We start from the raw sequence: 57671 nt of genomic DNA on the forward strand, positions 1-57671 counted from the left end.
AACTAAGACAACGATATCACCATTCTTAAGCATATCACGCTCTTCGGCAAGCTCTAGTGAAATAATTTGATCCATCTGACCAATATGACCATAGTTTTCCAAATAGATAGATTTGTCATGATCCACACCTAGCTGATCTAATACGTATGTATGCGCAGATCGCTTCATGTGCAGCATTGCAACATAGTCAATATCCACTTTCGTATAGCCGCTTTTATCCAGTGCCCTCTCGATGCATGTTATAAAATTATCCATCGATTTTTGTTCCAAGCGTTTTTTCATCCCCGGTGGATCCAGTACATCCAATTGATACAACCCTGCATCCAGCGTTTCTTTAGTAACTGGATTTTTCGTACCTCCTGTTGTAACAACTACATCCTCAGAAAATGAACCATCCGTAATCATATGAGTTCCAAGGATTTGATTTTCAGCGTGATTCTTTTGCAGAATCATGGCACCGCCACCAGCTCCAAGATTGAACATAAACCGGGTACGTGGGTTCTGATAGTTGATGAAATCGACATTTCGGTATCCGCCAGCTAACAATACTGTTTTTATATCCGGATCCGCTATCATCATGTCTCTAGCCAGCTTTAATGCCATAATTGTCGTTCCGCACCTTAATGCCGTATCAAATGCCCAAGCATTAACTGCGCCAATCTCATACTGCAGTTTTATTCCGGCAGTCCATAAGGGGTATTCTTTATGTTCTTCCCCAATGTAAATTACAACGTCAATTTCTTTAGGATCCAGCTTCACTTTAGCTAATGCATTTTTTGCAGCAAAAATCCCCATTGCGCATGTATGATCGTCTTTGCCAGGAATAGGTTTTTCTCTAATTCCCATTTTTTCTTCAATAACTTCAATGGGGAGTCCAGACTGCTCAGATAACTCTATCGAAGTAAGCTTCTTTTCAGGAATATATACCCCTGTACTTAAAACTCCTACTGTTTCCATTTCCGACACCTCATTTTTTGGTCAACCCTTTATTCAACCGATTAGAAAACTTGGATTGTATTGTGCCGGCAATACCTAATGGGAAGAAAATAACAGCTAAAATATAAACTATCCCATATAAGATAATCCAGCGCTCAAAAATCCAATGCACGTCAGCTAAATCCGACAGCCAATGGTGAGCAAATTCTACCAATCCAGCACCGATAAGCGGACCAATCAGTGTTCCAACCCCTCCGATTATTGTCATTAATAAGGCATCCAGCGTAACGTCTACTGCAAAAACACTTGTATCAATAAATCGCAGCGACAATACATATAATACACCGGCAAAACTTGCAATCACTCCCGCTATTACACTTACAATGACTTTATAATGAAGAACCTGAAATCCTAATGATTCTGTACGATTTTCATTTTCTCTTATCGCAACCAGGACTTTTCCTAGTGGTGATTTTGTAAATCGCCTGAGTCCAAAAAAGAAAATTACAAGAGAAATAAGACAAATCATATACATCGTTCCGGAGTCTCGAAGGAATTCTGGCAATCTAAACGTGAACCCTTCTCCACCACCGGTCAAACTGGTCCATTTTTCGGCAGCTACCAGAAAAAGGCCAGCCAGTGCCAATGTCAGCATGGCATAAAAGTGACTTTTAAGCCGTAACGTGAGTATACCGGCTATAAAACTGACAATCGCAGCAATGATTATCGCAACTATAACCCCAGCGGCTAAGGAAAGTAATGTAGAATCGTTTAAATCCATTACTATAGCAGCTGAATATGCACCAATCCCAAAAAACATTGCATGACCGAATGAGATAATACCGGTGTAGCCTAAAAGCAGATCGTAACTCATTGCAAAAATCCCAAAAATAAAGACTTGCATAATCATAAATAGCATGCTCCGACCTGTAAATAAGAATGGGACAATAAACAATAACAATGCAAAGGCTATATATATCCAGGTACTTCTTTCAATATGGCGTAAATTCATTTGTTTGTCTCACCCCTTTACCTTAAATAATCCTTCTGGTCTGAAGATAAGTACTGCTGTCATCAAAAGCATATTTACCGCTAACGATAGTGCTGGAACATAATAAGCCATAAATGCTTGCGTCAACCCTACTAAAATTGCTGCAAATAAGGATCCTTTAAAACTGCCCATTCCACCTATAACAACTACAATGAATGCTAATATCGCAAATTCAAGACCCATTTCTGCATATATAACCCCAGAATATGGTGCCATAAGCATTCCACTCAAAGCCGCCATCGCTGCACCAACCATGAAAACAGCCATAAATACAAATTGAATATTAATTCCGAGTGATTGTACCATTTCTTTATTCATCACTCCTGCTCGAACAATTAATCCAATACGGGTCCGCTTTAAAATAAACGTCGTAAGCGCAAAGATAAATATTCCGACTGCAATGATAAATAATCGATATTTTATGAGGATGATATCACCCAACATAAAGCTCCCATCAAGAAATTCCGGGGGAACTGCGGATTTTTGTTCTGGTCCAAAAACGACCTTGATCAATTCACCAAGCACGAGCATAAGCCCTAATGTAATCAATATCTGTTGAACGTGATTACCGTAAACCGGCCTGATGATTAAAAACTCCGTAATAGCTCCCAAAATAAGTCCCGTTACGATAGCAGCAGCAACGCCAAGCATGAAACTTCCGGTTAGATTGTAGACCCATACACCGCTGAATGCACCCCAAACAAATAAACCACCATGTGCAAAGTTTAAGACATCCATTAAACCAAAAATCAGTGTAAGTCCAGCCGCGAGAAGGAAGATCAGCATACCGGTCGCAAGTCCATTAATTGCCAAACTAACTATTAAATCCATTCCTTCCCCTCCCTATGCAATACCCAGATATTTTTTCATCAATGCTTTGTCATTTTTTAATTCATCCATCTGGCCATTATGAATTGTTTGCCCATCGTCAATTATATAAAAACGATCTCCAATTTTACTTGCCATCATAAAATTCTGTTCCACCAGCAAAATGGTTGTTTGTTCCTTCATTTGCTGAATAGATTCCATCACCTTCTCCACGATAATAGGAGCAAGTCCTTTACTTGGCTCATCAATTAAAAGCAATTCATTTTCATTCACATATGCTCTTGCGATTGCGAGCATTTGCTTTTGTCCTCCACTTAATTGTCCACCTGGTTTTTTCCAGAATTTTTGAAGATCCGGGAATAATCCAAGAACCCATTCCATACGTGTTGTTGTCTCTTCATCTTCTTTTTTCATAGCAACTTTCAAATTCTCCCCAACAGTCAGGTTATCAAATATCCCCTGATCCTCAGGTACATAGCCAATCCCGTTTTGGGCTATTGAATGTGTCTTTAACTTTCCAATTTCTTTATCATTATAGATAATGGAACCACCAGAAGCCTGATTTAACCCCATAATTGTCCGTAAAGTAGTTGTCTTTCCAGCGCCATTTCGGCCAAGCAAAACGGTTACCTCACCTTTTGGGACTTCGAATGAAATGTCGTGTAATATATGATATTGCTGTATGTATGCTTCAACCTGTTGTAGCTCAAGCAAGTTGCTCATCGTACATGCCTCCTAGATATGCTGACTGAACCGTTTCATTCTCAATTATCTCCTCAGGTGTTCCCTTTGCTAATAGTTCTCCATGAAATAACACAAGTACTTCATCCGATAAGTCCATAATCATGTCAATTTTATGTTCAATTAGCACAATTGTCCGATTCTCTTCTTCCTTAATCTGTTTAATCACTTCGATAATTGCCGGAACCTCTTCAAGGGACATCCCTGCTGTCGGTTCATCAAGCAAAAGAACCTCTGTATCCAATGCCAGCAGCATCGCCATTTCAAGCTTCCTTTTTTCCCCGTGCGCGAGGTTAACAGCACGTAAACCAGCTTTTGTGTCCAGGAATACTCTGCTAAGAAGCTCCATCGCCTTATCTTCAAATTTTTTATAATACTTGAAGTGTGCAAGCATTTGATAACGAACCTTTGCTTGCGATTGCACGGCTAACCGAACATTTTCAAGCACCGTCAGATTAGGAAAAACATTTGTGATTTGGAAGGACCTTCCTATTCCAAGACGGGTTCGCTTAGTCGTTGATAGCTTTGTGATATCCTGATCCTTATAAAGGATTTGACCATTTGTTGGAGATAATTGGCCACTCAGAAGGTTAAATAACGTCGTTTTCCCCGCACCATTTGGACCAATAATGGAGGTAAACTTCTTTTCGGGGATTTGTACAGAAATATGGTCAACAGCTGTATGACCACCAAATGCTATAGCCAAATCTTTTGTTTCCAATATTGCGGTCATCGTTTATTCCTCCCTGTAATTTAATGGCGGAACATCCCCATCCACATTAGGCGACAGGGATGTTCCAAGTTTGTTCAGTTAGTTGTTTTTAATTGGTGGTGCAGTTTCCTCTGGAGTAAGCACTCTTTCCAGAACTGGAATAGGATAATCATGCTCGTCACTTTCCTCTAATGTAACAGCATATAATGATTGTAGTGCCTGATGGTCTTCTGGACGGAATGTCATTGTTCCTTTAGGTGTTTCAAAACTCATCCCTTCCATAGTTTCTATCAGTTTATCTGCAGTTGTATCTCCTTCTGAATTCTTAAGCGCTTCCACAATTGAAATTGCAGCACTCATACCCCCAGGAGTAAATAAATCTGGTACTTCACCATCAAAGCGCTCTTTATGTTCCTTTACAAGCCAATCATTCACATCATTATCAGGTAATGTATGATGGTATACAGTAAATCCTGCCATTCCTACCAAAGGCTTCATTGTTGGCAACGTAGCAATATCTGCTACACCAGTTGAAATCTTAATTCCCTGTTCCTGTACTTTCATGTCAGCTATCTGATTCCAAGGTGTATTTGCCCCTGCCCAAATTACGTATAAATAATCTGGATCTGACTCTATAATTTTTTGGATGTTCGCCGTGAAGTCTGTTGCTGCAGGATCTGCATATTCCTCATGGCTTATTTCTGCACCCAAATCAGTTGCTGCTTCTTTAAATGCCGCAACACCATCCTGTCCAAATGCAGAATAAGGAGCAAGCGTTGCAATTTTCACCCCTTCGTCAGCAATTGCTGCTGCACCTGCGACAGCATCCTGTGATGAATTACGACCCGTTCTAAAAATGTAATCGTTATATTCTGAACCTGTAATACTGTCCGCAACAGCTGGTTCAACAACCATAATTGTTTCATATTCCTCTGCTAGCGGTGTTACTGCTAACGTATCACCAGAACTGGATGATCCGACAAGGAAGTCTACATTTTCATCTTCCAATAGACCGATAGCTTTTTGACGAGCAACTTTTGGATCTGTTTCAGTATCCTCAAAGACTACTTCAATTTTTTTACCTGCGACTTCCATTGTTCCGTCAGTCGCATAGTCAAGTCCTAGCTCAAATCCTTTTTTAGTTTGCTTTCCATAAGCTTCTAATGCACCAGTTAAAGATGCAAGAACACCAATTTTAACCGTTTCAGTTGTTTCTTCACCTTCAGTATCACTTCCATTAGATGAACCTTCACTTTCACCAGACGCATCCTCATCCCCACATGCAGTTACAAAAACAGCAATTAGCAGCATGATAAATAAAAACCCAGTTATACGTTTTACATTCATTACTTGTTCCCCCTTTTTAAATGGTTGTTTCACTTGCAGTTATCATAAACAATAGAAGTTACATAGAAGTAACAACTCTATTTTTCACCCTGCCAGCGGATTACCGTAGCTGCCCATGTATACCCGGTTCCAGCGGAAACTGCTACAGCAATATCCCCTTTTTTAAGTAATCCTTTCCCCTCAGCAATGTGTAGTCCATAACAGGGATCCAGCGCTGACATGTGCCCGAAATGGTCTAAATAAACAGCCTGTTTCTCGTCTAACCCCAATTTATTCAGTATTTCATGAAACATTGACCTTTTTGTATGAAGCGGCAATAAAACCTTTAAATCTTCGAGCTTTACACCACTTTTTTCTAATGCTGTTTCAATTACTTTAATAAAATTTGGTATCGATACCGGATCGAGACGCTGTTTCATGTTTAACGGATCTGGAACGTCGATATAATGAGATTTATCATCAACAACCTTTTGACTTACTGGATGTACAGACCCTGCACCAGGAACTAAGACGTCCTTACTAAATGAACCATCTGTAATTATTGATGAACCTAAAATCTCACTTTCAGCAGCGTCCCCTGATACTAAAGCTGCAGCTCCACCATCAGCAAAATTAAACATAAAACGAGATCGCGGATTATCGTGATTGATTATCATCGACTCTTTGGAGCCACCGGCAAGCAGTATGTTATTAATGTAAGGATCAGAATTTATCATATCCTTAGCAACTTTAAGTGCTAATGGAAAACAGGAGCTTACATTCATCATTTCAAATGAATAGGCATTTATTGCTCCTAACTCATGCTGAATCCTCGAGGACGCTGTCCAAACCTGATAATCTTTAAAGGGACTCCCAAAATAAATAACGACATCAATAGACTCTGGATTTATATTTTCCAGGACCTTTTTCCCAGCGGCAATCGCTAAATCCGATGCATGCATATTAGACGACGCTACTCTTTTTTCCACTAGACCAAATTTTTCAATTATAATATTTTCCGGTATTTCTGTTTTAACAGCCAGGTCAGCTGCAGTCTCTATTATGTCTGGTGTGAATATGCTGGTTGCTTTTATACCTACCATTTTCCCTGCTCCTTTTTCGGAAGCTTCATGACCCCTTCACCATCCAGCACGGTGCTCCCGCTCTGATTTCGACAAGTTGTCTGTAAGGTTAACAGTCTTGAATCTTCGTCTATTTTGACTACTTCTGCATAAGCAGTTATGGTGTCACCTATATATACTGGTTTGGTAAAGTTCAATGATTGGGATACATAGATGCTGCCCGGACCTGGTAAGTGCATACCTAATAGTCTTGATAACATGCTGGCGGTCAGTAAACCATGACTAATCCTTCCACCAAAAAATGTATTCTCAGCATATTCCTGATCAGTATGAATTGGGTTATAATCTCCACTAAGTCCAGCAAACATAATAAAGTCTGTTTCGGTTACCGTTCTGGAGAAATGTGCTGACTGGCCTATTTCAAAATTCATGCAAGATTTCACCCCTATCCCAAATAGTACGTAACGCCTTCTTATCTATTTTTCCAGTAGCATTTTTAGGAAGTTCACTCAATTCAATTATTCTTTTAGGGATTTTATATCTTCCTAATTTACTAGAACAATAGGCTTTGACCTCATCAGAAGTTACCGAGTGATTTCGATTGAAAGACAAGAATGCAATAGGAACTTCCCCCCATTTTTCATCTTGGACGCCAATTACAGCAGTCTCACTCACTTGAACTAACTCCTTTATTACCTGCTCAATCTCCAATGGATAGATATTTTCACCACCGGAAATGATCATATCCTTTTTTCTTCCAGCTACATATATAAATCCTTCATCATCACGACGAACTAAATCTCCGGAATATAGCCATCCATCACGAAGTGCCTTAGCTGTTTCATCAGAAAGATCCCAATATTCCTTCATAACATTTGGACCTTTAATCAAAAGCTCTCCTATCTCACCATCAGGTACAGGATCGCCATCCTCATCAATAATCGATATATCTGTAAACATTACTGGCTTTCCAATAGATCCTGCTTTTCTTTTATAATCTTCTTTTGATATCATAAATATAGTGGGTGCTGTTTCTGTCATGCCAAAGCCTTGCCCAAAAGGAAGGCCATGGTCAATGTATGCATTTATTAGTTCTTCAGGACATGGTGCACCACCACTGTAAAACCAGCGCACCAATTCAAAATTGGCAGTTTTGAACTCCTTACTTTTTCTAATCGCATCATGTATGGCAGGAACTCCCATAACAATCGTTACCTGATAATCCTCTATAGTTTGTATTGCACTGTCCGGTTCGAACTTTTCAGGTATGATAATTGTTCCACCAGCAAGTAAAGTCGGAAAAGCAAATAATCCTATTCCCCCTATATGAAATAGCGGGAGAAGAATAATAGATTTATCAGCAGATGTAATATCTATTGCCAATTGATTATTTACAGCATTCCAATACATGTTTTCCTGCGTTAAAACTGCTCCTTTAGGACGACCCGTTGTCCCAGACGTATAACAGATAATAAAGGGATCGCTTGATAGATGAGAGACTTCACTAATTTCTTCATATAAGTTAAGTTTGCTTATGTTGGACTCATCAAACGAGAAAGCGTTTTCAAAATTAACATGATTCCTTATATCGTTGTATAAAACCTCCGTTTCACTCTCATAAATAATTGTTTTCGCTCCACTGTCCTTAATTTGAAATGCTAGTTCAGGTGCGGAAAGACGAATATTTAAAGGAACAGCGATTAACCCCAAATGAGCAATAGCAAAATATGTAACCATATACTCTTCACGGTTTTGTGATAGGATAGCTACTCGATCACCTTGACTTAGCAGCAATTTATGTTTAAGTATGGAAGCCATTTTATAGATGTCTTGCGAAAGATCATAATAGGTCCTTTTTTCCTTCATACCAACCATCGCTACCCTATCAGGTGTTATATCGGCTCGTTTATGAATCCAATATGAGATGCTATTCATTCTTACTTCACCTCCTTAGCATTTAATCCATTAAAAATTAATTCCATGACATCATCAAAAACGTGTGCGGGAACGACTTCATCTTCCCAATATACCCAGCGCATACCAATAAACTGACCTATCCCCATCAGACAATAGCTGACAGTTTCAGCATCCAGCGACTTGCATTCCCCGTTACTCACGGCTTCATTAATAGATTGAACAAAGCCCTTTGCCAACTTTTCGTAATACTAGCGATAAAGATCCTTATCGACCAGGACAGATTGCTGAATGATACTATAAAGATTTCGATGATTGATAACCCATTCAAAAAAGGCTAAGTAACCTTTCCGTTGCTTTTCCTTAAATGCAGATGCTTCTTCCATTGCTCCTTTTATATGATGTCGCAGATTCGAACTTAACTGATAAACCAACTCATCATATATTGCTTTTTTGGTTTGAAAATAATTATAGAAAGTTCCTTGTGCAACACCAGCACGCAAAGTGATTTCAACTATTGATGTTTCAAAATAGCCTTGCTCGCCAATAATTTCTTCAGCTGTATCGAGTATTTTTTGTCTAGTTATCATCCCCTTCTTTGTTAATTGGTTATTTTCAGGAATTGACATATGAACCACCTCTCAGTTTTTGATTATACGGAAATTTCTAAAAATTATCAAGTGTTTTTAGGAAACTTTTTTTCGGAAGAATTACATTGCAGCGTAAATTTGCTAGCTTACGTGTCGTGTTGGTACGGGCGTGACTCGATAAAAGATTACCGAGCTGCAAATAAAACGCCCTTGATTCTGCTGTTATCAAGGGGTTTTATCAGTATGCTTTTAACTCTTCTGATTCGATAATCATATGGTACATTTCTCTTGTTGGTTCCATCGGTTCGATGCCCAGCTCTTCTTCCAAAATAGAAGCACATTTGTCATACCATTTGATTGCTTGGGGGCGGTTATTGTTCTGGTAGTAGCTATACATTAACAGGCGATAAGCCTCTTCCCATGTATTATCAATTGCTAAAATCTTTTCACACCAGTCAATACATGCGTTGAATTCACGGAGTCTAACTGCTACTTGTGCCATTTTTTCAGAACCTCGCAGGTAAATTAATTGCAGTCGCTCACGTTCCGTTAAACACCAGTCCGTAAACCGGAGATCTGCCAAATACTCGCCTTCATACAATGCTAAGGCCTTAGCCAATTTTTCCTTGGCATGCTTTGGGTCGCTCTCTTCAATTCCGCGTATTACTCCTTCTTCAAATATATTACTATCTAATTTGTAACCTGAACCCGGGTTCAAACCGTACGCACTGCCTTTTCGTTTTATAAAAAAGGATTCTTCACGCGCTTTTCGCTTTGTTTCTAATGCTTTTAATAAAGCATTCAGGGTAACTTTAAATGTTTTATTTGCAGCCTTCTCATCCTGGTCCGGCCACAGTTTTTGAAGGATTTCCTCTTTGGAAATGAGCTTATCCCTGCTCGTTATAAATAACTCAAACAGCTCCCTCGCTTTTCCACGCTGCCAATCACTGCTTTCAAGCTGCTTATTTCCTAACCAGACCTTAAATTGACCAAACGTTTTAATTGTTAACGTATAGCCTGGATGACTTTTAATTGTTTCATCAAATCCAAGTTCATGAAGTAATCTAGATACAAGCGCCGGCTCGATATCCAGTTGTTTAGCCTTTAACAGCATAGGAGCAATATTTTGCACATCAGTCGGACCAAAGGTAGTCCTTTTTTTAAGGAAAAAATCATATTCTTCTGTTTGTAGTTCTCTCAGAAAGAGTTGTATCTCCTGTTTAAACCGTTCATCATCTTCCTGTTTAAAGGCGATAAATGTATTCCAGAATCTGCTGACTAACTTCCCATAACGATCACCACATGATTTAAACTCTCCATGAACCTCTATCATAACTTGTGACGCTTTATCTAAATCATGATTATAAATTTCAGTAACTCCCATACCTAACTTAATCATTGCGCTAAGCCAGCGATCTTTCACTTTTTCAGTCTCACGCAACCCTTTATTTGCTGTTTCTATAGCTTGATCGTATTGTTGCTTTTTTCCATAAAGGATTGCTAAGCCCATATACGGCTCCGCTTTACCTCGTGATACGTTAATTTTCTCCATGATATCCAAGGCGGTCTCATAACAATTTATTGCCAAATCAGATTCATAGTGATCCGACAACTGAACAGCATGGCCCATTCGCATCCATCCACATGCCTCAACAAACGGAGATTGAATATTCAACCCTAACTGTATACCATCACTCGCCAGTCTTTTACTCGATTCGGCTTCACCCATAAATGCTTCGATAATTGATAGCAGAATATCTGTTTCACGATGAGACTGTGGTAAATGTTTTGTAGTTTTTGCGTGTTGCTTGCGTTGATATAGAATCTCTCGGGCTTTTGCAAGTCTGCCAGTTCGTAAGTAAATTCGGGCTTGAAGGTTTCCTTCTTCCAATGGCAGATTCAATTCTTTTGCACGATCAAACCAGGACTCTGCCTTCATTGCCTGACCGGCATTTATTAGGTTTTCAGCCATCAACTGATACAGTCTTGCCATCTCTTCTTTGCTTGCATTTGACTTCTCTCGCATCTGAATTGCCTGATTTACATAACGTTCTGCAATGTCGGGCTGAATGGTATCCAGATATATTCGTGCCATCCCTTCAAGTGCAATGCCGGAAATATAGTAATCTTCTTTACTTCGTTCCAGAATTTGTTTATAGTTCTGCTCAGCTTCCGCATAGGATGACCGGTAACGCTCTATTTCACCCTGATAGAAATATAGAATCAGATCCTTTTCTTTAAACTTCTCCGGAAGCTCGGATAATACCTCGTATAAATGCTGCAGCCTTCCTGTTCGAAGCAATTTTGATCCTTGTTTTTGTAGGATGCTAGCAATCTCATTAAATGCTTGTATTTGCCGATAATGGTATAAAGCTGTTTCCATATGAAATATTTTTTCGTAGTATTGTGCCGCGCGTTTATGTAAATCTTTGAATTCGCTTGGATACGTTTTTTGCAGGCGGTTTTCTAAAAAAGCTTTGAATAAGGCGTGATAACGATAGTGACTCCCCTCACCCTCTACAATAAACAAATTTTGCTCTACCAATCCTGCCAGAATTTCCTCTGACCCGTTAATCTGTAACACATGATCACTAACATCAGGTGATAAAACATCAATAATGCTCGATTGTAATAAAAATTGTTGCATAATCAGTGATTGCTTTGATAGTACTTCGGATGCCAAATAGTCGAATAAATCCTGCAATGATTGCTGGCGATTTTGAAGAATAGCATCTATCGATGATTCTGATTGCATATGCTGGATAAACATACTAAATGCGATTGCCCAACCTTCAGTCAGCTGATGAATTTTTTGTAAATCTTCTGATACAAGGTTAACTTGATAGATGTCTTCTAGAACATGATGCATTTCATCAGATGAAAGAACTAAATCAGCCTGTGGAATGTCGAGCAGGTCACCCTTGATCTTTAATTTCGGTAATACATCCCATCTCGGTTTGTTCCGACTGGACAATATAATATGGAGATTCTCTGGAACATGATCAAGAAGCAGTTTTATCCATTGCTCAATTTCATTTGAATTTTTCACATGATGGAAGTCGTCCAAAATTAATGTAACCTGCTTACTCATTTCCATAACCTCATTAATAAAGGATGAGGTTAGAGACCATATTTGTTCGTCGCTAATATAATTATCCAAGTCCTCTAACTCATTTAAAATTGACTTGCCAAATGCCGGATATTTTAACTTAACCGCATGAATGAGTTTATTTATAAAAGGAAGGATATCATCGTCGTTCTGGGAAATGGAATACCAGCATGCATTAGGACTAATGTCATGCACAAATAAAGCCAATGCTGTACTTTTTCCGTACCCTGCTCCCGCATGCAATAATGTGAGTGGATACCTATTTGCATTAATCAGCTTTCGATTTACTTTTGCGCGCCTGACAAACCTGTCTTTTATCGGAGGTGGACTAAGCTGGCTATGTATGATTGGTATTTTCCCCATACTTTCCATACCCTTCTTTCAAAATTTCTATCTCCTTTATTTTAACATATGATTTAAAATTCAAAATAATTTATTTAGCCTCCCTATATGTGATATATTTTACTTATGTAATAATTTTAGAAAAATTGACGTATTTTCAAGACTTAATGTGGATAAGCCTTAGTTGCGCTTATGCAGTAAGGAAGCATAAATCCTTTTTTACTTGCCAAAGAAAACAAAAGTATAATTAAAAAGTCATACCGACACAGACAGAGACAAGGGGATCATAATGAGAAAACATCTATTTTGGGTTATACCATCCATCATTATTGCAATTGGTACTTTAAGTGTTTTTTATCAAAATATTACAAATGCATCAGAGCCTCCCGATGAAAACTGGAGCAGGGCTTTACAAATTGGGACAACAACGGTAACCAATGGGATTCCCTTTCAAAAGACGAATGAAGAAAAACTTACCATTCAGACTTATGAAGAGGGACAGCTTTTGACTAAGACATTAGATAGTAATTTTGAACTGATTAATAAAAATTCGTATGATATTCCGTTTGATAAATGGACACAAGTGTCTTTCAAGGGAAATAATCTGATTTACCATGATTACAAGCATATTTATGACCAAGAAGGCAATATAATCGTTTCCGATGCCAGGCGATTCTACCCATTAAAGGAAACTATTCTTTACATAAAAAATAATTCTTTATATCAGCTTAGCCAAGCTGATAAGACATCAAATAAACTGGTGGATTTAAAAGATGGTACAGATGAAATCATCCCGTATGAGGGAAAACAGGGGTTATACTTCATGACCGAAACTTCCCTTAATAATGATGTTGAGATTAACATTTATAAGGTTAATGCCAATAGAGCTGAACAGGTCCATCAGGAGAAATTCACGATTACTTTTGGACAAACAATCAGCAATATTGATTTTGCTCTTAATGGCCAGGAGCTAACCTACACATTTGAAACACGGCAAAAACAATCCAATGGACCACCACAATTTTACACATACTTTAAACAAGTGACTTTAGGCAGCAACGAAAAGAAACCACTAGAGCAACTGGTTTTCAGGGATCCTGCAGGGAGTGGTTATCTTAGCGAAGTATCTAATATCAATGTCTCTTATCGAGATGGTAACCCTCATTTCCTATTTAGCGGAAACGGGTACACTCAAACAAAATATAATGACAATACTGCATTTAATATATATTCTGCCTCTATGTCAGACAACGGGCACTTGGAAGTCTCTCGGAAAAGTAATACTCCTGATGTATCAACGAATCCACGATGGCTGGATGAATCAACAGTTATATGGCTTGACCTGGAAGGGGAATCCGCTAAAATTAACGTTTCCTCCAGCAAACCTGCAATAATTGATAAAGCACCTATGCTAACAATAGATGACTGGATCAGGGGCCTTGGCAAAACGCTAGGTATGATGTCTATGACATTAATCACGATATCTATATCAAGTATCTGGTTTATTTGGCCCGTAGTGTTCATAGTCATCATGCAGATGTCAAAAAGTAAAAAGTTGGACGAAGATCCGCCATGGGTGTTTTACACAGGGATAGGTATTTACATGTTAGCGGTATTCATTTTTAAGGACTATATTTTTGTTCAGTCCATCTTTGCAAATACACCTGATTACCTGTCGTTTAATGGCAGCTCGTATGTATTTATTCTGCTATCAGCTGTAATTGCATACGTTGCAGCACAATCAACAAAGAAAACTAGGGACTGGAAAGCGTCGGCTAGAATTTCCTGTTTTGTCGGAGCCCACATTTTAATGCTGCTGTCATTTTTCGGACCATATTTTATTTAAAGTATGAGGCTGGGACATACTTATACGTTCAACTTTAAAGACGAGTAACAACAAATAGGATGTTTTGAACGTTCGTTTTCAATAAATTGTGAACTAGTGGTTGTGTGCTATAATGCCGCTACGGAAATACACTTCGCGCACCTATGGCGGCTGTTGAGCCTCTTCGTGCTGACGCACTCAGATGTCTCATCTAGGCCTTTCCTCCCCCAGGAGTCTACGTGTGTTTCCTACGCTAGGATTTGCTCATTATAACTTGATAAAATAACAAAATGTACATTGTGATGGATAAAGAGTAAATTCTTTTAAACCATTTAAACTAGCAGCTGGAATATGCGAGACTCCTGTGGGAAGAACAAGCTAGGCGAGACCCCGCAGGCGAGGTACGAGCTGAGGAGGCTCGGCACTTGCCCACGGAAAGGGAGCATATTCCAGCTGCCTGGTTAGAGAAACTTACAAATTCACTAATTCGCGGTTTTATATCTAATCATCACAAAAATAATCCGAACTAATTTAAATTCTGTTTCAAGAATTTTGAATCGTAGTTCGGATTTTATCTTGACTAAAAAATTTTGCTCAAAACTTTTTGAAACACTTTTAAGGCTATTTTCTAATATGAAAATCATTTATTTCCTTATGTATTCGTGTTTATGTTATAGTAAAAAACAATCATTAAAGAACAATTGGGGGGAATCGAGCATGACAGACCAACGAAAGAAAGCCACATTTGCAGGCGGATGCTTCTGGTGCATGGTTAAACCGTTCGATAAATGGGATGGGATTCATGGGGTAGTGTCTGGATACACAGGCGGACAGACTGCCAACCCAACCTATGAAACTGTAAAAAGTGGAACAACTGGTCACTACGAGGCTGTTGAAATTACTTATGATCCTTCGATTATTTCCTATGAGACAATTTTAGAAGTATACTGGCGTCAAATTGACCCGACCGATGACGGCGGACAATTTCATGACCGCGGTGATTCATATCGGACAGCTATTTTTTATCATAACGAGGAACAAAAAGAGCTAGCTGAGAAATCCAGGCAGTTACTCGAAAGTAGTGGAAAATTCTCCAAACCAATTGTAACCAAAGTCCTGTCAGCTACTACCTTTTATCCAGCTGAGGAGCATCACCAGGATTACTACAAAAAAAATGAGGAACATTATTTGCAGGATCGAGCTAAGTCGGGACGCGATGAATATATTGAGGATGTATGGGAGAAGTAGATGACTAAATCTGCTTCTATTTATTTTCCGGTTGAAATTTCTGATATCTGGTTGAAGTTCCCGATATCCGTTTAAAGGTTCACTTATGCTCTTACCTGTCCAAAAAGTTTATTTGTGTACTCCAAGTATAGTATAATTAAACTTTGACAACTATAGGGAGCGAATTCAATGCCTAATAATCAATCATTAACACCCTTGAAAATGTTATTATTCAGTTTTCATGCTACAAATACAATTATCATAAGCTTTTTGCCATTGTACCTTAACTATAAGGGATTAAACGGTACAGAAATCGGATGGGTGCTAGCAGTCGGTCCTTTAGCTGCAATCTTTTCACAACCTTTTTGGGGCTATATGAGTGATAAATATAAAACCGTCAAAAGAATGCTGATAATTTGTATTTTTGGATTGCTGATTAGCAGTATTTTATTTTTCCAAATGGATGGTTTACTTGCGATTATACTGATGGGATTTGTATTTTACTTTTTCACATCGCCGATAGGAGCTCTTGGTGATAGCTTGGCTCAACGCCGGGCAGATGATTTACATATTTCATTTGGAACAATCCGAACTTGGGGATCAATTGGATTTGCAACCTCTTCTTTAATTGTTGGGGCGGTACTTTCAGAAATTGGCGTTCAATATATGATATGGCCTTACTTATTTTTTGGTGTAACAGCGTTAATTGTCGCGTTTCGCTTAACCGATGTGAAAGTAGAATCTGATCCTATACAATTAAATGATGTAAAGCGATTAGCCAAAAACAAGCCATTTATCATTTTTCTGTTTATGATTATGTTTCTTACAATTTCACACCGGGCAAATGACAGTTTTATTGGGTTATACATTGCTGAACTTGGTGGTGGCGAAGGATTAGTTGGCATAGCCTGGTTCATTGGTGTTGCAAGTGAGGCAGCAGTCTTTGCTCTGGCTGGTCGATGGTTCAGAAAATATCATACGCTAGTATTTATTATTTTTGCTGGAACTATCTACAGTCTGCGTTGGTTCCTGTATGCTGCAGTTGATGATCCGATGTACATCCTTGCATTACAGTTTTTACACGGCTTAACTTTTGGCATATTCTATTTAGCATCATTTGAGTATATCACCCGATTAATTCCCAGCATATTACAGTCAACCGGACATCTCGTGTTCTATTCCGTATTCTTCGGCGTATCAGGGATCATTGGATCCTTAACTGGCGGGGCGTTAATAGATTCGTATGGTGGTGGAACATTATACTTTGTACTGGGTTGTTGTGCATTATTCGGAACTATATCTCTAACTGCATTCCACCTGTTACCATACGGCAAAAAAGCTCAAGGCTAAAACAAAAGCGCAAGCGCCTATTCAGCGCCGTATGGACTGCGCTCAGCGCTGCGGGTGGATCGACGTTGTCGCGCAAAGCGGCGGTGTTAGTCGATCTTCCTTTTCCCGTGTGAGATAAAGGATACACGAAGAGCGTAAACTGCCCCACAGGACGTGGGGTAGTTCGACGTTGCCACAGGATGTGGTGGTTTTAGTCGAACATCCTTTATTTCTTATCGTAGACACGGGGAGGGAAGTCCACTAGGCGCTATGCGCATGCGCTGGACGTCGCTGATTCAGAAGTCCAGTTATCCACAGCACTTAAATTTTATAATTTCCTACTAAAACAAAAGCGAAACCATCCGATGAGATGATTTCGCTTTTTTCATTGTCTTCTAGCTTAGGAAAATAAAATAAAGAATAAATATAACAAATAATACATACATAACCGGATTTATTTCTTTAATACGGCCCTTTAATATCATCGTGATCGGGTAGAAAATAAACCCAATAGCAATCCCGGTTGCGATACTATACGTCAATGGCATCATGACAATCGTTAAAAATGCTGGCACTGCAATTTCAAACTGATCCCAGTCAATGTTTTTCAATGTTGATGACATTAACACCCCAACGATGATCAGTGCTGGTGCAGTTACTTCTGCAGTCACGACACTCAACAGAGGCGAGAAAAATAATGCCAGAAGGAAAAAGCCTGCTGTTACTATTGAAGTGAAACCAGTACGACCACCTGCACCCACACCTGCAGTGGATTCAATATAAGATGTTGTTGTGGAAGTCCCGGCAACCGAACCAACAACCGTTGCTGCTGAATCAGCAAAAAGCGCCTTTCCTGCACGCGGAAGCTTATTATCCTTCATTAATCCTGCCTGATTAGCGACAGCCACTAGTGTCCCTGCTGTATCAAAAAAATCAACGAATAAGAAAGTTAAAATAACTACTAGCATTTCAATTGTAAAAATATCACCAAAGTGAGTGAATGCCTGACCAAATGTTGGTGCTAAGCTGGGAACTTCCCCAACAATTCCACCAAGACCTGACGGCGGATCAATCAGATTAAAGATAATTCCTGTGATAGCAGTTAAAACCATACCATAAAAAATGCCACCTTTAATATTTAAGGTTAACAGAATAACAGATATTATAATTCCAAAAATCGCTAGCAGTACAGTTGGTGAAGTTAAGTCACCCATTCCGACTAGTGTTGCGTCATCACCCACAATTATCCCTGCATTCTGAAAGCCTATAAATGCAATATATACTCCAATTCCCGCTCCAACTGCCATTTTTAAATTTGCTGGAATAGCATTAATAACTTTTTCGCGAAGTCCAGTTAATGTCAAAACAATAAAAATAAGTCCAGAAGCCAATACGCCAGCTAGAGCAGTTTCCCATGGTATTCCATATCCAAGCACTACGGTATATGCGAAAAATGCATTTAATCCCATACCAGGTGCAAGCGCAATTGGATACTTTGCAAATACACCCATTATTAATGTACCGAAAGCTGCTGCAATGGCGGTTGCTGTAAATACCGCACCCTGGTCGATTCGTGTAACCCCCTCTGGCAACTCTTCTATACCAACCAAAGCAAGTGTTGAGGGGTTAACAAATAATATATATGCCATAGCAAGGAATGTTGTTAGCCCTGCCATAAATTCAGTCTTGTAATCTGTTCCCAATTCTTTAAAACGAAAGTACTTTCTCATTGCTTTTCCTCCTCACTCTATCTCTTAATATTTCGACTTATCACCGAGCCTTTATATAGATAAGCCTTAGTTGCACTTATACTTTCTTGACAATAAAAAACACCCTTGATGGACAAGAGTGCTACAAAACTATGCAGGAAAAAGTAATTTGGCAAAGATAGATTTTTCTCAGCCTAATTACTATAATCCGCGTAGTCAGACCATTTACGGTAGTCTGGTAGAAACTCTGGGCCATATCCCCGAAATTATACGCAAGATGCCTATTCAATTATCAAATCTACGACTATATTACTACCTCAATTCGACAAAGTCAACTAGAAAACGAACATTTCTTCACATTACTAGTTAATTGTACGTTTATTCCCATTCAATTGTTGCAGGTGGTTTGCTTGTAATGTCATAAACAACCCGATTAATGTGCTCAACATCATTTACAATTCTTGTCGATATTTTTTCCAGAACATCCCATGGAATCCGTGCCCAATCCGATGTCATCCCATCAATAGAGGTAACTGCTCGGATGCCAATTGTATAATCGTATGTGCGGGCATCCCCCATTACACCGACACTCCTGATATCAGGAAGGACTGTAAAGTATTGCCAAATATCACGATCCAATCCAGCTGCTGCAATCTCTTCACGTAGGACAGCATCAGATTCACGAACGATTGCCAATTTATCGTCTGTCACTTCTCCCAACACTCGAATAGCAAGACCTGGCCCAGGGAAAGGCTGTCGCCAAACAATTCCCTCAGGTAATCCGAGCTGCAAGCCAAGTTCTCTTACTTCATCTTTAAATAAGGTGTTCAATGGTTCAATTAATTCAAACTGCATATTCTCTGGAAGACCGCCAACATTATGGTGTGATTTAATTGTTTGTGCTGTATCTGTACCACTTTCAATAATATCTGTGTAAAGTGTGCCTTGAGCAAGAAAGTCAATATCCTTCAATTTTGCTGCTTCATCATCAAAAACATAGATAAATTCATTTCCAATAATTTTACGCTTCAGTTCGGGATCATCGACACCCTTCAATTTAGATAAAAACCGGTCAGTAGCATCAATTTTAATAATATTCATATTAAAGTCATCTGCAAATGTCTTCATGACATCCTCCGCCTCATTTTTGCGAAGTAACCCATGATCTACAAAAATGCATGTAAGCTGATCACCTATAGCTTTGTGAATAAGTGCTGCAACAACAGATGAATCAACCCCTCCACTCAAAGCACACAATACGTTTCGATCACCGACTTTTGCTTGTATTTCTTCTACTTCCATATCGATGAAGTTTTCGATTGTCCATTCACCATCACATTCACACACATCAAAGACGAATTGCTTCAGTAAATGATTTCCGTATTCAGAGTGACGAACCTCAGGGTGAAATTGGACACCATACAACTTACGATCATTATCGCTCATGGCAGCTATAGGTGTTGATGGGCTAGTTGCATCAATTTGAAAAGACGCAGGTACTTCCATCACTTTGTCCCCATGACTCATCCAAACAGTCTGATTTTTAGGTGCATCATTGAATAATATTGGGTCATGTGTTAGTTCAATTAACGCTTTCCCATATTCGCGATTTGTAGCTTTAGCAACACTACCCCCGAAATTCAGAGCTATTAACTGCATGCCATAGCATATACCTAAGATTGGAATACCCAATTCAAAAATTTCCGGGTCACATCGGAAACTGTCCTCATCATAAACACTGTGCGGGCCTCCTGATAGGATAATTCCTTTTGGGTTCATTTTTCCGATAGCATCTGCTGTTAACTTGTGTGAGTGTAATTCACTATACACACCGTGCTCTCTAATCCTTCTTGTGATTAGCTGATTATATTGGCTGCCAAAATCAAGTACTAAGATCATTTCATTACTTTCCATATCAATCACTCCTATCCATTTACAAACTATCGATAAAGACAACAATTTTATCCATATTAGAAAACTTGGCATTCGCCAAGCCTTTGGGCGAATTGCCTTAGTTGCACTTATGCAGTAAGAAAGTAGTTATACTTTCTTAACTGCTAAAAAACCTGGACCTACCTACTGTGCAGTATATCTAAACTACACAAAGGCAGAATCCAGGTCGACAAATGAGCATACCTTCAGAAATTCCGCCTTCATAGTCAGAGCATTTACGGTGCTCCGGTAGATACTTTCGAACCATATTATCGAGGATATACGAATGGCGTATTTATTTTATCAAAATTAATATTAACCTATTCTACTAATCAAAAGAAGGTCGGTCAAGCCATTACACGCTTAATTAAATTTTTCCATAATTGGCGTAAATTTGCTGCTTCCTGATTTTCCAATTCATTTTTATACAGGATACGTTCATAGTGATTTGTTAATTGCCTCATAGTAGTTGTGCCATAAAGTGAGTCAATCCGTTTAGAATACTCTCGTAATGTCTGATCAGCATTTTTAGAAAATCCATTATATGCCAATACTTTCAGTAAATGATGATATGCTTCCTGGTATGTCTTCGCATCACCTTTATTTTTAATCTTCATGTGTAAATATACTGTCTTCCAGCGAAATCTTGTTCGATAAATGATAAATGAGATAAGAAGTATTACAGCAGATCCAATTAGAACATACCACCAATTCACGTTAAAATTGATCGTATTACTGGTAGATGTAGGTGTTTTTGTTTCATTCTCTTCTGGAAGCTGCTGCTGCTCAGATTCTGTTTCTGGTGCCACATATTCCTCATCATTATTTTTTTCTTCCGAACTATCCGGGTTAAAATGAAATTCTGCCATATTAGAAAATCCTTGTGTAGGCTCAAATGGAACCCAGCCTTTATCCGGAAAATAAACTTCAACCCATGAGTGAGCATTTGCATTCGTTACCTCATAAATATCATAGGATTCCTGGCTGTCCCCCTGTTCAATTACCTCTCCACTCGTAAAGCCCTTGACCCATCTTGCAGGTATATCAAGTGACCTGAGCATCACTACCATCGAAGTAGAGTAATTATCACAATACCCAACCTTGGAATCAAATAAAAATTGATCCACATAATCCTCGTTTTCACTTGGGACAGGGACATCACTGATTTGGTACGTAAATCCGTTACTGCTAAAATACGATTCAATTGATCTTGCTTTATCATAGCGGTTATCATCTTCAGCAGTAACTTCTGCTGCCAATTCACCTACTCGATCTGGTAATGAATCAGGTAATTGTGTAAAACGTTCGTTAAGACTAGCTGGATCTTCATCGCTTACTTTACGCAATTCATCAATAGCAAATGACGGCCGGTCATACGTAATGGCGTAGTTATTTAACCTTAGACTATTTCCCTCAAGCTCTGTTCTGATTTCTCCAAATTGACTATCTAGCATTAATTCAACATCCTGTGATGTTTCTACACTGCTGATGCCGTATGGATAAATCAGCTTTTCCATATTGTTATTACCTTGAAAATCAAGCGTAGTAGTAAACTTCTCTGTTTCCACACTATCTGAAAAAGTCTCAAGTGAAATAGCATTATTTTGCTGTAGTTCATACTGTGAATCCTGCGATTTTTCCCAGCCTTTCCCAGTATAGACATCCTTCGTTTCTACTCGCCAGTAATGGTCATCTTTGGCAGCCGCCTGAAATACTGGGGTATAATCCTGTACAAAGGAACCACCAAGACGTGAATCATTATTTCCGTATCCAACTTTACTGATTCCTGATCCAGTGTCTGAACTTCCTGCATTCTCAGCAGTACTTTTCAGGAACGGAACTGGATCAGGCCACTGTGGATCAAATTTCGGTGCAGCATATCCTATTAACGTGGAAAACAGTACGATAGTTATTAAGGGAACAACCCATATTGATGATTTTTTTACCCACGAGAAGCGAATTGCTTCACGATCAATTTCCTTAAAAAAGTTTGTCATCCCTAATGCAACAAACGATACGATGAATGTACGAACAATTGCAGCATCTGCTTCATATACCGTAAATGTATCCAGAACAGTTATATAAATAATAGTAAGCAGAACAAATAAGAAAATCCGTTTCATAACAATGAACCAATAATGCAGCAGATAGCTCATTAGCCAGATTAAGAGTAAGAATAATACACTGCGGAATAATGGCGTTAATTCATACCATTGCTGTGAAAACAACACATTGATATTAAACGATATTTCCATAAATACCTGGTCGAACCATAATCTGCTAAAAAGAGGGTGAATTAAAAATAGACTATTAATAATAAAAAGCAGCCCAAATCCTTTTAAAGGCATGGAAATATACCATTGAATCTGAATCATTGAGATAAAAAAGCAAAACATTGTAAACAAAATAAAAACGGTTAAGTTATTTACATCTCCAATGATATTTACCGGATAAAGCCATTCCAGAAATAAAACAAATGCACATATATATAAAATAGAGGTGTATAATAGTGGGATTTTCATTTTCATGATACATTCACCTCAATCTTTTTCTGTACTAATTGTTTTTCAGTAAGGACATTAATAACAACACCTTCAAAACGAAGCTGCTGGATCGTATTGTGTTCATTACTTGAAATAAGTGTGGATGACTGTATAAATAGTACAATCACACGTTTGGAGCGCTGTTTTATCTTTTCAATTGACTCTCTGAATGTGTCGTCCATATGAGTTGTAACTAATATCATGTTAGCTCCCGATGAAATCTTGGTTGTTTCCTCTCTTAATATCACCGAAAATGGCCGTTCCCCTCCAGGCTGCAGTCTTGTTAAGTGTTGCCTGATCAAATCCTTTTTGGCTGGATCATGGTGCATAGGAAAATAGACCACGTTTTCCCCAATTGACAGAAAGCCTACTTGCGACGCCTGTTTCCGGATCAATTCTACTAACGACATTGTCAGCTCAATTCCTGCTTCAAAAGCCAGTTCATTTAATCCACGATAATAGCAACTATCCATGATAACTATTGTATCTGTACTTTTTTCTTGTTCAAATTCCTTTGTAATTATAGTGTTTTTCTTTGCTGTCTGTTTCCAATCAATCCATGAAAATTTATCACCAGGCATATATTCACGAATTCCTGTTGCGACGTTTGAATTCTTTAAATTCATCGCATAGGAAGATATAGACCCTTGTTCATAGCTAGTGATACTATCTGTAATGTGTATCGGTCGTTCATTCGGAAATGCTATAACTTGATCTGACAGATAAAAAATATGCTCTTTTTTGACAAAACCAAATACATCTCCAGTTCTTATGCGTAAAGCTTGGAGTTGATGTTCACCACGTGGTACTTGCTCGATATAATAGGGCAGTTCGATTTCACGACTGAACCCTGGAAAGACAATCTTCTTTATTTTACGGTTCACTTGTAACTTATTTGGCTTATCCATGTGACGGTACTTCTCATTCTGATTATCCACTTTTTGCAGCGTATCCGGGAAAATTTCCTCACAGATACAATAATATAAGGGGTAGGGGATAGACCTCTTTATTTTCACCGTTACAGCTATTCGCCCTCCAGCTCGAGTGACATGGTGCGAGAGTCTTCGTGTAACATGCCATTTTTTAATTGGGTAAAATAATAACCCTATGAGGTAAAGGAAAATAGGCAAAAAACCGAAAAACAGAAACCAGCTTACAAACCCGCCCTGGAACATTGCAAATGAAAATAAAAGTAGTAAGAGGAAAACGACAAAACTTAATTTGCCTATAAATCTAATCGTGCCAGTCATTAACTAAATTCCTTTCGAATCGGTATATGTGTATCTTTAACAACTTTTATAATAACCTCATCACTCGTAAGGCCGTCATATTTTGCCTCAGAAGTTAAAATCACACGGTGAGCCAATACAAAAGGCGCTAAATACTTCACATCATCCGGCAATACATAATCACGCCCATGAATATATGCATAAGCTTTTGCTGCCTTCATTAAGGAAATAGATCCACGAGGACTGACACCTAAATAAATGGATTCGTTATTCCGTGTTCCAGTTACTAGATTTATAATGTATTGCTGGACATTCCTATCAATATAAATATCTTTAACTTCTTCTTGAATGGACAATAATTCTTCTCTATTGATAACAGCAGATATTGATTCAATTGGATGATCTTTTGATGTAAGTTCGAGCATACGCAGCTCTTGTTCAGCTGATGGATATCCCATTTTCAATTTTAAAATAAACCTGTCCAACTGAGCTTCCGGAAGCGGGTATGTTCCTTCATACTCAATAGGATTCTGTGTAGCCATTACAAAGAATGGCTGTTTTAGTGGAATTGTATTACCATCAATCGTTACGTTCTTTTCTTCCATACCTTCAAGCAGTGCAGACTGTGTCTTAGGCGAAGTTCGATTGATTTCATCAGCCAGAACAACATTCCCAAGAATAGGTCCTCCCCGAAACTCAAACTCCATTTCTTTTGGATTATAAATAGATACACCGGTTACATCTGACGGCAGTAAATCTGGTGTAAACTGAATCCTTCTAAAATCACAGTCCAAAGATTTTGCTAAAGTACGCACAAGCATTGTTTTACCAACTCCCGGAACATCCTCAAGTAAAACGTGTCCCTGTGCCAGTAATGCTACTAAACTTAATGTAGCAGCTTCTTCTTTTCCAATCATAACTTTATTTATATTTGTTAAAACCTTTTCAATTCTTTCATTATATATAGCAGTTTCTTGCATCATCTTAACTGACCCCTTCCCGGCTACGTTACTTTTCTATTAAATTAGTTAGTTTAACTATACTAAAAATGTCCTATGAATAAAAGCATAATCACAGTCATTTTTGATTATTTGAAAAATTTGGCCCCTCACCAAAAATGTCTTGGCTCTGTCGAATTAAATGGTTTAAAATCTTGTTTTTGTCAATCACACTATACACTTGTGAGTTTTTAGGGTAAAGATATAGGGAGCCAAACCTAGCTCAGGAAATACACGGAGACTGCGGAAGTAGCAACAGCTAAAGCTCCCGCAGGAAGTAGTTTTTCTTCCGAGGAAGCTGAAGCGTTTCCCTAAGTTGTGCGAAGTGTATTTCAGATGCGGTGTCATAGCATTTAATTTTTCAACAGAATGTCGGATTCATATCAATTGTGAGAGTTAAAAAGTAACCATGTAATATCCTTACAATCTAGTATTTGTCAATTCGGGCTGTTTTATACGGTAACATCGGGTTTCCATTCATCCCAACCCAAATATTGGATTGCTCCATTTGTGATGCTAACTGCAAGAGCTTGTCCTCTGCTCCTTTAGAAGCCATTACCTGAACACCTAAAGGAAGGCCATTTTCCGACAGATAAACCGGAACGGACATTGCTGGCTGTCCTGTAAGGTTCGCCAGCTGTGTAAATGGTGTATAGGTTAAACTTGGCAGAAACATGTCATAAATCAGCTCTTGCTGCTGTAACTTATCTGCTTCACTAATTTGGTTCATAAGATTTTTCTTCATTGTTTCTGAATGGGTCAACTCACCGATTTTTGGTGCTGTAAATGCCGTAGTTGGAGTTATATAAAAGTCATATGTTTGATGAAATGCAGCCATTTTTGCCGCAGCGACATCCCACGAAGCCAGACTTGCAGAGAATTCAGCTGCTGAAACAGATTTCCCTGCCTCATTCAGCAGCCACGTTTCAATCTCAACATCATCTGCAGTCAGCGACCTGCCGAGCGATTTTTCAAGCTTTTGAATGACAGAAGATATTTCACCACTATTCATGAGATAGTAATCTTTCATTAATTGAATACCATCTACATCATTTTCTTTTTCCTCAACAATATGCCCCTCATTTTGCAGCCATTTCACAGTTTTATCTACGGCTAGTTGGGCATCCGCTGAAACAGGAGTATCAACAGGGGATTTTGTTGTATAAGCAATCCGAAGTGGATTATTAAACGGTTTTTTCATATTGTCATAAAGACTCTTGGTAAATAACGGTGTATTAAATGCCGCTGCTGGTTCTACAACTTGAAGATTATCAAGCATTACAGCACTGTCACGTACACTTCTGCTTACTACGAAGTCAATCGCTGCTCCTTGCCATTGACGGCCTGCTCCTGGTCCAACAGGGGTACGTCCTCGAGTTGGTTTCAGTCCAAATAATCCAGTGAAAGAAGCAGGAATTCGAATGGACCCGCCACCATCACTTGAACCCGCTACAGGAACAATACCAGCAGCAACTGCAGCGGCAGATCCCCCACTTGACCCTCCTGATGAATAGTCCTTATTCCATGGATTTCGTGTAGGTCCATATAATTCAGGCTCAGTAATGTTTTTCAAGCCAAATTCAGGTGCATTCGTATGCCCCATAAATAACACTCCAGAATCTCGAAGCTTTTTAACAAAATTTGAGTCATGTCCGCTCTTTGCATCCTTGAGCAGTTTAGAGCCAGACGTGATTGGCTCACCTTTCAATGATTGGGAGAGGTTCTTTAACAAAAAAGGAACACCGGAAAAAGGTCGGGTCGCACTAAAACTGGTTACTTCATCAATAACCCTTTCTTTACGATTATGAACAACAGCATTTAACGTTGGATTAACTTTATCCATCTGCTGGAAACCAAGCTCCATCAGCTCAGCTGGATTTACTTTATTTGCCTTTATCTGTTCTGCCATTTCTGTGGCATCCATTGTCAAGTATGTTTGAAGATTCATTCAACTCACCTCAGAATAATACTATTTCCCTAATTGTATCATTTCACTAAAAACTTTCCTTATAAAGTGCATTTAGTCTATTTACAATAATAATTCAGTAATATTCCCAACTGACATGATGTCAGATGCGCTGTTCGTGTATAAGAGTCATAAATAAAGACAAACTACATAGAGAATTACTATTTTAAAGGAGGAAAAATAATTACCAGAACATAACATAAAGCTAGCTTCAGCAGAAATGTCGAAAGTATGGAAGCGTAATTGAACGGTAATTTTACGATCATATTTCAATACAACAGTTGAAGATGCATTGAAAAATCCGCAGAATATTTGATCAATAGCATAGGCCGATCCCAATTGGCTTTACCGCTGAAGATGTTAACCTTAATGAACCAGGTTATATTCTGAGGATGGAGTCAATATTATGATTAATCATGAATGGCTCGAGGAACCTCCTCGTATGATTGACCGTGAGGAATTTTAGAAAACTTGGCTTATCGCCAGTCTTTATGGCGAAGCCCTAGTTGCGCTTATGCAGTAAGAAAGTATGTATACTTTCTTAACTGCTAAAAAATAACAGGGAAGGAATTTGCATATGGATAGCCATGAGAAAAACATACCTATAACCTCTGCGGAAATCTCCAGTCTCTGGACTTCCTATCAAAATGAGACCATGACTATATGCGGAATAAAATATTTTCTGCAACACGTTGACGATGATCAGATACAATCTATCCTTGAACAAGTACTAGCTGTATCGGAAGAAAACAAAAGTAAGTTAACAAGCTTCTTTAACACTGAGAACTATCCTATCCCTCACGGATATACGGAAAAGGATATAGATCTACAAGCCCCAAGGCTTTTCTCAGATAAACTTTATCTTGAGTACATGCTTAACTTAACAATCCTATTAATTACTGCATATGGGACAGCATTAGGACTTGCTGAGCGAACAGATGTGATTAAGTATTACTCGAATTGTCTAAATACAACACAAGGATTACACTCTAAGATAAAAGAATTGTCAAAAGAAAAAGGAATATATATACGCTCTCCAAAAATTCCTAAGCCAAGGCAAATCGATTTCGTGAAGAAACAAAGATTTTTATCTGGATGGTTTGGTGACCGCAGACCACTTCTAGGTGTTGAAATTGCGAACCTAGTTTTCCACGCAAAGCGCAATGCCCTGGGGCAGGCAGTTATAGTAGGATTCAGTCAAGTGGCTAAATCCAAGGAAGCAAAACGTTACTTTGAAAGAGGCAGAGAAATTTCTGGCAAACACATTGATATTTTCACTTCCATCCTGCATGAAGAATATTTGTCTAACGGGACATTGTTACTATTGTCCGAAGTAACTGATTCTACAGTGCCACCTTTTTCAGACAAGCTCATGATGTCACTTGTAACTTTACTTACCGCATCTGGAATCGGTCAATATGGTATGGCCATGTCAGCTAGCCCAAGACACGACCTAGGTGTCCACTATTCCCGTTTAATAGCAGAAGTAGCACACTATTCCGATGATGGGGCAAACATCATGATTAATAACGGATGGATGGAGCAGCCTCCAATAGCAGCAGATAGAAAAGAATTGGCAGATTAGAAAAAAATGGAAAAAAGATATGGGAAGAACAGAGACAAATTAGAAAAGCTGCTATGGAGTATTGCCCTGCCTGGATTTGGACAGTTATTAAATGGCAAGTATCTTAAAGGAATCATCCTAATTGCGCTAGAGTTTATCACTAATGTATTCGGACATTTTAACCAAATCATTTTACTGAGCTTCCATGGTAATATAAGTGAGGCAATCGAACAAACGAATTACCAATGGCTGATGTTCTATCCATGTCTATACTTCTTTGCCATGTGGGATGCTTATAATGATGCAGAGGGAGAAAGCAAACCCTATGCTTTTATTCCCTTCGTATTTTCAGCCTACTTTGTAACAGTTGGCTTAATTTTTTCTCCGACATTTACTATTTTCGGACACTTAATAGGCCCAGTGTGGCTTCCAATGATTTCTTTATTATTTGGCCTATTCATAGGCGGCGTTATACGATGGATGTTATTGAAGCGAATGGATCAAAATAATAAAACATAAAAGGATTCCATGCAAATGTGAAGACATACGCAGGAATCCTTTTGACTGGTTCACTTAATATTACTAATTTCTCGTACGACGGTAAAATAAAAAGAAGAAACCTAAAACGATGATTATTGCAGTAATCACAAACATTGGAATATATTCACCAAACACGGAGTTAGTCCTAACATCATTACCTACCGAATTTACTTCTTTCATTTTTTCCTTTTCGATGTCCCTATCCAGCTGATAGGAGTTGATCACAGTGCCATCATGCTTAATAATTTCCAATGTTCCATCTTCATTGATTTCTTCACTTATCTGATCACCCTTCTGATGTGTATAAGTAATCTTTTCAGATGTTTTATATGTTTGTCCACCAGTGGTAAATGTCGTACCCTTGTTGATAGTTGACTGCTCAAAGTACTTAAACCCATAGTCCAATAGATTCTTTGTATCTGTATACGAATTGGATTGCAGATTACTATTTAACGTAATGACGATAAGACTTAATTCATTTCTTTTTGCTGTAGTTGCAAGCGTGAATCCGGACTTCGATACAAACCCCGTTTTACCACCTGTTATACCTTCATATGGAATAACCTGTCTCACTAGTTTGTGATGTTTCAAAAGTGTAGTATCCCAGGATTCACCGTGCCACTCCAATTCCACAGTACCAAAAATATCCCTGAATATGTCGTTCTTCATGGCATATTGCGTAATCTTAGCCAAATCTCGAGCCGTGGTAACATGGCTTGGGTCAAATAGGCCATGGGGATTTTCAAAATGTGTTTGTTGTAAACCTATTTTGTTTTTTAGATAATTATTTAAATCCGATGAAAATTGTTCAACACTTCCACTTAAGTGTTCTGCAATAGCTACACCAGCATCATTACCAGAATTAATTAATAATCCCTGAATAAGCTTTTTGAGTGTGACTTGTTCCCCTTTTTCTAAAAAAACACGTGTACCTTCAATATTTCTAGCTTTCTCACTCACGGTGACAGTGCTTTCCAAGCTACCCATTTCTATGGCATAAATAGCAGTTGCAATTTTGGTTAAACTGGCAGGATACATGGATTTGTTTGCATTTTTCGCATAGAGTATGGAGCCAGTTTCTGAATCCATTACAATCGCAGCTTCACTAACTATTGAAGGCGGACTATTTGTACTGGCTTTGGCAACCGCACCTGGTATAAAGAGCGAATTTAATATCATGATGGCTGCTACGAATAAGATGATTTTTTTCACGATTACACCTGCTTTTTGTTGAAATCTATCATCATTGTATAATATTTTTGCAGGTGATTTGTCCAGATTAACTAATTGTTATTTCTTTGTAACAGGAAATTATAGGGGTATATTCCAAAAAAATACAGTTAACAGCAGGCTGGTTTTTACAATTTAAATATGAGTTCATATTTCTGGTGAAGTAGGATGGAGGAGGGGTTCATGGCCTAACCGGCAGCAGATTTCAGGTTAATGGCAGGACACTTATTTGCACATAAAGGTATAATTAATTATTCTGCTGTAATGGGTGGGGCAGAAAAGGAAGAAATGCACATGCAGAAAATGAACCTGCAGCAATTGGAAGTATAGAATAAAGGGTTGATTTTTGTATTTATGTTTCTATTCATGACCAACCCATTTTAAGTCAGTACAGCGTGCCCTCCCCTTTAAATTCATTAAAAATGCCTTTTTTACACAATCCGGCTATTTTTTATATAGATATCTGTTTACGAACAAAGATTAAGGATGTTCTTTTACAAAGTTTGGAGAAATACATTTCACAGCGGAATAACAATTTAAATCCACTAAGATACACTCTTTAGTCGGTGTTACATAATCCACATCGCAAATAGTTGAAGTTTCAACACAATCTGTATCAGTGTCAATAATAGATACATTTGGCTTTAATAACTTTAATACGGCGCAATTTTTCTCACAGTCTACTTTTATTACTTTAAAAAAAACAGTAACAAAACAGTCATCAGTTCCAACTTTCCCCCATGTAAAAAATGGGTGGCCATAAGGTGTTTGTAATATAAAAGGAATCGTGTCTTTAAAAACTGATTTATTCACATTTTTAAGAGAACAAGCTCCACACCACTCCCTTTTATTTTCCCTCTGCTGTTCTAAAATATCGGAAAGAACTTCACAAATACAACTCTTACAGTCACATGAATTATCATTATCTTTATTCATTTGTATTGAATCCCTGTCTTTTTCATGTAACAAGTGTGTTCACTCCTCTCACACTTAATATCTCTTTATACATAACATATTAAATTAGGTTGTAACTGTGTTGGGCATCCGCCACTTTTTAAAAAAATAGGGCTAATGTGGATTTTTTCAAAAAGCCATTCAACGGAGCGATGATTGACATAGTATATAAAAAACCTAAAAATATGGGGTGAAGTAATGTGCAATCAATGTGGCCACAATAATTGCAGCTGTATCGGTCCACCTGGAAAAAGAGGTAAAAAAGGTCCTCAAGGTATTGATGGGCCAAAAGGTGATAGGGGTAAAAAAGGTCCACCTGGTCGTCAGGGGGCATCTGGACATCCGGGGCCTTCGGGACATCCGGGGCCATCTGGTCCTCCAGGGCCTCCGGGACCTTCGGGATCTCAGGGACCATCTGGTCCTCCAGGGCCTCCGGGGCCTCCGGGACCACCTGGACCTCCTGCTCCTCCCAAGCCTTTATGCTGCCGTTTTTTATTAGAACATTCTACCCAATTAGTGCCACCTGCTATAGTAGGCAGTACAAATGTAAACCAATCGCTATCTGCTGAAATTGCAAAAATTTGTGATGAGGTAGTTGTAATTTGTGGTGTATTAAAAAAACAAATAAAGTATAAAGCATTAATTGAGGGAGAGATAGTCCCAAACCATATCATTATTGATGAATTACCATTTACTTGTCTGATTGACAGGGAAGACATAAAAGCAAGTGATCGTTTCATAATTAATTCTTTAGACATTATTTGTAAAGTGTCAGCGGCTGAAGCAAATTTTGGCACAGATAAAACGACCAAAGAAAAAGTAGCGTTCCGTTTTGTAGAAAAAGAGGTTATTAAAGTTTGTATTGAAAAAGAAAAAGCTGATAAATAGAGATCTGATACCTTCTCAGCAGCAAATGGAAATAAGCTAAAGCTAATAAAAACAGCCGTATGCGTGATTCCACGTGTACGGCTATCTGTTATAAAATTTTTTTGTCATAAACAACAATCTTATAGAAAACAGCCTTTTAATAGACTAAAAGCTAGGTTTGTAACAAAGGCTTTAGTTGATTAAACCATATCCACTGAGGACTATAACGTTGTCTTGCCATTGTTTTTGCATGGACTACCTGATTTTCACGTATTAAGTTAATAATGATTTCTGCATGCTCCTTCAAATACGCTTCTTCAGAAGGCTGGTATGACTCATTCGTATCATAGCCGAAGTTTCTTGCATCCCACTTCATGAAGTAAGAATTTAATTTTTTACCAATTTCCTCTAAGGCAGGAACTCGTTCATTCAATACAATAAAATTCCCTTTACTAGCTGCTTCTAAAACAGTTAAACCAAATGATTCAGAAAATGAGGGGCAAACAAAAAGATTGGAAAGAGAAAATAATTCTAAAACTCCATTTCTTGGAAACCCAGTTTTAAAAGCATCAATATCCGAGGTGAAAAACATATCCTCAAGATCTAAACCAAAATTTATTCCAGTCGATTTTATTAGGGCTTTATATTGTTCAGGAACAATATCAGCACTTGGGAAGTCACAGAATATCACTTTTACACTCAACTCACAGTTCTTCTTAATAGCACCGCATAATGATGCGACCTTCTCAAATTTCTTTCCAGGAGTCAATCTTCCAGGGTAAACAACGAAAATATCAGGGGAGAATAAATCAACCTCCTCTGCTATTCGTTTCACCTCATCACTCATGTAATTTAACAAATCAAGGCTGTTATTCACAGCCCTGCAGTTACCTTCTGGTGCGTTATATTGCTTTGCAAGTGCAGATATTCCTGATTGAGTAGGATAGACATATATCGTATTAGGCATTGAAGTATAACGTGCAGAAAAAGGCCATTCAGGATTATGGGGGCGATTTACTGGAGCAGAATGTGTAAAAGCAGTAAATTTTAGATTTGGTAGCTTTTTTTGTGCTTTTCTCACTGCCACATTATGAAGTAAGTGCCAACCTTGATAATGAATGTCATGCATAATACATGCATCTACATCCGATAATTTTATTATCAAATCATCGGCTACAACATCTGCTTCCCTGTTAAATGTATCATGAACTCTCCCACTGGCCTGCGAATAGTCTCTCCAATGTATTTGGTTTCCATTTATCTGGTTTATAACCTTTCTCCATTCAATCCGCTCATCCATGAATATCCCGTACCTTGAATCAAGCGGGCAATTTTCACTTACAAGCATGACCGGTTTTACGTTATCATTCAGCAGCATTCTTAATTGTTCTGCTACTACATTCACTAATGAATACGTACTATCTAAACCGTTAAACATTGTTAAAAGTGCAACCTTCATTAGACAAATCCCCTTTTCAAAACAAGCTTTTTAAGAATACTTCTTATTAAATTTATATGATTTTTCAAAAGAATATAACCTCTGTAACCTTGAATGTTAAACCCAAAAAGTTATACCTTCTGACTAGTCCTTACAGATTCTTTAATCCATCCTCAAGTTTGATTGTTGGGTCCCACCCGGGCAACCGCATCCCCTTATCCCATGGAATCATGACTTCACGAGGACGATATGGACGCCCTCCCCATCTGATTGGCAATTTACTGCCTATAATTTTCTCATACGTTTTAACTATCTCCTTTACAGTCATATGATGTCCGGAACTTATTGCATAGTCCTCCATCTGTCCAGCCTTGCCATTTAAAAGCAGTTCTGCAGCTACTTCGAAAGCTTTGACTACATCATCGACATGAACTAGGTCGATGAGCTGCTCTCCAGGTGACATAGCTATCGTTTCGTTGGTTTTAGCTGTTTTTTGAAGCAACGGTATCAATTTACGCCTTTGATCATTTGGGCCGTACGTATCAAATAACTTTAAGGTTACTATTTTTAACGGCGTAACTTCCCTATAATAAGTTAAAATAGCCTTATAAGCCTCTTTTGTTGCAGCATAAAGACATACTGGATTGTATTCCTGATTTTGATAGTGCTGCCAGGATGTACCGGTATTAATTAAGTGATACACGCCATTTGCTGTCATTGCTTCGACAAGCTGTGTGCCGAACAAAATATTACTTTGAATCAAAGGGTCAACATCATTCGTTTCATGTTGTGATAGACACAATGAGGCTAGGTGAAATACAACAGATGGTTTAGCTGCATTAAAAATGGTATTCATTCCATTAACTGAGCCATCATGTTGATGAATAGTAATTCGATGATGTATTTTTTCAAGGGGATAAAGATTAGATTTGCGGCGAACGATGATATGCACTTCCCATTTATTATTTAAAAGCTGGCTAACTAAAGAGGAACCTATAAACCCAGTAGCTCCTGTAACAAGAGCTGTTTTTGTATCTGCACGTATATTCATAGTCCATCAGCTTCCTCATATCGAAATGGGCTTGAAAATTCGGTAAACAAAGGTAATTCCTTATCTTTTTGCGAAAGGATTGGAGTCTGATCCGGCCACAAAATCCCCAGGGAGTCCCATCTTATTCCACTATCATATTCTGGTGAATATACTGTAGAAAGATTACATACTACAACAGCATTTTCACTTGTTACGTAAAATCCATGTGCCATACCTGCTGGGATATAAATCAGATTCTTTTTTTCAGCACTTAACTTGAAAAGCTGATTTTGACCATATGTTGGAGAACCATTTCTTAAATCAACAACTGCGTCCAACACTTCCCCCATAATGCAGTAAACAAGCTTCACATGATGCATCGGGGGATTTTGAAAATGTAGTCCTCTTAGTACTCCCTGATGAGAAAAGGAATAGTATTGTTCTGTAAATTGTGTTTCAAGCTGGTTCGAAACGAAACTATCATGATGGAATGTCTTTACGAACGTTCCTCGTTTATCCGTAAATACACGAGGAACAATTTCATAACAATCGGTGAGCATCGTTTTATTAATTTGCACAGCTTAGTTACACCCCTCTTTAGTGTTACTGTATTCTTCTATCTGCTGTAAGCATATGTCCTTTAAATCTTGTTGGTTCATGTATGCCTTCGTCCACTCCAGAGTTTTATCAATTGCATGATCTAAATTCCACCTTGGCGACCATCCTAATTCTTGCTTTGACTTTGAACAATCAAGTTTTAAAAAACTTGCCTCGTGTTCGGGATGCCTGTTTTCAATTTTATAAGAAGCATTTGAGCCCCATTTTTCACAAATCTTCTCAACAATCCACTCTACTCTCCTTGCATCCTCGTCAACAGGGCCAAAATTCCAGCCTTCCGCATATGCCCCACCATTCTGGAAGAGCTTTTGCGCTAATAAAAGATAACCACTTAAAGGATCAAGGACATGCTGCCATGGCCGAATGGCATGAGGATTTCTTATGTTAATTTCCTCATTTGTTAAAAGGGCTTTTATGCAATCAGGAATTAATCGATCGGCCGAGAAGTCTCCTCCACCTATTACATTTCCGGCTCTTGCTGAAGCTAACGCAACTCCATGCGCCTTATATGAACCAGGGTCAAAAAAAGAACTGCGGTACGATGAGGTTACTAATTCCGAACAAGCCTTACTGTTTGAATATGGATCATACCCTCCCATCGGATCTGTTTCTCTGTACCCCCAAATCCATTCCATATTTTCATAACATTTATCAGACGTAACGTTTATAACAGCTTTTATGTTCTTCTTTCTTTCAACCGCTTTCTTAACAGCTTCTAAGAGGTAAACTGTTCCCATCACATTCGTTTCATACGTCTCGACCGGATTCTGATACGAAGCTCTGACAATAGGTTGTGCAGCCATATGAATAACTATTTCCGGGTCCGCATCAAGCAAAGCGGAAATCAGTGCGTCATGATTCCGAACATCTCCAAAAACGGTTTTTGTACATTCCTGTATATTACATAAGTCAAAGAGATTGGGGTTGGTAGGAGGTGCCAATGAAAATCCTGTTACATCAGCACCTAATGAATGCAGCCACATACAAAGCCATGAACCCTTAAAGCCGGTATGTCCAGTGATAAAAACCTTTCTTCCTTTCCAAAAATCCCTTTCTATCATACTGTCACCTCATTACTTATTTCCATTTTTTCCAGGGAACGGCCCCTGACTTCCATATCCCATCCAGATTATTCTTATCACGCAGTGTGTCCATTGGCTGCCAGAATCCTGAATGTTTATAAGCCATTAACTCTCCTTTTTGTGTTAAATACTCTAAGGGTTCTTTTTCCAGAACGGTTTGATCATCCGTGATATAGTCAAAGATTTCAGGTTGTATAACAAAAAACCCTCCATTGATCCAGCCTCCATCCCCTTTCAATTTCTCCTGAAAAGAGCCAACCTTTTGTTCTTCAGATAAAGATAGGGCTCCAAATCTTCCGGAAGGCTGTACCGCTGTAAGCGTTGCTAGTTTATTATGACTTTTATGAAATTGTACTAATTTGTGAATATCAATATCAGCTAAACCATCACCGTACGTTAACATAAAAGGCTCATTTCCAATATAGTTCTGTATTCTCTTAACACGCCCGCCTGTCATTGTATCCAAACCTGTTTCTACTAAAGTGACTTTCCACGGTTCAGCATTTTGATGGTGTATAATCTGTTTATTTTCATTATTGAAGTCAACCGTAATATCAGACTTATAGAGATAGTAGTTTAGGAAATAGTCTTTTATTTTATAACCCTTATAACCAAGACAGATAATAAATTCATTAAATCCATAGGCTGAGTAGATTTTCATTATGTGCCAAAGGATAGGGTAATCTCCAATTTCTATCATCGGTTTTGGCTTTAAATGTGATTCTTCACTAATTCTTGTTCCGAATCCACCAGCTAGTATCACTACTTTCATAATGCACCTCTTTCCTAACATTCTGCTAGTTTTAGACATATTTTCATAATATGTTGTCATTGGAAAATAAGTATGTGCGATTGAATTATTAATAATCATTACTGCCAACACTTGCACTTCTTAACTACCATTTTCATATAGATATGCAAGAATTAATTGAAAAAGGGTGTATGAAATGCGAAGAGCTGTTGTAGTGTTTGTAGAGGAAAATAGGCATCTATTACTTCAATTAGGTTGCTTATATACCTCTCTAAAGTATATACAATCAGATGACACGGACCTTGTTGTATTTGGAACAAGTGAAGCCTTAAAAAAAGTCCCTGATGACTGTATAAAAGTTGAGTATGAAATTATGAGTAACCCCGCTGAGTTCCTCGATTACCGATTCATAAATTCAATTGGCTGTTTAACAGGGGAGCAAGCAAATTTTTTAGAGGAGTATGATTATATTCTGCGAACCGATGCAGATACATTTTTGACACCAGCCTGGAATTCCTTTTACCCAGATTTTTACACTGTAGGACAAGGCGGATATGTAAATGATGATGAAACAAGAATGAATTTAAAAAGAATTGCAGCACACTTTAATTTACGTCATCAAGGCCACCATAATCTAGGTTCGACTCACTATGGAAACGCGAGGCTGGTAAGGGAGGTATGTAAACTGGCAACAACCATTACGGCTCACATTTTAACAAAAGAATTTAAAGATGGTGAGGGACAATGGCCTGGTTGGTACAGAGGGGTAGCAACCATGTATGCCTGTGAAATTGCAGCTAATCATTTCGTTGACCAAATTGCACTGGATGGAAAAAAGATTGATTATGGTAGTGCCTCATCAGAGTTAATCGATGACCACCCACATTTACACTGTTGGCATACAGATAATATGTTTTCGAAATTTCAATTCACAGCGGGAAAATACGATAACCTGAGTACGGATCATTTGGATGTAACTATTATCAGGGATTATTGTCTGTACATTGCACTAAAATCTAAACATTTTTTTCAGGTTCAATAATTGTCATGCAATACGTTTAAGCCCAGTTAAGGGCTTTTTTTAATAAAAAAAGCCTTTTTTGCTCTGTGTAGTGTAACTGCCTTTCCAAATCGGAAACAGATAACATAGTATATTAACCTAAGAAACTATTAGTAAAGTCTGCACTTTATGTAAAGGGGTTTTGAAAAAAATGCCATACTATAGCTTTGTGTTATTATGTTACAACAACTGGGATCTTTCACAGCAAGCGATTACAACATTAGTAGAATCCCTGAGCTCTTCACATCTAAACAAAGGGATAGAATTAATCATCGTTAACAATGGATCCTCAGATGAAACAAAAGAAGGTATCGAACAAATCGAAAGACACTATAGTCATGAAATTAAAGTAATCCCTGTTCATTTACAGGAGAATATGGGATACCCGGTTGGTGTAAATATGGGCCTTGCACAGTGTAGAGGAAAGCTTGTTACCGTTTTAAATAATGATTTGGTTTTTCCTGAAAATTGGTTTGATGGAATTGTAAAAACATTGGAAAGCAACAGTTCTATTGGCGTGGCAGTTCCTTTCTTGTCCTACGGGTCTGGACATGAGCATTTAGGAGTATCATTTCAGTCATTAGAGGAAATGAGGAAATTTGCAATACAATTCATGGAAGATAATAAAGATGAACTTATTTACAGCGAGAGAGTAATAGGTGCTTGCCTGTCCTTTAAAAGAGAGCTACTTCATTTAATAGGCGGGAACGACTTCTGGTTTGGACTTGGCCTTTATGACGATGATGACTGGTCACTTAGGGCCGGAATAGCAGGATACAAATCAGTGATAACAGGATCCTCATTTGTTCATCACATAGGAACAGTAACATTCCATCAACAATCTGATAGTCTATCATCTGCCTTCCATTCAAACTACCCAAAATTCGCCAGGAAATGGAATAGAACCGGATGGGATCATACTAACAGAAAAGATATCATTAAACATACTAACTATTCAAAACAGGAACATTACTTTCCACTAAAATTCGAGGATTTCAATAAGGTCACTGTGTCAGATAAGCATGACCAAAAATTTAAAAACAGAGATCTAATAATGGTTGCTGACTGGATGAATGAGAGTTCCCAATGGAAAAGTAAATTATTAAATTTAAAACAACAACTCACCGAAGATATTCTCTATCTTCTTTGGGTTCCTCAAGATTACTTTCCAAAAACTGAAGTAGTACAAGAAATAGAGAAAATTCTCGATAACAATAACACAGGTATCCATTACCTTTTTAACGAGGTTTCACCTATTGACCTCCTGAAGTTCTTTAGCCGGTTCGATGCATTTTTACCGATAGAAAATGACTACGTTAACCTTTATTTGAAATATCTAGTCGAAAAAACAGGACTAGAGATTATATGAATTAAATTAATTTAGGTAATATGGATTATTCGTCCATACCTTTATGAACTTTCAACATATTATACAATTAAAATTTGTTAATCTAACATCAAATTTTTTTTAGAAATCGAAAGGAGTGTGAACTATATGCCAGTAACTTCTATTATTATGGGGGATGGTCCATGTCCAGGCGATCAGCCCTTACAAGCAATTGTTACAGTAACTATTATAGAAAGTGGACCAAATGAGGGATGTGCAGAGATTGTCGTACAAAATAGCCCATCTCCCTTAAGTACAGGGTTCATAGGTGCATTGTGTTTGAATGTAAATAATCCTGGTCCATTTACACAAATATCAGGTCCAGGTGATGAAGGCACCCTAAGTGGCGGAAATTGTCCGGGTGGCTGTCTGCCTGATTCCGAGATTATACAAATGTTTACAGAAAATATGCCAGGTGAAAGAATTGACCCTGGGGAGACGGGTACTTTTATAATCTGTTCCGATGTACCCTTTATGGAATCACAGTTCCAAAGTGTTGCATTACACTTCCAAGGAATTGAAGGATGTCCTGAAAATAATAACAGTATATGCTTAAGCGGAAATTTTAATGGGGCAACTACTACAAGTACGACTTCTACTTCGACGAGTACGACTTCTACTTCGACAAGTACGACTTCTACTTCAACAAGTACGACTTCTACTTCAACAAGTACGACTTCTACTTCAACAAGTACGACTTCTACTTCAACAAGTACAACTTCTACTTCGACAAGTACGACAACATCCACTACTACTTCTACTACTTCAACCTCGACTTCTACGACGGTATGTCCGATTCCAAATCCACAAACTTGTTGTCAGGTTATTGTAGAATTCAAAACACAACTAGTTCCGCCTGCATTAGGTTCTGCAGGGGTGAAAACTCGAGTATTTATTTCCCAAAACCCTGTTATAGAAGATGTCTGTCCAGAAAAAGTAATCATTTGCGGTAAAGTTACGAAAGAGATTACCTATACACCTGTTTATGAAAATGGATTTACCCCCTTAGAACCAATAACTATTAAGGATGAAAGACCTTTCCAATGCTTTATTGACCGTGATGATGCAAATGAAGGAGACTTATTTGATGTTGTTGGGAGTTCAATACTATGTGAAGGGACACCGAGATTACAGAATAGAGGAACGCGTCCAGGCCTCACTTCAAAATCTTATCCAGTCGATGTATTCTGGAAGCTAATTGAAAAGGATATAATCAAGGTTTGTATTAGAAAGAGAGAATTAAATAACGGAAGCTGTAATTAAATTGACAAACATCTTAGGATTTACTACGCATTCAGGTTTTCAGAAAAGATTGGCACATTTTATAAATCCCTTACTAACGCTAGAGTTAGTAAGGGTTTTTTATATCCAAAAGCTATTCATTGTTGTTTGCAGATTAAGGCCTATACGACCAATTGGGTATTGAAAAAAAACGAAAATGTATCACTGAACGTTACTGAGGATTACTGAACGTCACTGAGTCCACTGAGTGTTACTCACGGTTCCTTACGCTGTTTGGGCAATAGAAAAAAGACTGTTAGTGTACTAGTACTAGGAAAAATTGGGAGGATTTAAAATGAATAACAACAAGCAATCGCCAAAAAAAAGAATAATTGACGTTGATATCCATGAAAGTGTCCTGTACAAAGACCTGTTCAAGTATTTAGACAATCCTTACAGAAGGTATATTGAGGATGCTAATTGGATTCAAGAGAAACATTTACCTTATACACAACCCTCTGTGGCAGGTGTGAATCGTGCTGACGCGAAAACACCAGATGGCGGAATAGCAGGTTCAGATCTACCCTTCATGCAGGAACAACTGCTTGATGACATTGGTCATGAGTATGGTATTCTGACCGGTGCTCTTGATCCTTCACCGTCATCGATGCACGGATGGTATGAGATGGCGACAGCACTAGCTTCTGCCTATAATGACTGGCAAATAGAGAATTGGTTAGAAAAAGACGATCGCTTGTATGGTTCTGTACACATTAACGCTGAAGACCCAAGTGGCGCTGTTCGTGAAATAGAAAGAGTTGGGTCACATCCAAAAATGGTTCAATTATTGCTTCCTATTGATGATAAGATGTGGGGCGATCCCTATTTCCATCCCATATACGAAGCTTGCGAAAAACACAATTTGATGATCGGCATGCATCACAATGAGCCACCCATTTATTATGGTAAATGGCCAAGGTACTTTATAGAATGGCACAGTCTTCTGCCAACAACACACATGATGATGGTCACAAATATGATTTTCAATGGTGTTTTCGAGAAGTTCCCAAATCTTAAACTTATGATGATTGAAGGCGGGTTTACTTTTGTTCCTCACTTAATGTGGAAACTTGATCAGCAGTATACTGACCTTCGTCACGAAGTACCATGGATTAAAAGAAAGCCCAGCGACATCATGAAAGAACATATTCGGTTTTGCACCCAGCCATCAGAAGAATTAAGTAAAAAGGATTTCCTATCCGTTATTGATCAGATGGGTTCAGAAGAAATGATCTGCTTTGCAACGGATTACCCGCATTGGGATTTTGACTCGCCGCATCGCGCACTACCGAGCCTTGACCCTAATCTCAAGAAAAAATTATTTTCTGAAAACGCCAGAGCATTCTATCCAAAATTAAAATAGATGGAGGGATTTTAAATGAAGGAACAAACTGTCTGTCACATTGATGATATGCAACCGGGGGAACTTAGAGAGTCTGTACTTGGACGAATCGCTATCGTAGTTTGTAAGACTCTAGATGGAGAATTTTACGCATTTACAAATAACTGTATTCATCAAGGAGGCCCTTTAGCAAAAGGTAAACTTTGTGGTGCTCCCCAATCTGATAACCCAGGCGAATATTCATTTTGCCAGGACGGAGAAATTCTACGATGTCCTTGGCATGGACGCGAGTTTGACGTAAAGAATGATGGCCGTATGCTAGCTAATCCAGAACGTAAACTGCCAAGCTTTCCGGTCAAAATAGAAAATGATTATGTAATCGTATATAAATAATTGGAGTGATTTTTGTGCATCAAGGACAACACGTCCATGACACGACAATTATCGGAGGAGGTCCCGCTGGATTATTTGCGACTTTCTATGGAGGTATGCGTGGAATGGATATTCACTTACTTGAAAGTCTGCCAGATCTGGGTGGACAGCTAACTGCATTGTATCCTGAAAAGTACATTTATGACGTTGCTGGCTTTCCAAATGTAAAAGCCAAGACACTAGTTAAACAGCTTGAGGAACAAGCATTAGCATTTAACCCCGATATATCCTTAGATACAGCTGTCACACATGTTGAGAAATTGGAGGATAAATTATTCCAAATAACAACAACAAAGGATGTTTATTTTTCAAGAACAGTAATAATCACAGGCGGAGTTGGTGCTTTCCAGCCAAATCGTCTGCCAATTGCAAATGCTACAGAATACGAAGGTGCACATTTGCATTACAGTGTTAATGATATCGAAACATTTCGGAATAAAAGAGTTCTGATTTCAGGCGGAGGAGATTCAGCTGTTGATTGGGCATTAACGTTACAGTCTGTTGCCCGCGATGTCACATTAGTACACCGTCGTGATAAGTTTCGTGCCCATGAACAAAGTGTAGAACAATTACAAACATCGAATATTACCTTATTAACTCCTTATGTGATTAGCTCTCTATCAGGTGAAAATAAAGAACTGAAACAAGTAACAATTGCGGATAAAAATGGAACAGCGGTAAAAACCTTGGAGATTGATTCACTTATTGTCAATCATGGCTTCAAGTCAAATCTCGGACCTATCCAGGACTGGGGAATAGAATTACAGAAGAAATCCATCATTGTCAATTCAAAAATGGAAACGAATATTGACGGTATTTATGCTGCTGGTGATATTACTACCCACGAAGGCAAGGTAAACTTGATTGCATTAGGTTTCGGTGAAGGGCCAATAGCTATTAATCATGCAAAGTCATATATTGATCCCAAATCACGTGTTCAACCCAAGCATAGTACCAGCCTGTTTTGACAGCAAACCAATAATTTACAATGACAGGAGATTTTTTCAATGTTTATTAAAAAGATGTTTATAAACGGAGAATGGATTCAGCCACACAGTGACCAAACCCGTGATATTATCAATCCCTTTAATCAGGTTGTCATCGCCACTGCTGCTGAAGGTGATAAGGAAAGCACTCAAAAGGCTGTCAAAGCTGCTAGAATTGCTTTTGATAACGGGGATTGGCGGAACACTTCTGCCACAGATCGCGGAAGGCTTATCTTTAAGGTGGCTTCTTTTATTGAACGTGATAAGGAAGAACTAGCTGAGCTAGAGACACTTGATACAGGGAAAACAATAGCAGAAAGTCGTGCAGATATGGATGATATTGCTGGAGTATTTCGTTACTATGCTGGGCTAGCTGACAAAGATGGTGGAGAAGTTATTGAATCACCTATTCCTAATTCCTCAAGCAAGGTCGTGCATGAACCAGTAGGTGTATGTGCACTAATTACTCCATGGAATTATCCATTACTGCAGGCTTCATGGAAGATAGCGCCTGCACTTGCAGCTGGTAATACGGTGGTATTGAAACCGAGCGAAATCACACCACTTACTACCCTAAAAGTTACTGAGTTAATCGAAGAGGCTGGAATACCAAACGGTGTCTTTAATTTAGTATTAGGAGCTGGAGATACGGTCGGTCAAGAGCTAGTTGATAACAAGAGGGTCGACCTCGTATCCTTTACTGGGGGTATTCACACAGGAAAAAGAATCATGAAAGCTGCAGCTAATTCCATAAAAAACATCGCTTTAGAGCTTGGTGGTAAAAATCCAAATATTGTTTTTGCCGATGCTGACTTGGAAACTGCGTTGGATCAGGCACTTAACGCAGCTTACTTTCATGCTGGTCAGGTGTGTTCCGCTGGTTCCCGATTGATCGTAGAGGATAAAATTCATGATTCCTTTGTGTCTCAGTTAGCTCATCGTGTTAAAAAAATTAAGCTTGGCAATGGATTTGATGAAACGACACAATCCGGGCCAATGATTTCAGCCGATCATCGGGAAAAAGTGGAAAGCCTTGTAGCATTTGGGAAACAAGAGGGTGCAAATTTAATAGCTGGTGGAGAACGCCCTGATTCCCCAGAGTTACAGAACGGCTTCTTTTATAAGCCAACAATTTTCACAGATTGTACAACAGATATGAAAATCGTCCAGGAAGAGATATTTGGGCCAGTACTCACAGTCGAACGTTTCACAACCAAAGATGAAGCAATCCAATTAGCTAACGACTCCATCTATGGATTAGCAGGCGCTGTCTGGACAGAAGATATGCTTAAAGCAAATCATGTGGCCGCTGAACTCCGCATGGGCACCGTATGGATTAACGATTTTCATCCATATTTTGCCCAAGCACCTTGGGGTGGCTACAAACAATCAGGAATCGGCCGAGAATTAGGAAAACCTGGGCTTGAAGAATATACAGAAGTTAAACATATTTTCCTAAACACTAAGCCCGAGCCGATAAATTGGTTTAAATAGTTCTTTATTTTATTAACCGACAATTTAAAGGCTGCCACAGAAAGTCATATCAGAATCCTTCCTGTTCTCTGTGGCAGTCATTTTTATTTGTGTCATTTTTACATAATAATGTAAGGTATTCATCACCGTAAAAAGTTAAAGCCCGATTGTTATCGTAACAGTAGTTTTATTAAGCTTTGTGACAAGTATATATGGGACGATAATAAGCGCAAGTGGTAGCTTTATATTTATACCTGTTTTTTAAGGCTTTATGGTATTTCTCCAAAAAGCTGCTAGGCAAGTCAATAAACGGACAAAGGTTTTTGTATAGCTAGCTTGATTACGGTTACTTTCATAATGTTCAGGAGGGAAGTTTTGGTGCCAGTTATGAGATTATTTGATTTATTTAGGATACTTAACTTCTAATTTTACGCTTATCTTTAACTCACCGTAAAACACGTTTACTTTAGCCAGCAAAAATAACTACCCTCTATCCTGCTAGGCTTATGGGGGGTTACTTTTTTTGGTCTGACAGAACCGCAACAATTAATGACCCAAAGGTGATCATGAGTACAAGCGTTTCGAATACTGTCACCTGGCACCACCCCCTTTCACTTATAAGTCAGGGTAGTGAATCGCCATTTATGAAACCTTTATTGTGTATATTTTGTGGATGTTTTATCATTAATTTATCAATTTCACTCGATATACTCCCTCTAAAGTTATATTTTTATTTCAATTAATCCGATCGCGATTTAAAATACCCTTTCCTCTACCTTGCCATTTATATATTCTGCAATTCAAAGTCTGTTAAGTTTTATTAGCCTCCCATAATGTTTTTGATACTTACTTGTTAATATTATTATATATAATGATATGGGCAGACCTGCTTGTCCTATTACATTTATTTTAGAAAACTTGACTTTTCGCCAAGCCTTAATTGCGATTATGAGTAAAAATGATTTTACTCTCTTATCTGCAAAAAAAAATAAGCGACAAAACTCCTTATTCTTCCAAGTAAATACATTGGCTTAACGGCGGCGATCCTAGCACAATCCAAATCTTGATAAACAACTCCAACCGCGGCTGGGACACGTTGTTAAATATTTTACTTATATTTGGAGGTTGCATGTCCAGTTGTTCAGCCACATCTTTTATATAGATGTTTTTATTTTTAGCTATTTCTTTAAACCTGTTCTTTACTTTTGGCTGTACATTGTTTTTTATGAATGGATTAACCTTATTAAAATGTTGTATTTGTTCTACTTTATCGAGAATACAACCTACAACAAACTCCTCCGTTGTATAATTGTCATTTCTATTTTTGTCTCTGTGGCGATTTATTAAATTCTCCAGTTCTGTAATTTCACTTATTTGTTTATATGTATCATCATTTAATTCAATAGTAATTTTTTTCACGTATAAATCACCTCGCTTTTGGACAATGTATAATTGAAAGGATGATAATAAATGATTAAAAACAATGATAAAGAAGATGTTATAGAAATAATTCATGAGACATTTGATAAAGGTAGAAATGGGTAACAAAAATTTAAAGAATTGTGGAGTTAAGGGAATTTACCTTCTGTTTAAAAGTTAAACTGAGGTATAGTTCCTTAACTCCTTTCTGTTTTAATGTAAACTCCTTATAAGAATATATTCAATTTCTTCTCGAAAATTCCTTTGTGGTTTATGTACCGAAGATCCTGATTACAGCTTGTACCACTTTAACGATTTAGTATTAATGCGTATTAACCAAGTAGAACTGCATCCTTACTTCAGCCAGGAGGAAGTGCACAGTGGCATAAAGGCTTGGCATTGTAACCGAATCGCGGATAAGCACAATAGTAGATGACAGAAACTTCTTTCTTCAAGCATTCTTTACAAAGTCAAATTTAATCTTATAATCTTCATCCAGTTTTAAGGCTGTACTAAACGTTTTCTTTCCCTTAAATCCTTTTAGAACTTTCGTCCGCTTCATCTCACACAACGTTTTAATCATATTCTTCGTTAACGTTTTTCCGGCTAACTTTTTCGGAAAGGTTACTTTGCACCCTTCTTTGTATGCAGAGCACCCATAAAATTTGTATCGGTCCATAATAGAGCCTGTAGAACAGGAAGGACATTGAGCGATTGGATCATTCCACTTATTTTTCTCCCCAGTGCTTCGAACGTTAACGTTTTGAATCGAATCGGGGGTTTCTTGAATTAACGTTTCAATAAACTGACTTGTCTGTTTAATAAACACTTGTTTCGATCCTTCACCGCTGCCTATTTTCTTTAAATATGATTCCCATTTTGCGGTCATAGAGGGACTTGATAATAGCGTTCCTTCAATTGCCTCACAAAGCATAATTCCTTTATTTGTGATAGACACGTTGTTTCTTTTCACTTCAATATATTTCTGTGCTTTTATTGTTTCAATAATACTTGAACGAGTGGCTTCTGTTCCCAAACCTTCAACTTCCTTTAAAATTTCCACATCTTCCTCATCATCCATGAGCTTTCCACATGTTTTCATCATATTGATCAGCTGACCTTCTGTGTACGGCTTCGGCGGCTGCGTCATACTTTCCTTAATATGAAGTCGCGCGCCTACCTGCTCACCGTTTTGGACATACGGAAGATTTGCTTCCTTCTCCTGTTTTGCTTTAGACGGCTTTGGAAATAGCTCTTTCCAGCCGCTTTTCACTTCTCTTTTGCCTGTAGATTTAAAGGGTAAGTCATGAACATTTGTAAAAATCGTAGTCTCTTCATACACGTAGTCCGCATGGAACATCGCGAGAGTCGTGGCCAAAATTTCATTATAAATATTACGTTCTTCATAGCTTAGTCCAGTCAGCTTCTTTTGAGAGGGGACTGATTTTGTGGGAATGATCGCATAGTGTTCCTTAACTTTGCTACCGTTGACATACCGTTTATTGGGTTTTAGGGACGCAGGTGTGAACGAGATTTTCAACACCTCCTGATACGAATTCAAGTTATCCACTAAATAAGAAAACTCATGTTCAGTTATAAAGTTACAGTCTGTTCGTGGATAGGTGACAAGGCGCTTTTCATAGAGTTTTTGCAACGTCTTGAGGACTTGTGACGGTGTATATTTCCAACGTCTGTTGGCTACGCTTTGCAGGGTGGAAAGTGAATGCAGTTTAGGTGACTTTTGATGTTTTGTCTTTTTGTCTGTATTTTGGACAATTCCTACTAAATCTTGCTCTTCTTTAAGCCCATGTTTATCCAAAAGTGCCTGTACCTTATTCTTATCCTTTTCCTTAATCTCAGCCCAGCCTTGATATGTACCTCTTTCAGATTGAAAAGACCCCCCAATCTGGTAAAAGGGTTCGGATTGAAAGTTTTCAATTTGCTTGTGCCTTTGATAAATTAAATAAACTGTGGGTGACTGCACGCGTCCAATCGATAAATAGCTTGGGAAACCTTTTTTCTGCAAAAGTAAAGTAAACAAGCGACTAGCATTGATGCCAACCATCCAATCGCTGATTTGACGGGCTTTAGCTTCATCAAACAACCGTAAATCCTTTTTGTTAGTTTGTAAATTCTTAAATCCTTTACGTACTTCATCTTTCTCGAGAGAATTAATCCACAAACGTCGAATAACCTTTTCTTTTACACCTGTTAAGCGGAGGATACTGTAAAAGATATTCGACCCTTCCCGATCAACATCTGCCGCGTTTACTAGCACATCCGCCTGCTGGAACAACCTCTTGACAGCTTGAAACTGCTCCCATTTTCCTTTAGAGACCTTCTCATGGAATCTATCTGGTACGATTGGCAGTTGATCAATCCTCCACTTTTTCCACTCGGATTTATAATCATGGGGTTCTTTTAATTCAACCAGATGGCCGACTCCCCACGTGATCGTCGCACCTTCCGGGAATGTATCATCTGGCTTTAATTGAATGTATGTTTTCGTTTTTTCTAAAATCGTAAAGGCCTCTGCATATGCTTTTGCCTGAGAGGGTTTTTCCGCCAAAATTACCACTTTTGTCATGGTCTCTCCACTTCCTTCATTTACGAACGTACGTTTGCATTTATTATACCCCGTTCAAATAATTAAATCAATGGTATACGCAAAAGTATTTAAAATTGTTAAAATAATCTCATGCAACTCTTTCAGATACTTGAAGTGTTACATAAACCGTTTGTTCATGTGACACTCCGTATCTATCTCACTTTTAAAAGCGATGGCGTGAAAACCTGTGAGGGGGAACCAGCAGACCCTGTTATCGGTTACCTGCTTCCTTTTAGTACTAATTTTGTGACCGCTTCGACGTGCACCGTCTGGGGAAACATGTCCACCGGCTGTATACCATCAACCTCATAACCGTTCTTCACCAAGTACTTTAAATCCCTTGCCTGCGTCACCGGATTACAGGACACATACACTACCCGCTTCGGCTTCAGCTTCACCACGCTGGATAAGAACGCTTCATCACTCCCACTTCGCGGCGGATCCATTATTACCACATCAGCTTTCTCACCACGCGCTGCCATCTTCACCATGAACTCCCCGGCATCACCCTGATAGAATCGGGCATTTTTTACGCCATTCCGCTTTGAATTATGGATAGCATCACGAACCGCATCTTTATTCGACTCCACACCAATGACCTTTCCAGCTTTCTTACTGGCAATCAGACCAATAGTGCCGATGCCGCAATACGCATCCACCACAGTTTCCTTTCCAGTTAACTCAGCCATTTCAATGGCCTTTGCATACAACTTTTCCGTCTGGACCGGATTAATCTGATAGAAGGATTTCGCCGAGATATCGAACTTTAGTCCGCAGAGGGTATCTGTTATGGTCCCCTTGCCAAATAATACTTTTTCTTGCTTGCCCAGAACCATGCTGGTGTCCCGGTTATTGACGTTCAGCAGGATAGTCGTAATTTCTGGATGTTTTTTTCTTAGTGCTTTCACAAAATTATTACTGCCCTTGAACATAGGTGAAGCAGCTACCAGCACTACCATGATCTCCCCACTTTTCTTTCCAACCCTCACCAATACGTGTCGCAAAAATCCCTTCCCAGTATCTTCGTTGTAAGGCTGCATTTTAAAGGACTTCATCATCCCTTTGATGGTTTGAATAATCTCATCCGCTTTTTGATCATGGATGATGGACCTTTCCATTGGTATTATCTGATGCGTATTTTCAGCGTATAGCCCACATATAATCTGCTTTTTTTTATTTAAACCGAATGTCATAACATTTTTGTTACGGTAGTAAAACGGAACCTCCATGGTTGTGATTGGCTCTGGTTTTCCGAAAGGCTTCATTATTTCATCTATGATTTTCTGTTTAAAACGTTTTTGAGCATGTTCATTCATGTGATATAGGTGGCATCCCACGCCCTCGTTTGGAGATGAATGCGACAGGTTGACACGGTCTTCTGAAGGTTTAATCACCCGCTTCAGCTCTGTATCGAAAAAGTGCCCTTTCTTAGAAATGTTCACCTCAGCCGTTTCACCAGGCAACAGACCAGCTACCTCAAGTTGTTTGCCTTCCCACTTTACAATTCCCTTGCCGCCGTCAGTCAGTCCTGTACAGGCCACTTCTGCGGTTACTGTCTTTTGACTGCGCTGCCGGTCATTATTTGCTGTACGCTTGCCTTTGGATTTTCCACCAGTTTGACTTCTCTGCGCTGCGTGCTGCTTCCCGTATTGTTTTTCAGATTTATTGTGCTTTTTTCCTTTTTTTTTATATTCGCTATTCTTTTTTTTAGTCATAGGCACTTCCCATCTTTCCTTCTTCTTTGAGTCCTCATTATATAATAATCAGAGCCAGCAAGTAAAACGAACTATCGTAAAAATCGCCTTGATCACTCTCAACACAAAAATTTTACAGATATCTAACAAGAGAGATTAAAAAAGAGGCTTCTCAAAAGTTAGTTTTAACTTAAGAAAAGCCTCTTATTATATTTACAATGTTAGCATTTTACTTACATCTTACACTAAAGTTATCAAAAGGGATGGGGCAGCTTACATCATGCCCGGCATTCCGCCACCCATGCCGCCCATGTCTGGCATGCCGCCACCGGCACCGCCATCTTCTTCTGGGTGGTCTGCTACTACTGCTTCAGTTGTTAGGAACATTGCTGCAACAGATGCTGCGTTTTGCAGTGCTGAGCGGGTAACTTTTGTAGGATCAACAATTCCTGCTTCAACCATGTTTACCCATTCGCCATTAGCTGCGTTATAGCCAATGCCTACTTTTTCACCTTTTAGGCGCTCTACAATGATAGAACCTTCAAGACCTGCATTGTGTGCAATCTGACGAACTGGTTCTTCCAATGCACGAAGCACAATACTTGCACCAGTAGCTTCGTCATCACCTTTAAGTGATAGTCCGCCTACCTTGCTAAGTACGTTAACAAAGGCAGTTCCACCACCTGCAACAATACCTTCTTCAACTGCTGCACGTGTTGAGTTCAATGCATCTTCAATGCGAAGTTTACGTTCTTTTAATTCAGTTTCTGTTGCAGCTCCAACTTTGATAACCGCAACGCCGCCTGCTAGCTTAGCAAGACGTTCTTGTAGTTTTTCTTTATCAAATTCAGAAGTAGTTTCTTCAGCTTGTGCACGGATTTGTGCTACACGAGCAGAGATTGCTTCAGGGTTTCCTGCACCTTCGACCATTGTCGTATTGTCTTTTGTAACAACAATTTTAGATGCGCGACCTAGTTGTTCCATTGTTGTACTTTTCAGATCAAGTCCAAGATCTTCCGTAATTACTTCAGCGCCAGTTAATGTAGCGATATCTTCTAGCATTGCTTTACGACGATCACCAAATCCTGGAGCTTTAACAGCTACAGCATTAAATGTTCCGCGAAGCTTATTCACAACTAAAGTTGCAAGTGCTTCCCCTTCAACATCTTCAGCGATCATTAGAAGTGGCTTGCCTTGCTGTACTACTTGTTCTAGTACTGGCAATACCTCTTGAATATTACCAATCTTCTTATCTGTAATTAAAATGTATGGATCTTCAAGTACTGCTTCCATTTTATCTTGGTCTGTAACCATGTATGGAGAAGCATACCCACGATCGAATTGCATACCTTCAACTACTTCTAATTCGGTATTAAAACCTTTTGATTCTTCAATAGTAATGACCCCATCATTTCCGACTCGTTCCATCGCTTCTGAAATTAGGCCACCAACTTCTTCATCACCTGAAGATACAGATGCAACCTGTGCAATTGACTCTTTGCTTTCAATTGGCTCTGAGATTGTTTTCAGTTCGCCTACAGCTGCTTCTACAGCTTTTTCAATCCCACGACGAACACCTACAGGATTAGCTCCAGATGTAACGTTTTTCAACCCTTCACGAATCATAGATTGTGCCAATACAGTTGCAGTAGTTGTACCGTCACCAGCGACATCATTTGTTTTTGATGCTACTTCTGATACAAGCTGTGCACCCATGTTTTCAAAATGATCTTCTAGTTCAATTTCTTTGGCAATTGTAACACCATCATTTGTAATTAATGGTGATCCGTATTTTTTATCTAAAACAACATTACGACCTTTTGGCCCCAATGTTACTTTTACAGCATTTGCTAATGTATCCACGCCATTGAGCATTGCACGGCGAGCGTCTTCACTAAACTTGATTTCTTTAGCCATAGAAAATATCCTCCTTAAAATCTTATGATATATCTTTCTGACATTTTAATTTAGCTTACAACAGCTAGAATGTCATTTTCGCGTAGAATTAAGTATTCTGTGCCTGAGTATTTCACTTCTGTTCCAGCAAACTTTGAGAAAACGATACGATCTCCTTCACTTACCTCAAGAGCAACTCTTTCTCCATTGTCTGTAACACGGCCAGAACCAACCGCCACAACATTACCTTCTTGTGGTTTTTCTTTTGCAGAGTCTGGAAGGACAATACCGCTTGCTGTCTTTTCCTCTTGCTCAACAAGCTCGATTACTACACGATCTCCTAGTGGTTTAATCATGTACACAACCTCCTTAATTCCTTTTCGTATTTTTATAATTTATTAGCACTCGAATATAGCGAGTGCTAATTCCAATTATTATAATAAATAAATCCGTTGAAAAATGCAAGTATTCTCTTTTAAATTTTTTCAACTTTATCATTGTATGTCCATCTAAACCATTCTATTATAACGTGTACTGATATTATGATAAAATATTTATAGAGTTTTTCTTTTTAATAGAGATATTAACCAAAGCATACACTATATTAATTATGAATGCTAAAGGGGTCGTTATACTTTGACGAAACGTTATTGGTATGTGATTTTAACATATTTAATTATGCAATTTTCAGGATTGCTGTTTGTACCAATCCTGCTTTTAACATTACCGATAGATCGGCAGGATGCAGTTATCTATTGGACAATATTCAGCTTTATTATTGCTCTCTTAATTGTTTTAAAATTAATGAAGCCAGATATGAAAATGGCACAATCCAGAAACAAGGCATCAATTGGAAGGGTTATTCTGTGGTCGTTTGCTGGTATATTTATGGCTTATTTTGCCCAAGCCATCGCAGTAACAATTGAAACAAATGTATTTAATATCGAACAAGGTTCCGAAAATACGGAGATGATTATGGATATTACGCGGTCAGCACCGATATTTATGATTATTCCAGCAATCATTGCCCCTATATTGGAAGAACTTATTTTTCGTAAAATAATCTTCGGAGCGATATATAGCCGTACAAACTTTTTTATTGCTGCTTCACTCTCCGCGCTTATTTTCGGAATCATCCATGGTGAACCACAGCACATTCTGATATATGCATCGATGGGATTTGTTTTTGCTTTTCTATATGTCAAAACGGAACGAATTATTGTACCTATAATTGTTCATATGGCCTTAAACTCTATTTCTGTAATCGTACAATTTTCATTGGATCCTGAAGATATTGAAAAAATGCAGAAGCAACTTGAACAAATGCAGATGATTTTAATTGGAGGCTAATACAGATATGAAAATCTCACCAAAAGCTATGTTTTTTATTTATTTCCTGCTGGGGATACTTTTCACTTATATGGCCGTACAAAGTACAGGGGAGTCCGGCTGGAGCTTTATAACGATTCTTCTCGCAGTGTTTGCGACACTTGATTTCGGTGTCGGCATTCGAATGCTAGTCATCCATTTTAAGTTAAAGCAAAAAGATTAGAAAACTAGGCATTCGCCGAGCACTTAGGCGAATACCTTTAGTTGCACTTATGCAGTAAAAAAGTACTCTTGTATGAAAGCACCTCTCTAACTTGAGATTAGGGGGAGAAAACAATCACATTTCATGATCCTGTTTTTAACACCTGAATTAACATTGAAAATAGAAATTTTTATCCGACAAACAATCGAAGTGAATCCTCGTTCCGCTATTTGGCAGAAAATGGGCTCTCGGAAGCTTGAAACGGATCCTCGTTCCGCTAAAAGCAGAAAATCAGCCAAATTTGAGGTAGAAACGACAAATAGCGGAATGAGGATCCGAACCCAAGCTTAAAACAGGGATTTTGAAGGAAATAACGGAATGAGGATCCGCCAAACAGTCGAAGCGGATCCTCATTCCGTTAAAAATGGGGTCGGCGCGAAATGTTAAACTGAATCCCCTTATGCTATGCCTTACTTCTTTTTAATTTATTCAGTTCTTCGGTTCCTTTCATGACAAATGAAGCTGGAACCATTAAGAGAATGAATACTCCGGCGATTATGAATGCCTCGTTTAATGCTTGTAATGTAGCCTGTTGTGTTTCCATTTCCTGAGTAAACAGTTGTGCCCGCCGTACCTCATAATAAATTGAGAAAAAGACGATTCCGAACGATGAAAATATTTGCCGAATCACATTATTCATTGCTGATCCTTGTGCAACCTGATGGTCGGGTATCGTGTTCATTCCGGCTGTGGTTGCCGGCATATTACACATACCAAGTCCTGCACCACGGGCAGCGTTCAAAATCAAGATAAACCAAAATGATGTAGACAACGTATTAAATCCTAGCGCAAGTGTGAATCCTCCAAGAATAACAAGACCAATTGGAATTACGTATTTTGGGCCTTTTTTATCCAATATTCTTCCACCTAAAGTCATAAACACGCCACTTAATAAAGCAGCAGGCAGAAATAATAAACCTGTCTGAATTTCTCCTAAACCGTAAACTTCCTGAATCAATAGCGGCAACAGGAATATCCCTGAAAATAACCCAATGGATGCAGTGGCCGTCACAGCAATTGAAATAGTATATGTTGGTATCTTAAAAATCGATAAATCAAGCAGTGGTTGATCTTGTTTATTCTCATACTTCACAAAAATAACAATAAGAATAAGCCCTGTAATAATTAAGCCAATGCTTAATGGTGAGAGCAACAACTCCAAGGTCGAACCCCTCCCCAATGCGTACAGAATTGAGCCAACTCCACTTGTGATTAACAGGAATCCAGGCAGGTCAAATTTAAGATCCTGATTCTTTTCAGTTGGTGCTAGGTACTTAGTCGAAAATATTACTCCTAAAACAGCAAATGGCAGATTAAATAGAAAAAGAAATTGCCATGCAAGAAACTCGATAACGACTCCGCCAACGGTTGGTCCAATTGCAGGTGCTACCATTGCTGCAACACCATAAATACCAACGGCGAGACCTCGTTCATTTTTGGGAAATGCGTTAAAGATTAGTGCCATCGCTATTGGCATCATTAGGCCACCAGCAGTACCCTGAATAGCTCTTGATACAATCATCATACCTAAATCAGACGATAAAGCCCCTGATATCGAGCCAATCATAAATATGATTAGCCCTATTATGTAAATACGCTTTTTCCCGAAACGGTCACCCAAGTAACCTGTTAGTGGCATTGTCATTCCCATCGATACCATGAAAATCGTCAGCAGCCAACTAACCGCTACAGCATCAACTTCAAATAATCGCATAAAGGTTGGCAACGTTGGGTTTAGCATGCTGTTATTTAAAATTACGGTAAACGTTCCAAACAATACTGACATTACTACAAGCCATTTAGAATCTATCCTTCGCATTGCAAATTGCCTCCAGTAACTGAAGTTAATGGACCTGAATTTTAATTCTAATCCAATGGATAATGTTTTAAGAAGTAGACTAACGATTGTAATTCTACTGCTAAATCAATATGATGAACACGAATTTTCTCAGGAACCGTAATTCTTGCAGGAGTAAAATTAAGTATCCCGGAAACGCCATGATCAACAAGTCTGTTTGTAATGGTTTGTGCTTCATTCGCTGGTACAGTTAAAATTGCCACACTTACCCCTTTCATGTTCTCCTCCAGGTCTTCAATATGGTATATCGGCACTCCGCCAATATCTGTTCCAATCTTTTCAGCATTGGTATCAAAAGCCTTTACTATTTTTGTATTATTATTTTTCATAAAATTATAATGTAAAAAAGCAGTCCCGAGATTTCCTACACCAATAAGTGCGACTTCAGTAACCTCATCCTGGTCCAATGTCTTTCGGAAAAATCCAAGCAAATATTCGACATTATAGCCATACCCTTTTTTCCCCAATGCACCAAAATAGGAAAAGTCTCTTCTGATCGTAGCAGAGTCTACCTTTACTGCCTCACTCAGTTCTTTTGATGATACGCGTTTTTTCCCTTGGTGATTTAAATTATTCAAAAACCTGTAATACAATGGCAGCCGCTTAGCCGTCGCCTGTGGAATTTGATTTCGCTCCATCATTACTCCCCCTGATCTTCACGATAGTAATCTCCTGACTTACCGCCTTTTTTCGACAGTACATATGTTGGACCGATTACCATCCCTTTATCAATTGCTTTACACATATCATATATCGTAAGTGCCGTAGCAGAAGCAGCTGTTAATGCTTCCATTTCAACACCTGTACTTCCTTTGGTTTTGACGAATGCCTGTATCTGCAGGACATATGTATCGTTATCAGTCTCCCAATCAAACGAAATATCAATTCCTTTTAATTGTAAGGGATGGCACATCGGTATCCAGTCAGATGTTTTTTTGGCAGCCATTATTCCGGCAACTTGAGCAACCGACAGCACGTCTCCCTTGTTTATCTTGTTCGTGGTTATCTTTTGATAAATTTCCTTGGTTACTTGAACGCTTGAAATAGCAGTTGCTGTCCGTTCGGTTTCACTTTTTTCACTAATATCAACCATTTTTGCTCTGCCTTGTTCATTAAAATGAGTAAAATCCGCCATCTTCTCAACTCCAAGCTAAGTCTTATTAAGACCCATTCTATCAGAA

General features: G+C 38.5%; 49 protein-coding genes and 2 riboswitches (1 of these 51 cut by a window edge). Of the genes, 15 read left to right on the plus strand and 34 right to left on the minus strand.

Annotated elements, in window-relative coordinates; all coding sequences use genetic code 11:
- The 12 genes from ACE1TG_RS11625 to ACE1TG_RS11680 all read right to left on the minus strand — a co-directional run.
- A protein-coding gene (locus ACE1TG_RS11625) for a 3-oxoacyl-ACP synthase (RefSeq protein ID WP_375052554.1) crosses the window boundary here: on the minus strand, positions 1-957 show its 5' portion. The gene continues 54 nt to the left of window position 1, outside the view; 957 of the gene's 1011 nt are visible here — the first part of the coding sequence; its start codon is at positions 955-957; its stop codon lies beyond the left edge, outside the window.
- A 10-nt stretch (positions 958-967) separates the two neighbouring features.
- Complete coding sequence (locus ACE1TG_RS11630; protein WP_375052555.1) at positions 968-1948, minus strand: branched-chain amino acid ABC transporter permease; 981 nt, start codon at positions 1946-1948, stop codon at positions 968-970.
- 9 nt (positions 1949-1957) lie between these two features.
- Positions 1958-2818, minus strand: coding sequence for a branched-chain amino acid ABC transporter permease (locus ACE1TG_RS11635; protein ID WP_375052556.1), 861 nt, complete (start codon positions 2816-2818; stop codon positions 1958-1960).
- A 12-nt stretch (positions 2819-2830) separates the two neighbouring features.
- Positions 2831-3538: an ABC transporter ATP-binding protein gene (locus tag ACE1TG_RS11640; protein WP_375052557.1), complete on the minus strand. Its 708-nt coding sequence runs from the start codon at positions 3536-3538 to the stop codon at positions 2831-2833.
- Complete coding sequence (locus ACE1TG_RS11645; protein ID WP_375052558.1) at positions 3522-4289, minus strand: ABC transporter ATP-binding protein; 768 nt, start codon at positions 4287-4289, stop codon at positions 3522-3524. Before ACE1TG_RS11645 ends, ACE1TG_RS11640 begins: the two co-directional genes overlap by 17 nt.
- Before the next feature lie 78 nt (positions 4290-4367).
- Positions 4368-5615: a substrate-binding domain-containing protein gene (locus ACE1TG_RS11650; protein ID WP_375052559.1), complete on the minus strand. Its 1248-nt coding sequence runs from the start codon at positions 5613-5615 to the stop codon at positions 4368-4370.
- A gap of 77 nt (positions 5616-5692) precedes the next feature.
- Positions 5693-6697, minus strand: a complete 1005-nt coding sequence (locus ACE1TG_RS11655) for a 3-oxoacyl-ACP synthase (RefSeq protein ID WP_375052560.1) — start codon at positions 6695-6697, stop codon at positions 5693-5695.
- Positions 6691-7107: a MaoC family dehydratase gene (locus ACE1TG_RS11660; RefSeq protein WP_375052561.1), complete on the minus strand. Its 417-nt coding sequence runs from the start codon at positions 7105-7107 to the stop codon at positions 6691-6693. The genes ACE1TG_RS11655 and ACE1TG_RS11660 overlap by 7 nt, the downstream gene beginning before the upstream one ends.
- A complete protein-coding gene (gene menE, locus ACE1TG_RS11665; protein WP_375052562.1) occupies positions 7097-8611 on the minus strand; it encodes an o-succinylbenzoate--CoA ligase in 1515 nt (504 codons plus the stop codon). The genes ACE1TG_RS11660 and menE overlap by 11 nt, the downstream gene beginning before the upstream one ends.
- A 2-nt stretch (positions 8612-8613) precedes the next feature.
- Positions 8614-8793 carry a hypothetical protein gene (locus tag ACE1TG_RS11670; protein ID WP_375052563.1) on the minus strand — a complete coding sequence of 60 codons (180 nt, stop codon included), beginning with the start codon at positions 8791-8793 and terminating at the stop codon, positions 8614-8616.
- 48 nt (positions 8794-8841) lie between these two features.
- Positions 8842-9219 carry a TetR/AcrR family transcriptional regulator gene (locus tag ACE1TG_RS11675; RefSeq protein ID WP_375052564.1) on the minus strand — a complete coding sequence of 126 codons (378 nt, stop codon included), beginning with the start codon at positions 9217-9219 and terminating at the stop codon, positions 8842-8844.
- A gap of 199 nt (positions 9220-9418) precedes the next feature.
- Positions 9419-12652: an AfsR/SARP family transcriptional regulator gene (locus tag ACE1TG_RS11680; protein WP_375052565.1), complete on the minus strand. Its 3234-nt coding sequence runs from the start codon at positions 12650-12652 to the stop codon at positions 9419-9421.
- 268 nt (positions 12653-12920) lie between these two features.
- On the opposite strand from ACE1TG_RS11680, the gene ACE1TG_RS11685 reads away from it, so the two are divergent.
- The 3 genes from ACE1TG_RS11685 to ACE1TG_RS11695 all read left to right on the plus strand — a co-directional run bounded on the left by ACE1TG_RS11685 (position 12921) and on the right by ACE1TG_RS11695 (position 17033).
- Positions 12921-14477: a hypothetical protein gene (locus tag ACE1TG_RS11685; protein WP_375052566.1), complete on the plus strand. Its 1557-nt coding sequence runs from the start codon at positions 12921-12923 to the stop codon at positions 14475-14477.
- Between the two features lie 696 nt (positions 14478-15173).
- A complete protein-coding gene (gene msrA / locus ACE1TG_RS11690; protein WP_375052568.1) occupies positions 15174-15704 on the plus strand; it encodes a peptide-methionine (S)-S-oxide reductase MsrA in 531 nt (176 codons plus the stop codon).
- Positions 15705-15872: 168 nt separating this feature from the next.
- Positions 15873-17033 carry an MFS transporter gene (locus tag ACE1TG_RS11695; RefSeq protein WP_375052569.1) on the plus strand — a complete coding sequence of 387 codons (1161 nt, stop codon included), beginning with the start codon at positions 15873-15875 and terminating at the stop codon, positions 17031-17033.
- Between the two features lie 374 nt (positions 17034-17407).
- On the opposite strand, the gene ACE1TG_RS11700 is transcribed toward ACE1TG_RS11695, so the two are convergent.
- From ACE1TG_RS11700 to ACE1TG_RS11725, 6 genes are all read right to left on the minus strand, one after another.
- A complete protein-coding gene (locus tag ACE1TG_RS11700) occupies positions 17408-18742 on the minus strand; it encodes an NCS2 family permease (RefSeq protein WP_375052570.1) in 1335 nt (444 codons plus the stop codon).
- A gap of 172 nt (positions 18743-18914) precedes the next feature.
- A riboswitch (purine riboswitch) is annotated at positions 18915-19015 on the minus strand.
- Positions 19016-19099: 84 nt separating this feature from the next.
- Positions 19100-20635, minus strand: a complete 1536-nt coding sequence (guaA, locus tag ACE1TG_RS11705) for a glutamine-hydrolyzing GMP synthase (RefSeq protein WP_375052571.1) — start codon at positions 20633-20635, stop codon at positions 19100-19102.
- Between the two features lie 222 nt (positions 20636-20857).
- Positions 20858-20959, minus strand: a riboswitch (purine riboswitch).
- Positions 20960-21000: 41 nt separating this feature from the next.
- Entirely contained in the window at positions 21001-23181 is a 2181-nt protein-coding gene (locus ACE1TG_RS11710; protein WP_375052572.1) for a transglutaminase TgpA family protein, read from the minus strand.
- Positions 23178-24134: a DUF58 domain-containing protein gene (locus ACE1TG_RS11715; protein ID WP_375052573.1), complete on the minus strand. Its 957-nt coding sequence runs from the start codon at positions 24132-24134 to the stop codon at positions 23178-23180. The genes ACE1TG_RS11710 and ACE1TG_RS11715 overlap by 4 nt, the downstream gene beginning before the upstream one ends.
- A 311-nt stretch (positions 24135-24445) precedes the next feature.
- The gene (locus ACE1TG_RS11720; protein ID WP_375052574.1) at positions 24446-25408 is read right to left on the minus strand and encodes an AAA family ATPase; all 963 of its coding nucleotides are present in this window, start codon (positions 25406-25408) and stop codon (positions 24446-24448) included.
- A 442-nt stretch (positions 25409-25850) separates the two neighbouring features.
- Positions 25851-27371 carry an amidase gene (locus tag ACE1TG_RS11725; protein ID WP_375052575.1) on the minus strand — a complete coding sequence of 507 codons (1521 nt, stop codon included), beginning with the start codon at positions 27369-27371 and terminating at the stop codon, positions 25851-25853.
- 595 nt (positions 27372-27966) lie between these two features.
- Between ACE1TG_RS11725 and ACE1TG_RS11730 the strand changes: the two genes are divergently transcribed.
- Together ACE1TG_RS11730 and ACE1TG_RS11735 are read left to right on the plus strand one after the other, a co-directional pair.
- A complete protein-coding gene (locus tag ACE1TG_RS11730) occupies positions 27967-28974 on the plus strand; it encodes a DUF3231 family protein (protein ID WP_375052576.1) in 1008 nt (335 codons plus the stop codon).
- 6 nt (positions 28975-28980) lie between these two features.
- Positions 28981-29472 carry a hypothetical protein gene (locus tag ACE1TG_RS11735; protein ID WP_375052577.1) on the plus strand — a complete coding sequence of 164 codons (492 nt, stop codon included), beginning with the start codon at positions 28981-28983 and terminating at the stop codon, positions 29470-29472.
- A gap of 63 nt (positions 29473-29535) precedes the next feature.
- On the opposite strand, the gene ACE1TG_RS11740 is transcribed toward ACE1TG_RS11735, so the two are convergent.
- On the minus strand, positions 29536-30705 hold the full coding sequence (locus ACE1TG_RS11740) for a D-alanyl-D-alanine carboxypeptidase family protein (protein ID WP_375052579.1): 1170 nt from the start codon (positions 30703-30705) through the stop codon (positions 29536-29538).
- Positions 30706-31203: 498 nt separating this feature from the next.
- Positions 31204-31692: a CotY/CotZ family spore coat protein gene (locus tag ACE1TG_RS11745; RefSeq protein ID WP_375052580.1), complete on the minus strand. Its 489-nt coding sequence runs from the start codon at positions 31690-31692 to the stop codon at positions 31204-31206.
- A gap of 183 nt (positions 31693-31875) precedes the next feature.
- Here ACE1TG_RS11745 and ACE1TG_RS11750 point away from each other — a divergent pair, with 183 nt between their 5' ends.
- Positions 31876-32565, plus strand: a complete 690-nt coding sequence (locus ACE1TG_RS11750; RefSeq protein ID WP_375052581.1) for a collagen-like triple helix repeat-containing protein — start codon at positions 31876-31878, stop codon at positions 32563-32565.
- A 151-nt stretch (positions 32566-32716) separates the two neighbouring features.
- Here ACE1TG_RS11750 and ACE1TG_RS11755 read toward each other — a convergent pair whose 3' ends face one another.
- The 5 genes from ACE1TG_RS11755 to rfbF form a co-directional block, all read right to left on the minus strand.
- Positions 32717-34003 carry a glycosyltransferase gene (locus tag ACE1TG_RS11755; RefSeq protein ID WP_375052582.1) on the minus strand — a complete coding sequence of 429 codons (1287 nt, stop codon included), beginning with the start codon at positions 34001-34003 and terminating at the stop codon, positions 32717-32719.
- A gap of 130 nt (positions 34004-34133) precedes the next feature.
- Entirely contained in the window at positions 34134-35033 is a 900-nt protein-coding gene (locus ACE1TG_RS11760; RefSeq protein WP_375052583.1) for an NAD-dependent epimerase/dehydratase family protein, read from the minus strand.
- The gene (rfbC, locus tag ACE1TG_RS11765; RefSeq protein ID WP_375052584.1) at positions 35030-35590 is read right to left on the minus strand and encodes a dTDP-4-dehydrorhamnose 3,5-epimerase; all 561 of its coding nucleotides are present in this window, start codon (positions 35588-35590) and stop codon (positions 35030-35032) included. The genes ACE1TG_RS11760 and rfbC overlap by 4 nt, the downstream gene beginning before the upstream one ends.
- A gap of 3 nt (positions 35591-35593) precedes the next feature.
- A complete protein-coding gene (gene rfbG, locus ACE1TG_RS11770; RefSeq protein WP_375052585.1) occupies positions 35594-36691 on the minus strand; it encodes a CDP-glucose 4,6-dehydratase in 1098 nt (365 codons plus the stop codon).
- A gap of 16 nt (positions 36692-36707) precedes the next feature.
- Positions 36708-37484, minus strand: coding sequence for a glucose-1-phosphate cytidylyltransferase (gene rfbF / locus ACE1TG_RS11775; RefSeq protein ID WP_375052586.1), 777 nt, complete (start codon positions 37482-37484; stop codon positions 36708-36710).
- Between the two features lie 175 nt (positions 37485-37659).
- Here rfbF and ACE1TG_RS11780 point away from each other — a divergent pair, with 175 nt between their 5' ends.
- From ACE1TG_RS11780 to betB, 7 genes are all read left to right on the plus strand, one after another.
- Complete coding sequence (locus ACE1TG_RS11780; protein WP_375052587.1) at positions 37660-38505, plus strand: DUF7164 domain-containing protein; 846 nt, start codon at positions 37660-37662, stop codon at positions 38503-38505.
- A 169-nt stretch (positions 38506-38674) separates the two neighbouring features.
- Entirely contained in the window at positions 38675-39892 is a 1218-nt protein-coding gene (locus ACE1TG_RS11785; protein ID WP_375052617.1) for a glycosyltransferase family 2 protein, read from the plus strand.
- A gap of 126 nt (positions 39893-40018) precedes the next feature.
- Positions 40019-41173: a hypothetical protein gene (locus ACE1TG_RS11790; RefSeq protein WP_375052588.1), complete on the plus strand. Its 1155-nt coding sequence runs from the start codon at positions 40019-40021 to the stop codon at positions 41171-41173.
- Between the two features lie 313 nt (positions 41174-41486).
- Positions 41487-42554: an amidohydrolase family protein gene (locus ACE1TG_RS11795; RefSeq protein WP_375052589.1), complete on the plus strand. Its 1068-nt coding sequence runs from the start codon at positions 41487-41489 to the stop codon at positions 42552-42554.
- A 15-nt stretch (positions 42555-42569) separates the two neighbouring features.
- Entirely contained in the window at positions 42570-42926 is a 357-nt protein-coding gene (locus ACE1TG_RS11800) for a Rieske (2Fe-2S) protein (RefSeq protein ID WP_375052590.1), read from the plus strand.
- 14 nt (positions 42927-42940) lie between these two features.
- Entirely contained in the window at positions 42941-43933 is a 993-nt protein-coding gene (locus ACE1TG_RS11805) for an NAD(P)/FAD-dependent oxidoreductase (RefSeq protein ID WP_375052591.1), read from the plus strand.
- A 39-nt stretch (positions 43934-43972) separates the two neighbouring features.
- Positions 43973-45445, plus strand: a complete 1473-nt coding sequence (gene betB, locus ACE1TG_RS11810) for a betaine-aldehyde dehydrogenase (RefSeq protein ID WP_375052592.1) — start codon at positions 43973-43975, stop codon at positions 45443-45445.
- Positions 45446-45938: 493 nt separating this feature from the next.
- On the opposite strand, the gene ACE1TG_RS11815 is transcribed toward betB, so the two are convergent.
- The 6 genes from ACE1TG_RS11815 to groES form a co-directional block, all read right to left on the minus strand.
- Positions 45939-46019: a putative holin-like toxin gene (locus ACE1TG_RS11815; protein WP_368073030.1), complete on the minus strand. Its 81-nt coding sequence runs from the start codon at positions 46017-46019 to the stop codon at positions 45939-45941.
- Between the two features lie 410 nt (positions 46020-46429).
- Positions 46430-46843 carry a helix-turn-helix domain-containing protein gene (locus ACE1TG_RS11820; protein WP_375052593.1) on the minus strand — a complete coding sequence of 138 codons (414 nt, stop codon included), beginning with the start codon at positions 46841-46843 and terminating at the stop codon, positions 46430-46432.
- Between the two features lie 451 nt (positions 46844-47294).
- Positions 47295-49430 carry a type IA DNA topoisomerase gene (locus ACE1TG_RS11825; protein WP_375052594.1) on the minus strand — a complete coding sequence of 712 codons (2136 nt, stop codon included), beginning with the start codon at positions 49428-49430 and terminating at the stop codon, positions 47295-47297.
- Positions 49431-49669: 239 nt separating this feature from the next.
- The gene (rlmD, locus tag ACE1TG_RS11830) at positions 49670-51166 is read right to left on the minus strand and encodes a 23S rRNA (uracil(1939)-C(5))-methyltransferase RlmD (RefSeq protein WP_375052595.1); all 1497 of its coding nucleotides are present in this window, start codon (positions 51164-51166) and stop codon (positions 49670-49672) included.
- A gap of 252 nt (positions 51167-51418) precedes the next feature.
- Positions 51419-53062: a chaperonin GroEL gene (gene groL / locus ACE1TG_RS11835; protein ID WP_375052596.1), complete on the minus strand. Its 1644-nt coding sequence runs from the start codon at positions 53060-53062 to the stop codon at positions 51419-51421.
- A 50-nt stretch (positions 53063-53112) separates the two neighbouring features.
- The gene (groES, locus tag ACE1TG_RS11840; RefSeq protein ID WP_375052597.1) at positions 53113-53397 is read right to left on the minus strand and encodes a co-chaperone GroES; all 285 of its coding nucleotides are present in this window, start codon (positions 53395-53397) and stop codon (positions 53113-53115) included.
- Positions 53398-53677: 280 nt separating this feature from the next.
- On the opposite strand from groES, the gene ACE1TG_RS11845 reads away from it, so the two are divergent.
- A complete protein-coding gene (locus tag ACE1TG_RS11845; protein ID WP_375052598.1) occupies positions 53678-54391 on the plus strand; it encodes a CPBP family intramembrane glutamic endopeptidase in 714 nt (237 codons plus the stop codon).
- A gap of 7 nt (positions 54392-54398) precedes the next feature.
- Positions 54399-54593 (plus strand): YdiK family protein, encoded by a 195-nt coding sequence (locus ACE1TG_RS11850; protein ID WP_375052599.1) that lies wholly within the window; start codon positions 54399-54401, stop codon positions 54591-54593.
- Positions 54594-55035: 442 nt separating this feature from the next.
- On the opposite strand, the gene ACE1TG_RS11855 is transcribed toward ACE1TG_RS11850, so the two are convergent.
- From ACE1TG_RS11855 to moaC, 3 genes are read right to left on the minus strand one after another with little or no spacing between them, the layout of a single operon-like run.
- Positions 55036-56451 carry an MDR family MFS transporter gene (locus ACE1TG_RS11855; RefSeq protein ID WP_375052600.1) on the minus strand — a complete coding sequence of 472 codons (1416 nt, stop codon included), beginning with the start codon at positions 56449-56451 and terminating at the stop codon, positions 55036-55038.
- 47 nt (positions 56452-56498) lie between these two features.
- The gene (locus tag ACE1TG_RS11860; RefSeq protein WP_375052618.1) at positions 56499-57128 is read right to left on the minus strand and encodes a redox-sensing transcriptional repressor Rex; all 630 of its coding nucleotides are present in this window, start codon (positions 57126-57128) and stop codon (positions 56499-56501) included.
- Positions 57129-57130: 2 nt separating this feature from the next.
- Positions 57131-57625: a cyclic pyranopterin monophosphate synthase MoaC gene (moaC, locus tag ACE1TG_RS11865; RefSeq protein WP_375052601.1), complete on the minus strand. Its 495-nt coding sequence runs from the start codon at positions 57623-57625 to the stop codon at positions 57131-57133.
- Positions 57626-57671 lie beyond the last annotated feature (46 nt).

This window comes from Virgibacillus sp. JSM 102003, assembly GCF_041949995.1.
Taxonomy (GTDB): domain Bacteria; phylum Bacillota; class Bacilli; order Bacillales; family Amphibacillaceae; genus Lentibacillus.

Bases quoted from the DNA above. Each gene is read 5' to 3' on its own strand.
- guaA (WP_375052571.1), bottom strand. From the start codon at position 20,635: ATGGAAAGTAATGAAATGATCTTAGTACTTGATTTTGGCAGCCAATAT.
- rlmD (WP_375052595.1), bottom strand. From the start codon at position 51,166: ATGACTAAAAAAAAGAATAGCGAATATAAAAAAAAAGGAAAAAAGCAC.
- rfbF (WP_375052586.1), bottom strand. From the start codon at position 37,484: ATGAAAGTAGTGATACTAGCTGGTGGATTCGGAACAAGAATTAGTGAA.
- ACE1TG_RS11800 (WP_375052590.1), top strand. From the start codon at position 42,570: ATGAAGGAACAAACTGTCTGTCACATTGATGATATGCAACCGGGGGAA.
- groL (WP_375052596.1), bottom strand. From the start codon at position 53,062: ATGGCTAAAGAAATCAAGTTTAGTGAAGACGCTCGCCGTGCAATGCTC.
- ACE1TG_RS11760 (WP_375052583.1), bottom strand. From the start codon at position 35,033: ATGAATATACGTGCAGATACAAAAACAGCTCTTGTTACAGGAGCTACT.
- ACE1TG_RS11735 (WP_375052577.1), top strand. From the start codon at position 28,981: ATGGAAAAAAGATATGGGAAGAACAGAGACAAATTAGAAAAGCTGCTA.
- ACE1TG_RS11640 (WP_375052557.1), bottom strand. From the start codon at position 3,538: ATGAGCAACTTGCTTGAGCTACAACAGGTTGAAGCATACATACAGCAA.
- ACE1TG_RS11785 (WP_375052617.1), top strand. From the start codon at position 38,675: ATGCCATACTATAGCTTTGTGTTATTATGTTACAACAACTGGGATCTT.
- groES (WP_375052597.1), bottom strand. From the start codon at position 53,397: ATGATTAAACCACTAGGAGATCGTGTAGTAATCGAGCTTGTTGAGCAA.
- ACE1TG_RS11695 (WP_375052569.1), top strand. From the start codon at position 15,873: ATGCCTAATAATCAATCATTAACACCCTTGAAAATGTTATTATTCAGT.
- menE (WP_375052562.1), bottom strand. From the start codon at position 8,611: ATGAATAGCATCTCATATTGGATTCATAAACGAGCCGATATAACACCT.
- ACE1TG_RS11750 (WP_375052581.1), top strand. From the start codon at position 31,876: ATGTGCAATCAATGTGGCCACAATAATTGCAGCTGTATCGGTCCACCT.
- ACE1TG_RS11860 (WP_375052618.1), bottom strand. From the start codon at position 57,128: ATGGAGCGAAATCAAATTCCACAGGCGACGGCTAAGCGGCTGCCATTG.
- ACE1TG_RS11660 (WP_375052561.1), bottom strand. From the start codon at position 7,107: ATGAATTTTGAAATAGGCCAGTCAGCACATTTCTCCAGAACGGTAACC.
- ACE1TG_RS11685 (WP_375052566.1), top strand. From the start codon at position 12,921: ATGAGAAAACATCTATTTTGGGTTATACCATCCATCATTATTGCAATT.
- ACE1TG_RS11680 (WP_375052565.1), bottom strand. From the start codon at position 12,652: ATGGGGAAAATACCAATCATACATAGCCAGCTTAGTCCACCTCCGATA.
- ACE1TG_RS11850 (WP_375052599.1), top strand. From the start codon at position 54,399: ATGAAAATCTCACCAAAAGCTATGTTTTTTATTTATTTCCTGCTGGGG.
- ACE1TG_RS11725 (WP_375052575.1), bottom strand. From the start codon at position 27,371: ATGAATCTTCAAACATACTTGACAATGGATGCCACAGAAATGGCAGAA.
- ACE1TG_RS11795 (WP_375052589.1), top strand. From the start codon at position 41,487: ATGAATAACAACAAGCAATCGCCAAAAAAAAGAATAATTGACGTTGAT.
- ACE1TG_RS11630 (WP_375052555.1), bottom strand. From the start codon at position 1,948: ATGAATTTACGCCATATTGAAAGAAGTACCTGGATATATATAGCCTTT.
- ACE1TG_RS11730 (WP_375052576.1), top strand. From the start codon at position 27,967: ATGGATAGCCATGAGAAAAACATACCTATAACCTCTGCGGAAATCTCC.
- ACE1TG_RS11700 (WP_375052570.1), bottom strand. From the start codon at position 18,742: ATGAGAAAGTACTTTCGTTTTAAAGAATTGGGAACAGATTACAAGACT.
- betB (WP_375052592.1), top strand. From the start codon at position 43,973: ATGTTTATTAAAAAGATGTTTATAAACGGAGAATGGATTCAGCCACAC.
- ACE1TG_RS11655 (WP_375052560.1), bottom strand. From the start codon at position 6,697: ATGGTAGGTATAAAAGCAACCAGCATATTCACACCAGACATAATAGAG.
- ACE1TG_RS11755 (WP_375052582.1), bottom strand. From the start codon at position 34,003: ATGAAGGTTGCACTTTTAACAATGTTTAACGGTTTAGATAGTACGTAT.
- ACE1TG_RS11650 (WP_375052559.1), bottom strand. From the start codon at position 5,615: ATGAATGTAAAACGTATAACTGGGTTTTTATTTATCATGCTGCTAATT.
- rfbG (WP_375052585.1), bottom strand. From the start codon at position 36,691: ATGATAGAAAGGGATTTTTGGAAAGGAAGAAAGGTTTTTATCACTGGA.
- ACE1TG_RS11825 (WP_375052594.1), bottom strand. From the start codon at position 49,430: ATGACAAAAGTGGTAATTTTGGCGGAAAAACCCTCTCAGGCAAAAGCA.
- ACE1TG_RS11790 (WP_375052588.1), top strand. From the start codon at position 40,019: ATGCCAGTAACTTCTATTATTATGGGGGATGGTCCATGTCCAGGCGAT.
- msrA (WP_375052568.1), top strand. From the start codon at position 15,174: ATGACAGACCAACGAAAGAAAGCCACATTTGCAGGCGGATGCTTCTGG.
- ACE1TG_RS11645 (WP_375052558.1), bottom strand. From the start codon at position 4,289: ATGACCGCAATATTGGAAACAAAAGATTTGGCTATAGCATTTGGTGGT.
- ACE1TG_RS11635 (WP_375052556.1), bottom strand. From the start codon at position 2,818: ATGGATTTAATAGTTAGTTTGGCAATTAATGGACTTGCGACCGGTATG.
- moaC (WP_375052601.1), bottom strand. From the start codon at position 57,625: ATGGCGGATTTTACTCATTTTAATGAACAAGGCAGAGCAAAAATGGTT.
- ACE1TG_RS11855 (WP_375052600.1), bottom strand. From the start codon at position 56,451: ATGCGAAGGATAGATTCTAAATGGCTTGTAGTAATGTCAGTATTGTTT.
- ACE1TG_RS11675 (WP_375052564.1), bottom strand. From the start codon at position 9,219: ATGTCAATTCCTGAAAATAACCAATTAACAAAGAAGGGGATGATAACT.
- ACE1TG_RS11780 (WP_375052587.1), top strand. From the start codon at position 37,660: ATGCGAAGAGCTGTTGTAGTGTTTGTAGAGGAAAATAGGCATCTATTA.
- ACE1TG_RS11720 (WP_375052574.1), bottom strand. From the start codon at position 25,408: ATGATGCAAGAAACTGCTATATATAATGAAAGAATTGAAAAGGTTTTA.
- ACE1TG_RS11710 (WP_375052572.1), bottom strand. From the start codon at position 23,181: ATGAAAATGAAAATCCCACTATTATACACCTCTATTTTATATATATGT.